The organism is Halopolyspora algeriensis (assembly GCF_003337235.1).
Taxonomy (GTDB): domain Bacteria; phylum Actinomycetota; class Actinomycetes; order Mycobacteriales; family Pseudonocardiaceae; genus Haloactinomyces; species Haloactinomyces algeriensis.
The window spans coordinates 1-57671 of the sequence record NZ_QPJC01000015.1; the positions used below are offsets into that span (position 1 = coordinate 1).

Here is a 57671-nt window from a genome sequence, read left to right on the forward strand (position 1 = left end):
CCGAGACCCACCCCCACCCAACATCACGATCACCATCGTCACCGCCACCAAACCGGCTCCACAACGCCGAAAACCACCAAAGTAAGCGGTATTGCATCTAGAGGTGCTGATCGGAGAGGTTCGGTGCGCGGGTGGCAGCGTGGCGGCTACCCGCGTGCGGCGCTTCCTCCCGGAGCGCACGGTGCGCACGTCGGAAGCCCTCACGCGCCGGCCGCAAACGTGACCCCGCACCAGCCGACGTCGAGCCGATGCTGTTGATGTAGCTCCTCTCGGGAGTAGGGTGCTCTTCGGTGTGCCGGGAAGTCTGGTCGGCGTCAATAGTTGAGCGATCCCGGGACGAAAGAGAAACCGACGAATGACGAATGCGGAAGCTGACGGCAGCGCCGTCGTCGATCTGCACGAGATCCGCCGCGACATGGGTGGCCTCGTCGGCGGCAAGGCCGGGAACTTGGGCGAGATGGCCGCGGCCGGTGAGCAGGTGCCGCCCGGTTTCTGCGTCACCACCGCCGCGTACGTCGCCGGAGAAGTGCCTGCGGACGCCATCGTCTCCGCTTACGAGAGGATGGGCGGGGGCCCGGTCGCCGTACGCTCCAGCGCCACCGCGGAGGACCTGCCCGACGCCAGCTTCGCCGGGCAGCAGGACACCTACCTGAACATCGAGGGCGCCGAGGCCGTCGCCGATGCGGTCCGCCGTTGCTGGGACTCGCTCGACAACGAGCGTGCGGTCGCCTACCGGGATGCCAACACCATCGACCGCGCCGACGTGCGCATGGCCGTCATCGTCCAGCGCATGGTCGACGCCGACACCGCCGGTGTCCTGTTCACCGCCGATCCGGTCACCGGCACCCGTACCCGCACCGTGGTGGACGCCGTCCGCGGACTGGGCACCGCCGTCGTCGACGGCTCGACGGAGCCCGACCACTACGCGCTCGACGAGGGCGCCGCGCCGGACGACACAGAGGGCTGCCTCACCACCGCCCAGCTGGAGGAGCTGCGATCCGCCGGACGCCGGCTCCAGGACCTCTTCGACGCGCCCCAGGACGTGGAGTGGGCCCGCGACGCCGACGGCGTCCTCTGGCTCCTGCAAGCGCGTCCCATCACCACGCTTTTTCCGCTGCCCCCGCAGAACCTGCCGGACCTGCCGCGCCTCTACCTGGAAGCCGGCCACATACAGGGCATGCTGCGGCCGTTCACCCCCATGGGCATGGCGATGATGCAGGAAGTGTGGAGTCGCTGGTGCAAAACGGCCGGAATCACCGTCGACCCGCACGACCCGGATGGTCTCATGGCCGGCATCGGAGGGCGCCTCTACATCGACATCAGCTCCTTCGTCCGCAGCAAGCCGATGCGCCGGAGGCTCGCCGCTGGTCTGGACGTGTACGGCCCGCGCGTCCAGGAAGCCGTGACGCGGATGCTCCGCGACCCGCGCTTCGCGCCACGGCCCGGTCTGCCGTTCTCCGTCCGGACCGCGTTCTCCCTCTCGGTCTCCCTGCTCCCCGGCTTCCTGGCCGGTATCGGCTGGTCGTTGGCCCGGCCCGACTCAGGTCGCGCCAAGGCACTGTCGGCTGTGGAGAGCCTGCGCCGCCTGCAGGGGCCCGGTGACGGCGCGGCGGCCCGTGAGCGGCTGGACTGGATCACCGGCAGCGCTTTCGACACCATGCTCGGCACAGCGATCACGGAGGTGATCGGGCCGGTCTTCGCCGGAATCCTCGCAGGCACCGCCCCGGCGTCCCTGCTCAAGGGCATCGCGTCGAAGCAGGAGACCGACATCGTCCTGGGCGGCATGCCGCACAACGTCACCACGGAGATGAACCTCGCCCTCTGGCGGATCGCCGAACGCGCCCGGCCGCACGGCGCGCTCTTCACCGACACGTCCCCGGACGAGCTGGCCGAGCGCTACCGACGCGGGGAGCTGCCCGACGTCGGCATCGACGCCTTCCTCGACAACTACGGGCACCGCGCCGCCGCCGAAGTCGACATCGGCGTCCCGCGCTGGCGAGAGGACCCGTCGCCGGTGTTCGGCGCCGTCGCCAACTACCTGCGCTTGCAGGACCCCGAACAGGCGCCGGACCGCCGGTTCGAACAAGCCGCAGCGGCGGCGGAGACCAAACTCGAAGAGCTCAGTGCGCGTGCCGTGCGCGCCCGCCCGGTCCGAGGTCGGGTCGCGGCGTTCCTCATGCGCCGGTCCCGGTCGCTGACCGGGATGCGGGAGTACGCGAAGTTCGCCTGGCTGGTTCCCTACGCCGAGATGCGCCGACAGCTCGTGCTCGCCGGAGCGGATCTCGTCGCCGCAGGCGTGCTGGAGGCTTCCGAGGACATCATGTTCCTCGAACCGGACGAGGTCCGCGCGGCCATTCGCGACCACGCGGACCGCCGAGCGTTGGTGGCCGAGCGGCGCCGCCTCCACGCCCGCGAAGTGCGCCGCCGCAGCGTCCCGGGAGCGCTGCTGACCGACGGCACCGACATCGAGGCGACCGCACCTACCGCCGCACCCGAGGACGGATTCACCGGCATGCCGGCCGCTCCGGGACGGGCCGAAGGCCGGGCCCGGGTCGTCGTCGACCCGGCCGGAGCCCACGTGGAACCCGGCGAGATCCTCGTCGCTCCCACCACCGACCCCGGCTGGACACCGTTGTTCATGACGGCGGCCGGGCTGGTCAGCGACACGGGGTCACCGATCGCGCACGGCCCCACGGTCGCCCGCGAGTACGGAATCCCCGCGGTGATCTGCGTCCGCGACGCGACCACCGCGATCCGCACCGGCGACCTCCTGCGCATCGACGGCGCGGCCGGAACCGTCGAAATCGTCCCCGACCCCGACACCGAGCCCGGACGCGTGCGCGACGCCGCGGCCTGAATCGCCCGTTCAACCGCGTCGAGCACCTATCTGACAGACCGGCTCCGGTAACTGGTGAGGCCTTGTTCGGTGCGGCTCGCACGCGGATCACGACTGGTGACCGGCCACGTGCGGCGTTCCCTCCCGGAACGCACGGTGCGCATGCCCGCCACCGGCCGGGCGATACCGTTTCGGGCATGACGCGTGTCCTGCCCGAGCTTCCCGACCTGCCGGTGCGGTCCGTGCTCGACGAGATCGGCGAGGAGCTGGACCGCAACGGCACCACCGTGCTGGTGGCCCCGCCCGGCACCGGCAAGACGACGCTGGTGCCGCCGGCGCTGGCCGAGCGGGGGCTGCGCGTGGCGGTGGCCGAGCCGCGCAGGCTCGCGACCCGGGCCGCCGCCGCCCGCATGGCCGAGCTGCTCGGCGAGCAGGTCGGCGACCGTGTCGGCTACGCCGTGCGCGGTGAGCGGCGCTCCTCGGCGAACACGCGGGTCGAGGTGGTCACCTCCGGGCTGCTGGTGCGACGGCTGCAGTCCGATCCCGAACTGTCCGGGGTGGACGTCGTCATGCTCGACGAGTGCCACGAGCGGCACCTGGACGCCGACCTGCTGCTGGCCCTGCTGTTGGACGCGCGCGGCGGGCTGCGACCGGACCTGCGGGTCCTGGCCGCCTCGGCGACCGTGGCCGGTGACCGGCTGGCGAACCTGCTCGGCGAGGACACCCCGGCCCCGATCGTGCAGGCACACGGGCAGACCCATCCGGTCGGCACGAGCCACATCGCACCGCTGCGCAAGGAATCGACCGAGAACACCGTGGCACGCGCCGTGCGGACCGCGCTGGACGAGCAGCACGGCGACGTGCTCGCCTTCCTGCCCGGCGCCCGTGAGATCGCGCGCACGCGCGACCTGCTCGCCGGGGAGTCCGATGTGGACGTCCTGCCGCTGCACGGGCGGCTCCCGACCGGCGAGCAGGACACCGCCCTGCAGCAGGGAAAGCGGCGACGGGTCGTGCTGTCCACCGCGGTCGCCGAGTCCAGCCTCACCGTGCCCGGGGTGCGGGCGGTGGTGGATTCCGGGCTGTCCCGCGTCTCCCGCATGGACCACCGCCGCGGGCTGTCCGGGCTGGTCACCGTGCGCGCGCCGCAGGCGATCACCGAGCAGCGCGCCGGCCGCGCCGGGCGCGAGGGTCCCGGACACGCCTACCGGTGCTGGCCCGAGCACGAGCACAGCGCGCTCGCCCGCTACCCGGAGCCGGAGATCCGCACCGCCGAACTCACCAGGCTCGCCCTGGAGCTGGCCTGCTGGGGCACCCCGGATGGCAGCGCGCTGCGCTGGTGGGATGCTCCCCCAGCCGGGCCGTTGGCCGCCGGGCAGGCGGTCCTGACCGCGCTGGGCGCCCTGGATGCGAGCGGGGCGGTCACCGCACGGGGACAACGGATGGTCGAGCTCGGGTTGCATCCGCGGTTGTCCCGCGCGCTGCTGGACGGCAGCGCGCGGGCCGGTCGCCGCACCGCCGCCGAGGTCGTCGCCCTGCTCGACGACGACGGGCTCGCCCGGGACACCGAACTCGCCACGGCCCTGCGGAAACTCCGCGGCAAGGGGCCGGGCTCTCAGCGCTGGCGGCGGGAGGTGCGGCGCCTGGAAGGGATGGTGTCCGCTCCGAAGGATCCTCCCGATGCCGGTGACGAGGCTGCGGTAGTGGCACTGGCCCATCCCGAACGACTGGCCCGCCGCCGCTCACCCCGCTCGCGGACCTACCTGATGTCCGGCGGGACCGCCGTGGAGCTGCCCCGCTCGGAAGTGCGCGAGGACCCGTCCGGCATGCCCACCTCCGAAGGGCTCGCCGGCTCGGAATGGCTGGCCATCGCGATCGCCGAGCGCGATCCCAACCGCGCGCACGGATTCGTCCGGCTGGCCGCACGGGCCGACCAGCAGCTCGCCGAGCAGACCGCTCCCGGCCTGCTGTCGGACACCGACGAGATCGACTGGCACGACGGAGACGTCCGCGCGCGCACCGTGCGCCGTCTGGGCTCGATCGTGCTGTCGGACAAGGCGCTGGAAACGCCCCCGGCAGATGCGCTGCGGGCGGCCCTGCTCGAGGGTCTGCGCACCGAGGGGCTGGAGCTGCTGCACTGGGATGCCGACGCCCGGCAACTCCGGCAGCGACTCGCCTTCCTGCACCGCACCTTCGGCGATCCGTGGCCGACCACCGGTGAGGCCGACCTGCTCGCCGCAGCCGAGACGTGGCTGGAACCCGAGCTGTCCGCCGCGGCCGGTCGAACCGACCTGGAACGCATCGACGCCGGAACCGCGCTGCGCAGGCTGCTGCCCTGGCCCCAAGCCGGCCGCCTCGACGAGCTCGCCCCCGACCGCATCGAAGTCCCCTCCGGCGCCCGGGTGCGCCTCGACTACAGCGGGGAACAGCCGGCCCTGCCGGTGCGGGTCCAGGAAGTGTTCGGCTGGACGAGCGTGCCCACCATCGCCGAGGGACGGGTTGCGGTGCTGATGCGGCTGCTCGACCCGGCAGGCCGTCCCGCCGCGGTCACCGGCGACCTGGAGTCCTTCTGGAGCAACGGATACCGGCAGGTCCGCGCCGAACTGCGGGGCCAGTACCCGAAACACTCCTGGCCGGAGAACCCGCTGACCGCCTCCCCGAGCCGCCCAGGCCGCAGCGGCTGACCGGTCGGGACACGAGTCGACAGGGATTTCGGACGCGATCCGGACCCTTCTGAGACGGAGATTGCTCGCCGGGCCCCTGTCCGGCGTCTACGACTCACCGGGCGGGCATGCTGCGCTCAGTGTGAACCGTGGAAACGGCGTTGCAGCTCGTGCACCTGCTCGACGAGCTCCGGAACCGGACCCTCCACCACGAGACCGGGCACGATCTCCCCGACCGGCAAGGTCCGTACCGGGGGCGGAGCGGCGCCCAGCTCGGCAAGCCAGCCGGACAACTGCTCGGACGAGCTCACGTACACGATGCGGCCCAACCCGACCCAGCCGTGCGCGGCCGCGCACATCGGACAGTGCTCCCCCGAGGTGAACACCGTCGCCACCGCCCGATCCTCCACGGTCATGTTCGTCGCGGCCCACCGTGCCAGTTCGAACTCCGGGTGCCGGGTCCGATCGCCACCGGACACACGGTTGCGGTCCTCGGCCAGGACGGTGCCGTCCCCGGCGACGAGCACGGACCCAAACGGCTCATCTCCCGCCTCCAAGGCCGCAGCCGCGAGTTCCACACACCGACGAAGATGCCCCATCTCGGTCTCACTCGGCATGGCAACCTCCTTGATCACGAACTTCGGGCCATGCTATCCACCGGATTCGACGGAGCCCGCCGACAAGATCATCGCTCAGCGCACGATCCGACACGGATGTTGCCCAGACCCCCGATCCGACGAGCCTGCAACACACCGATCGCTACCCCACCCGCTCCCGGGACGCGGCGCTGGTCGAGGAGAGCTGGCGGGATATGCCCATGGCGGCGGTACGCACGGCGGGACCGAGCCGTGCGACGTTGGCACGGGAACTGCGCACCACGACCGAGATGGCGGCAAGCGCCTGCCCGTCCGCGGACAGCACCGGGGCGGCGACCGAAACGGTGCCGAGTGAGTATTCCTGTGCGGCCACGGAGAAACCGCGCCGGCGGATCTGTACCAGTGCACGGCGCAGCAGGCCGGGGGACGTGATGGTGTGTGACGTGTAGCGGGACAGCCCGGCGGCGATGGTCTCTTCGGCCAGTTCGTAGTCCGAAAACGCGAGCAGTGCTTTGCCCATGCCGGTGGCGTGTAGCGGAAGTCTGCCACCGGATCGTGAGGGCGCACCGACCGCGCGCCTGCCGGTGATCTTGTGCAGGTATACCGCGTGGTGACCGTCGCGCACGGCCAGATGCACGTTCTCGCGGGTGACCTCGTAGAGGTCCTCCAGGAACGGCAATGCGATGTTGCTGAGGCCGTATCGTCCGGGAGCGCGCATGCCGATCTCGAACAGCCGCAGTCCGATCCGGTAGTGATGGTCACCGCTGCGTTCCAACCCGCCCCACGCGACGAGCTCGCCGGCGAGCCGGTGCGCCGTGGCGGGCGCAAGCCCGGTGCGACGGCACAGCTCGGCCAGCGACAGGTCGGTGTCGTCGGGTCCGAAGGCATCGAGCACGGCCAGCACCCGGCTGGTGACCGTGCGCCCCGGTTCCCGTATCTGGCCCGGCATGATCACCTCTCGTCGTCCCTGCCGACTCCAGACTAATCCACAGCCGCTGTGCTGCTCACAGGTTCGGACGACACCGGCACCGTGGTGTGGTCCTCCCCCACGACGAGCTGTCCGCTGAATCCCCCGCGGCGCACTTCCTCGGCGAACGTGTTCGCTTCGTCCCCCGTGGTCGGGCCGGGTTCGAGATGGGTGAGCACCAGGGTCGCCACACCGGCACGCTCGGCCATGACACCCAACTCCACGGTGTCGGCGTGATAGTCGGCGATGAAATCCTTGCCGCGCGCACGGAGAACTTCGGTGCGGCAGGCCTCGTGCACCAGCACGTCCACGCCTCGCGCCAGCTGCTCGATCTCCGCGCACACCCGGGTGTCACCGCTGACGACCACCGCGCCGTCGGACGTGTCGAAGCGGTAGGCCACAGCGTCCTCCACCGGTTCGTGCCGCACCGCCACCGCCGACACGTCCACCGTGCCGGACCGCCACACCGTGGTCGGTGTCTCCGTGGGGGTGAATGTCCGAACGTCCAGCGCGGGAGGTGTGGGACGACCACCGTGGTGGCTGCGGACCGCGATGTCGTCCTCCCAATTGTCGAGTACTCGGCGGGCGAATCGAGCTGTCGGTCCCTCCGGCGCCAGCACCGGCAGCGGGTCGAACTCGCCTTGCACCCAGCGGGTGAGCACGAGATCGGCCATGTCGACGAGGTGGTCGGAGTGGTAGTGGGTCAGCGCCAGCAGCCCGATCTGCGGGCAGCGCAGCCCCAGCTCGGCCAGCCGCAGCACGGTTCCGCGTCCTGCGTCGACCTGTGCGGCCCACTCTCCGCAGCGCAGTAGCGTCCCCGGGCCGGCCCGTCCCGGCACCGGCAGTGGGGTGCCCGTTCCGGTCAACGTCACGGTGGTGTCCAACGTCCGTCCTCCTCGTCTACGACGACGCCGTGCACCTTCGCCGAAGCGGCCGCCGCTGTGCCATGACGGCATTCCGTTCATCGGAATGGCACTGTGGGCCGGGCGACGGGACCGGTGTGACGCTGTGCGTACTCACCCGTGGTCCGCACCACAACCGCAACCGGCCGACCCGGCATCACCGGTGGCGCCGGTCGGCAATCAGTTTCCGTCGCAGGAAGAGAACAGACGTAGCAACGATGACTTCGACCCGGCAGACCGCAGCGACACCCGATCCCTCGCGGCAGCACGAGGATCAGCCCAGCCTCAATACCCGAGAGATGCGGAGGATCCTGGCCTCCAGCTTCATCGGCAGCCTCATCGAGTACTACGACTTCCTGCTCTACGCCACGGCTGCTGCCATCGTGTTCAGCCAGCTCTTCTTCACGAACCTGGGACCCGGCTTCGCCGCGTTCGCCTCCTTCGGCACCCTGGCGGCCGGCTACGTCGCTCGCCCGTTGGGCGGAGCGGTCTTCGGCCACTTCGGTGACCGTGTCGGACGCAAGAACGTCCTGGTCATTTCCATGCTGACCATGGGAATCGCCACGTGTTTGATCGGCTTGCTGCCCACCACTGCGCAGATCGGTGTCATCGCACCCGTGCTGTTGATCGTGTTGCGGATCATCCAGGGGTTGGCCGTGGGCGGTGAATGGGGAGGTGCCATGTTGATGGCGCTGGAGCACGCTCCGAAGAAGAAACGTGGCTTTGCCGCCAGCTTCGCGAACATGGGAGCTCCCGCAGGTGCTGCCCTGGCCACCCTGGCGGTCAGTGCGGTCACACTGCTTCCCCAGGACCAGTTCCTCTCCTGGGGATGGCGTATCCCGTTCCTGCTCAGCGTCGTGCTGGTCACGGTCGGCCTGGTGATCCGTCTCAAGGTCGCGGAAACCCCCTTGTTCCGGCAACTCCAGGACATGGCCGAAGCCAAGAAGCTCCCGCTGCTCGAGGTCGTGACCAGAAACCCGAAGAACCTCGTCCTCGGCATCATCACCGGAACCAGCGTCTACACCATCGCCGGAATGGTCACGGTGTGGGCCGTGTCGTATGCGGTCGGCAGCGGTGCTGACAAGACCGGCGTGCTCAACGCCAAAGCAGCGGCCGCCGTGGTCATGTTCCTCGTGGTGATCATCAGTGCCCGGGTCAGCGACCGCTTCGGGCGCAAGCCGGTCATGCTCACCGGAATGATCGGCGCGGCTGTCTGCGTCTTCCCGATCCTGTGGCTGGTCGAAAGCGGCACCGTGTGGGGCTTCGCGATCGCCGTGATGTTGGGGCAGGGTCTGCAGGGCGTCATCTTCGGGCCCTTCGGCGCCTTCACCGCGGAGCTGTTTCCCACACACATGCGCTACACCGGCGCATCCTTGGCGTATCAGAGTGCCTCCACCCTGGGTGCCGGGTTCACCCCGGCGATCGCAACCGGGTTGGTGCTCACCGCCGGAGGCAGCCTGACGTTCCTCGGAACCGTCTGGATCCTCGCCTTCGCCGTGGCTGCTGCCGCGATCCTGCTGACCCGCGAAGGCAGCACTCGCGACCTCACCACCATGAGAGCCGGTTCCGGACGGGAGTGATCGCGAGGCGGCCTCGGGCCGTCCACCTCCGAGGGGTTCGCCGGCTCGGAGTGGCCGGCCACCGGCGAGGTCGACCTACTCGCCGCGGCGGGCATGTGACTGGAACCCGGACTGCCCGCCGCGGCCGGTCGAGCCGACCCGGAAGGCCTCGATGTCGGAACAAGGCATCCATGCCCGGCGGCCGGCTCAGCGCGCGACGACGACCGGGCACGGCGAGTGATGGATCAGGGTCTGACTGGTCGATCCGAGAAGAAGACCGGCGAAACCACCGCGCCCACGCGCTCCCAGCACCATGAGCTGAGCGTTCTGGGCATGCTCCAGCAGGACCCGTGCCGGCTTGCCGTAGGAGGCGACCTGCCGGACCGCCACATCCGGGTAGGTCTCCCGCCAGCCGGCCAGGTTCTCGGCGAGCAGGCGCTCCTCGTCGTCCTGCACCGATCCCCAGCTGTCATCGGCCTGAGCCCTGGTCCACATCTCCCCGACGACCATGTCGTGCCAGGCGTGGAGCGCCACCAACTCGACGGATCTCGCCGCGGCAGCCTCGAACGCCCACGTCAGGGCGGGCTCACCGCCGCGGGAGCCGTCCACGCCCACGACCACCGGCTGCTCGGCGATCGCGGCGCCGTTGTCGGGCCCGCGCAGGACCGCGACCGGGCAGTGCCCGTGCCGGCACAGCGCCACCGCCACGGACCCGAGAATCAGACCGCTGAAACCTCCCAGCCCGCGGCTGCCCACCACCATCAGTTGCGCGGTCTTCGATTCGTCGATCAGGACCGTTCGTGCCGACCCGGTGCGCATCTCGGTGTCCACCTCGGCGTCGGGCACCTCCACCCCGGCCGTTTCCGCTGCCTTGCGCAGCCACTGCTCGACCTGGCGCCGCACCGCGTGGTGATAGGACTCCGGCAGCGACACTCCGGGCATCTCGGGCACGTGGGTCAACGCGGACACATCACCATGGACCACGCGCAGGCGCGTTCCCCGGTAGGAGGCCTCCCGCGCCGCCCACCGCAAGGCCTGGAAGGAGGCAGGGGAACCATCGATGCCCACCACGACGGGTTTCGAACCAGGAGTGCTCATACCCCGCTCCGTTCCTCGACGAAAACCCCGAGCCGCCGCAGGAGAGGCTCCGGTCCCCGAGCAACACCACCGACACGTGCCGTGGGCGCCACACGGACAACCATGACACCTCCGGGGCAACACCGCAGCGGCCACAGCGCGGGCGGGACCACGATGGTCGAGGAAACCCTCGATGCCGATACCTCCGAAGATGCGGATCTCCTCGTCGTCGGAAATCGCGGGCACGGCACCTTCACCCGAGCACTTCTCGGATCCGTCAGCCAGTACTGCATGCACCACGCACCCTGCCCCGTCGTGGTGGTTCGTCCCGATTCCGAGCACAATCGGCGGTGACGGGCGCTCCCTCTCTGTCGGGATCGCCGCCTTGCTCGCCCCACTACTACCACTGTCCGGCCCCGAAGCAGGGAACCGAAAGCAAGGCGGGTTCAACGGGCTGCTCCTCGGTCCGGTGACCGCCGGCGTATCGAGAGGTCTCGGAGGCTGCGATGGGAACCTTTACCACGACAATGGGCTTGGCTCCCGAACAGGCAGAGCAGGTGATCCGGCTGGCCGGAACAGCACCGTCCCTGCACAACACCCAGCCCTGGCGGTTCCGCCTGCACTCACAAGCCATCGAACTGCACGTCGATACGGCCCGCCGCCTTCCGCACACCGATCCCGACGACGAGGAGCTCCGGCTGGGCTGTGGGGCGGCCCTGTTCAACCTGCGCCTGGCCCTGCAACATTTCCGGATACGCCCCGGGGTGAGCCTGATCCCGCACACCGGCGAACCCACCCTGCTGGCCACGGTTCGCTCGCAAGGAGCACTGAACCCAGCCGAAGAGCAGGTACGGCTCTTCCGGGCGATCACCACCAGGAGGACGAACCGCCGCCCCTTCCTGGCAACACCAGTGCCGGAAACCCACCGCCACGCCTTGCTCGGCTCCGTCGAAGACGAGCACAGTGCGCTGCACACAGTCGACCGTACTCAGCGTGCCGAACTCCTCGAACTCGTGCACCGCGCACACGAGGTGCAAATGGCCGACGAGGGATTTCGGACCGAAATGGCGCACTGGACGGGCAGGACGGCCGAAGCCCTCGAAGGGGTACCGGCGTCCTCGGCAGGCCCCCGGCGAGAGGACCAGGACGAATGGGTGCTGCGGGACTTCTCCGGCGGACAGGCCCGGCAGCGGGTTCCCGGCAAAGACTTCGAGGACGACCCGCTGACGGTCGTGCTGTGCTCCTACGACAAGAGCCGGACGGACGACCTGCAGGCCGGCCAGGCCCTGCAACGAATGCTGCTCACCGCGACCTCGCTGGGACTGACTGCCTCCCTGATGTCCCAGGTGATCGAGGTCGTCGAAACCCGAGAACGGCTGCGGCAGCTACTCGGTGGCCGACTGCACCCACAGGCACTCCTGCGCATCGGCTACGGCTCCCCGGTGCCGGCCACACCGCGCCGCGCACCGCACGAACTGCTCGACCCGGGCCCGTAATGCGACCTTCCCCGACGAGCCTCGGCCTCCTGCAGCATCGCCGATGCCGCCGCAGGAGCAGCAAGGCTCTGTCCGCCCTGCGGAGGCGACTGCGAATCCACTCGCACCGAGGGCAGGAACCGGCGCAGAGGCACGACCACCCCTGTTTTGCTCCTGCGCAACCACGGAACCCCAGGGGTGTCCGAATTTCCGACGAGCGTGGAGAACGAGATGACCAGCATGCTGCCACGGCCAGGCTCAGCGCTGCCCGACCTGCTCCACTGGTTCGAAAGCGAATGGCCCTTCGAAGGCCGCCACCCGATGCGCGTCGAAAGCTACACCGACGAAGGCGAGTACGTGATCCGCTGCGAACTCCCCGGCATGGACCCCGACAGGGACATCCACCTCACCGTCGAGGGCAACCAGCTCCGGGTCTCCGCCGAACGCACCAGCGAGGAACGCACCGACCGGCACAGCGAGTTCCGCTACGGCTCGTTCCTGCGCACGATAAATCTGCCCATGGGCTGCGACACCGATGAGATCAAAGCCACCTACGACACGGGAATCCTGAGCATTCGCATCCCGAAACGCGAAACATCCACGAGCAAGGAAATCCCGGTCGCACGCTCAGGAGAATGACCTTCGGCGGTGTGGCCGATCCCGGCCACACCGCCCGGCACGGCACGCGGGAAGTCTTCATGATCGATTCGCGCTCGGATGGCGCGTGCGAATGCGCTGGCTGCCGGATCCTGCCGCACCCGACCGGCTTGCCGACGTCGAGGTATCGACGTGGGCAGAACCGTCCGAAGAAGAACTCGCCCTGGCCGGAGCGGCCTACTCCCGGCACACCGACCGCAGCCAGTACTCCGCGCGGGAAATCCCCTCGCACACCCTCGACGAACTCGTGCGGACCGGTGATTTCCCGGAAGCACGTCTTCAGATCGTCACAGGTGAGCATCGGTACGCGTTGGCCACGGCTTTCGTCAAGGCGGCCTTTTGCACAGCACCTCACCGACTACCGCGACGAACCGGCCTCCTGGACCGGCCGCAGCGCCGCGGAGCCCGAAGGCATACCACGGTCGCGAACCCCAGCCCGGTACGCAGTACGGCGATCTGGTGCTGCGGGACTTCGGGCGCACTGCAGCGATCCACGAGGAAATCGGATCCGCACGCACCGCGGGCACTCTCCTGCTGGTGAGCACCACCACCGGCGCTCCGGATGCCCCTCTCATGGCCGGCGCGGCGACAAGCCGGGTGTTTTGTGCACTGCCACGCTGAGGGGACTGGCCAGCAGTCCCCTCAGTGAAGCCTTCGAGGTCGAACAGACGCGAGACTCGCTTCGTCAGGAGGTACTGGGCGGCGTGAGATACCCCCAACTGGCCATCCGCGCCGGCCTCCCCGCGAACGGACAGCAGTCACCGCTCACCCCGGGGCGCCCCGTCCTCGAGTTGCTGCGTCTGCTGCCGGATTCCGCACCGTAAACCCGGAAAGTCCGCCCCCCTCGCGAAGCCGCGAGGACGTCAAGGAGCCAACCGAAACGGCGGGTAACGATCGGTGACGAGGATCCAGGCATACGCGACGACGCGGTTGTGCCAACGTCCCACTCCGGTCAGGAAGTCGAACAATGCTCGGGGATGGCGGCCGGTGAACAGGATCGTGAACCACGCCGCGACCACGGCCACGACCGCCGCGATATCCAGGAAGAACAAGACGATGTAGTGCGGAACGGCCAGCAGCCACTTCACCAGCGGTAGCCAGCGGTTGAGAGCGCGAGCGTCCGGATGGTCGAAATCGAGCCGTACCGACTGGTGCTCATCGGTGGACGGATACCGATCGTCCATGAGGGCCAGGTAGACGATCACCCGGTTGACGAACCGCAGCAACTCGCGATTCCAGTCGAACCACCATCGCGGGTACTTCCGGCGGAACAGAAGCATCAGCAGCGGCGGCACGAAGAGCAATCCGCCTGCGGCGGACACGACCGCGGCGCCCGACTCGGTGTCGATCTGCTGCGCCTGGCCACCGACGGTGCCCAGGACGACAAGGATCGGGATGGCCACGATCAACCGGAAGGCCGTGCTGAGACGGTCGAGACCGCGGTCCGGGTAGTCCACGTCGAAACGCACCGGGTACGGCTGCTGCGTGGGACCGGTCGGGCCGATTCCCGCGGTGTCCTCACTCATGGATGCACCCCCTGCCGGATGTGGCCGGTGACAAGATCAACCGCATGCCTGCGCGATCCCAGCGGCCCAGGAGCGGATCTCGCCCCAGTTCCGGCGATCGCGTAACTGTGGCGGAATGTTCCTCGCCATACTCCGGCGCAGGAACCCTCCCGCCTCCTCCTACACGAGCCCGCCGAACACCACGTGTTCGGCGGCGCCGATCTCGGTGGCGCGGCGAGCGACACGCCGGGGTTTCGTCCACCGCCGCCCCCGTGCACACCCCCGCTTCGTGCTGCCCAGTGTCCTACACCGGCGCCGGCCGCGCTGTCCGCGACGGCCGGTCACCACGGCCGGCAGGCGGGAGCCGACGGACGGCGTCGAGTGGGGTCCATCCTTCGCTCGGAAACCTCGACGCTGGTGATCTCCCGTGCCATCAGTGCGCTCCCCGATTCCCGGCCACTACTCGAACACTGCGGACGAGCACGATTACTCGGGCGAACCACTGTCGGCGGACTCGGAACCGGCCACTGGGACAACCGGTAGCGAGGAGAGCGCGTCCGCGGTCATGGCCCGCGCTGCGTTGTAGACGGTCTCCTGGTGACTGTTGATGCGCTCGTCGACAAGCCGACTCAGTTCGAGAGCAAGGTGACCGGTCTGTCGAACAGTCGTCTCGTCGAGTCGGGGCCGCGGCGCGGACGTGATCGCGACACCGTTCGCGTTACCACCGGAATCCTGGGATATCCCGACGACGAACGTCTCCCGAGAGGTGGCGCCGGCGTCCACGTGATGCGCTCCCAGTTTTTCCAGCAACTTGTGCCACTCGACGACCTCTCCCCGCATCCCGGTCGCCTCCACGTCCTCCTCGGTCAGACCCATGCCTCGCGGGCCGGGAACAAAGCACCGCCGATACGAGATGAGCGCGGTCGTCCAGAGGGCTTCCACGGTGATATCGCTCAGACCTGCCTCGCTCCGAGTCAGCCTCACGAGGATCTGTTCGCAGCAATCGACGACCGTTGTCATGTCCTCGAAGATCGCTGCCAGATCCCTCAGGGACAGGGCCGCCGATGTCTGCAGCTGCCGCACGGTGCCGGGCGGTTTCACGCCGGAAGGCGAAGACTTCTCGTTCATTCTGTTCACATCCACTTCCGGAGACATGAGCCATGTGCACGACATCTTCATGCTCCGCGCGTCAGCATCCTCATGGCTCCCGACGACTATTCGGTGATCAATTCATAGCTGTCGTCGCCGATCCAGATTTGCAAGCCGTCCGCGTCATCGGTGATGGCCCCGTCTTCCTCCTCCCCCAGCTCGCGGGAGGCACCGAGCGCGAGTTCGCTCAAGGCGACACGGCCGTCCCCCAGGTCGCGAGGACGGTATTCGGGCGCAAGCCACGCGGTGCGGCTTGCGGTCGCGAGCAGGGCAGCATTGACTTCCCCGACCTCGGCGACGTACGTGCGCTGTCGCATAACTCTCCTCTCGTCGTGTGGATCGTCGACACCCCGTCCTCGGCGCGCCCCTCATCGGGGACTCACCCATGTGCCCGCTGCGGTAGCTGGTGGGATCTGCAGATTCATGCACAGCAACCGGATCGGTCGTGCGCTCCGCCGTTCCTCGAAACCGAAAATCGCGCCGGCCGCAGCAGCGGCCCGCGGAGGACAGGCGACAGGCTCTGCTTCCACGGACCGCAACAGCGGTCTTTTCGCCGAGGCCCCCGGGTGGGGTGTGAACAGCCGAGTCCGGCGCCCCGGAGGTCTCGACATCAACGGGCAGGGATGACGGGGCATGCCCGTCTCGGCTCGGTCACTCGAGCTGTCGAGGGTGGAGGTCACGGTCCTCGCCGCCGTAGCGGGTGGACAGCAGTCCGCGGCACCAGCCGGCGTTGGCTTCGATACTGACGCGGGTGGTGCGGGCGAAGCGCAACCGCACCGGCAGCGTGTCCACCTCGACGGGCTCGCCCCTGTCATCGAGGAGAAGAGGAGCGTCGTCCTGGCTCGGCAGACCGAGCTGCTCTCGACGTCGGCGAAGCTTCGCCAACTCCCGGCTGTCCTCGAGATCCCGCAGGCGCACGCGCACCAGCTCCTCTTGTGTACAGCCGGAACGCAGCAAGCGACTCGCCAGTTTTTCCTGGTAGGCGATGTGGGCTTTGCGCAGGAAAGTACGACGCAGCTCGTCGAGTTCCCCGGTGGCCAGCCCCGGGAAGGAGGCGTCGAACCCGTCGCCGGCGGCCACTCCGGCATTGATCTCGTCGGCGGCGAAGTGGTCGAGCAAGCGCACCCGCACGCGGGTGATTCCGGGCAACCCGGTCAGCACATCGTGAGCGTCGGCGACCATGAGGTAGGCGAAGTTCGGGGCGCAGAAGTAGGTCGGCAGCCTCAGGTCCACGAACACCTCGTGATCGCGGACCTCCAGGGACGCCACGAAGTCCAAGTCGGTGATGGGCTCGTCGAGTTCCGGATCGAGCACGGTGCCCAGAGCCCGCCACACGGCGGACTCCGGGCCCACGGCAGTCGTGGTCACGATGTCAACACCTCCTCATTGGTTTCCGAGCCGACCGCCGCGTGCACGGCGGGTTCGGACACGCGCGCCTCGGACGGCACCGGGATGTCGTAGAGCCGGGCGGCGTTGAGGCCGAGGATCTTGCGCTTGATGTCGGCAGTGAGCACCCCGTACTCGGACTGCAGGTCCGGCGGAATCTGGAAATCGACGAACTTCTCCACCAGCCACTTCGGCGTCCAGATGGCGTAGTCACTGGCGAAGGTGATGCGGTTTTCGTCGAGCCAGTACAGCAGCTCGCCGATGATTTGGGCGAAGTAGCGCGGCCGGCTGTGGATGAACGGCATCGCCACCGCCAGGCCGCCGTAGACGTTGGGTTCCTGGGTGGCGATCCAGCAGAAGTCCTCCAGCCGCGGCAACCCGACGTGTTCGATGATGAAGTTCAGGTCCGGGAATGCGGTGGCCGCCTCATCGACATCGGCGACGTCGAAGGAATCCCGGTTCAGCGGGTAAATCGTCGGGCCCTTGTGCACATGGATGTTGCGGATTCCCAGTTCCCGGCACTTCTCCAGGTAGCGGTAGGACCACGGATCCGACAGCTTCCAACCCTTCGACTCGCCCTTCCACTCGGCGGTGTAGAGCTTGACGCCCCGCGGTTGCCAGCGTTCGACCAGCTGCTCCAGTGCGGCCAGTCCGGCTTCGCCGTCACGGGGGTCCCAGGCGCCGTTGACGAGGAACTTGTCCGGGTGCTTCTCGGCCAGCGCCCCGTCCTGCTCGGTGGTGTTGAACCCGTTGACGAAGAAGTCCGTCAAGTAGGTCGGCTGGAAGATCGCCGTGTCCACGTAGCCGACCTCGAACAGGTCGTGCATCAGGTCGGCTTCGGTCTGCTTCTGGAAGTGCTCCAGCGACCACAGCTCCGTTTCCGGACTCAGGTTGCGGTGGTAGTCGTAGAAGCAGTTGAGAAAGCCCTCGCCGTAGCGGTTGGCCTGATTCGCCGGAGTGCCGTCCCAGAAGTGGATGTGGCTGTCGACGATGAAGTACTGCTCGCCGTCCTTGGTGTACATGTTGCTGTCCTGCCTTTCGGCGATGGGTGGGGCTCGGTGTGGTCAGAGAACGAGAATGGCCCGGCCCCCGGGAAGGCGGCCGTGATCGAGATCGTCGAGCGCGTCGAGGGCGGCATCCAGCGGGTAGGTGCGGGTGCGCAAGGACACCTTGCCCTGGGCGGTCAGCGTCATGAGCTCGTCGAGATCGTTGTAGGAGCCCACCAGGTTGCCGATCACGTTGATCTCGCGGGAGATGATGTCGATGGTGGGCACATTGACCGCGCCGCCGTAGCCGATGACGAAATACGAGCCCGCATCGCGCGTCATCGCCACGCCCTCGGCTTCGGTGCCGGACTCGCCGACGAAGTCCAGCACCACGTGCGCACCCGCGCCGCCGGTGATCTCGCGCACCGCGTCGACCTGCGCACCGTCGGCGGTCACCGTGTGGTGCGCACCGAGTTCGGTGGCCAGCCGCAACGCTTCCGGCGAGCGATCCACCACCGTGACCTCGGCCGGTGTCAACGCCAGCAACGACTGCAGCCCGATATGACCGAGCCCGCCGGCGCCGATCATCACCACCTGCGTGCCCGGATACAACAGCGGCACCGCCTTGCGCACCGCGTGATACGCCGTCAGCCCCGCATCGGCCAGCGCGGCCACATCGGCCGGCGCCAACCCCGCGTCGAGCTTGACCACCGACCGCGCATTGGTCAACAACAGCTCCGCCATCCCACCATCGCTGTCGATGCCGGGAAACAGCGAATTCTCGCAGTGCACGTCGTCGCCGGACCGGCACGCGCGGCACAACCCGCAGGTCACCAGCGGATGCAGGATGACCTTGTCACCGGGCCGCACGTTGCTGACCGCCGCGCCGACCTCGCGGACCGTGCCCGCGTTCTCGTGACCGATGATGTAGGGGAGGGACACCCCGCTCTTGTCGGCCCACTGGCCCTCGATGATGTGCAGATCCGTGCGGCACACACCCGCCGCATTGACCTCGACCAGCACATCCAGCGGGTTTTTGACCACCGGGTCCGGAACGGACTCGAGGTGTGCCCGCTCGCCGTAGGCGTGCACTCGTACCGCTTTCACATTGACTCCTTGCTCGATGGGACTGTCGTGTCCGATTCACCGCAGTCGCGGCTGCGCCGTTCCTGCCCGCGCTGCCATCGTGGGGAGCGTGTGAGTGCCGGACGCCGCGGTCACACGCGCTCGTGGGGTCCCGACCGCCGCGACTCGCCCGAGACCCCACGAGCTTTCCCACCGGCCCGCAGGCCGGCAGCTCACGGACCTCAGCACCAGACTCACACGATTGCCCGTTGAACACCGGGTCACGCGATATTGGAGGGGCGCACCATTCCTTCGGCGAGATCTCCGAACCCCGGAGCGGTGATCGAGCCGGGATTCTGCAGGTTCTCCTCGACCAGGAGAGTTTCGGTGGTCAACAGCAGCGAAGCGATCGAGGCGGCGCTTTCCAGCGCGGACCGGGTGACCTTCACCGGGTCGATGACACCGAAGCCGTACATGTCCCCGTACTCGCCGGTCAACGCGTTGAACCCTTCCCCACCCGGGGAGTCGGCAACGCGTTCGAGCACCTCGTCGGGCGAGTAACCGGCGTTGATGGCGATCCAGCGCAGCGGTTCGATCAGCGAGCGCCGCACGATCTCGTAGCCCCGGGCCGCGTCACCGGTCAGGCCGGTCGAGCCGAGCTCGGCGGCGGCCTTGACCAGCGCGGTACCACCACCTGCGAGGATTCCCTCCTCGATGGCTGCCCGGGTGGCCGAGACCGAGTCCTCGACCCGGTGCTGCTTCTCCTTGAGTTCCACCCCGGTCGCGGCCCCCACCCGCAGGACGGCGACCGACCCCGACAAGCGCGCGATCCGCTCCTGCAGCGAATCCTGATCGTGGGGATTCTCGGCCCGCTCGAGTTCCCGCTTGAGCTGCTCGATCCGAGCGTTCACACCGGCTTCCTCACCAGCACCGTCGACAATGGTGGTGCTGTTTTCGGTCACCGTGATCTTGCCGCACCGCCCCAGATGCTCGAGTGCGACCGACTCCAGCTGCAGACCGGCCTCCTTGCTGATGACCTCGCCCCCGCACAGCGTGGCGATATCGCCCAGCTGCTGCAGTCGCCGGTGTCCGAATCCCGGGGAACGTACGGCCACGGATTTGAAGGTGCCGTGCACATTGTTGTGCACCAGCATGCCCAGCGGCGGCCCCTGCACGTCCTCGGCGAGCACGACAAGCGGTCTTCCGGTGCGGGTGACCTGCTCCAGCACCGGCATCAGCTCCTGCACGTGAGTGATCTTCTCGTTGGTCATCAGGATGTAGGCATCCTCGAAGACCGCTTCCATCCGATCCTCGTCGGTGATCATGTAGGGCGAGATGTAGCCGTGGTCGAACTCCATCCCGTCCACGAAATCGACGTCCAGCCCGAAGGTCGGCGACTCCTCGACGGTCACGACCCCGGTCGTGCCCACCCGGCCCATCGCGATCGCGATCATCTCGCCGACCTCCGGGTCGTTGTTGGCCGACAGCGTGGCCACATGCGCGAGGTCTTCCTTGCCGCTGACCGACCGAGCTCCTGCTCTGAGCGTGTCGATCACCGCGTTCGCAGCCTGCTGGATACCCGATTTCAGCAACATCGGGTTGGCTCCCTCGTCCACGGCGCGGAGCCCCTCGTGCACCAACGCCTGCGCGAGCACCGTGGCCGTGGTCGTGCCGTCACCGGCCACCCCGTTGGTCTTGTTGGCGACTTCCTTGACCAACTGCGCTCCCATGTCGGCAAACGGATCGCGCAGGTGAATCTCCCGGGCGATGGTCACCCCGTCGTTGGTGATGCTGGGCGGGCCGGTGAGCTTCTCGATGACCGCGTTGCGCCCCTTCGGACCCAGCGTCACCTTGACGGCGTCGGCCAGGGCATCGACGCCGCTCACCAGCAGTTGCCGTGCCTCTACGTTGAAGCGGAGATCCTTTGCCATGTCTGCATCGTCCTTCTGATTCGTTGTTTCGTCGCGGCAGCAAGGAAGGAACGAGCTGTTCCGAGATTCTCAAGCGGCCTCGAGTGGGTTCGTCTCCGGCCGGATCCGCGCTCGGATGATCACTCGGACTTTGTCGGGTCGGTCCTCGGTAGCCCGGAATTGTGCACAAAACTGCTGCCGAAGGCCGTCGATCATCCACCCGTCCCGGCGTGGTTCCGTCAACGCACTTTCGACACAGGTGGAATGTTGAGAAAGCAGCTCCGGACCCAGGGGGTATTCGAAAGACGTTTTCCTCGCGTGGTTCGGGTCCGCTGCCGACCACGCCGGCCAGCTCGGCTTCGCATACAGTTCGACCGTGCTCAACGACGGTACGTTGCGGATCGACTTCTCGAGCTCGGCAAGCAGTTCACCGCCGCCGGGAACCCAGCACAGAGCGGTGGGCACACGCAGCAGTACCCGCATCACCGCGCCGTTGGTCGACACCGCGGTGACGAGTCCCAACTCGGTCAGGGTATGTTCCTCACCCGGTGGGCGGATCCCGTCGAGTACCTCCCAGACCTCGTCCAGGAGAGGGGTATGGACCCGGGTTTCCATTCTGCACAGCGCTCCTCTCGTGAAACGGCGACCACCTCGTCCGGGTGCTTGTGTTCTTCCGAAGCCGAGTGATCCGCCGAGCAGCGCACCTCACAACATCGGCACCGGTGAATCCGGCTGTGTTCCGACGCCGGGGCGCGGGACAGCGAACAGACCCGCGCCCCGACGTCCACCCCCAGCCGAATGGTCCGCTCTATCTGATCGGCTTCAGATCGAAGTCGATGTATTCCGCAGCATCCTCGGGTCTGGCGAACAGCACGGTCTTGTCATCCAGATGCACCATACGTCCGTAGTGCGTGGACATGATCTCCTCGAAATCGGACTGATCGAAATCGAATCCGAGCTCTTCGGTGATCTCCGCGAAATCGAAGACGAGCTTCCCGCGGCCGTCGACCCGAATCATGGACGGGAGGTGATCCACCTCCACACCGTCCTTGGCGGCCATGATCTCGGCGACGACGTGCCCGTTCTGATTGTTCATCAAAGTCACACCGCACAGCTCCGATGCGGTCTCGTTGGCCGTAAAATTCTCTCTCGTGCTCACTTCGCCATCTCCTTCGGCTCCTCGAGGTCGAACTCGGCCAGCACGCTCCGGAACCCGTCCACAGCGGCACTCCACGAGTCGTTGAACATGACCACTTTTTCCTGCGGTTGTGACCAGATCGGCTGCAGCTCGTGCGCGGCCCTGCTGCATCGCGGTGCCCACTTGTTCACCCACTCCTGCAGCAATCGCTTGTTCGCGGTGGAGTGCTCCAGATCACCGGTGAGCATGGTGAACAGTTCGCGCGTGTACCTCAGGTCGCGCTCGTAATCGTTCTCGCCGGTCCCGATCAACGTGGGAGTCACGTAGTCCCCGTTCCGGGCGGCGATCTGCATCACCAGGTAGCTGCGGAACAGCACGCCCACCAGCGACTCGAAGACGATGTTGGTGGCGAACAGTGCCTCCGCCCAGTCCTCGACCGCCGTCAGGTTCTCGACGACCTCGCGAACGGGCTGCCACACCGGGTCGGAGTGCCAGACATCGCGGTGCATGCTGCCGTCGAAGTTCTCGATCGACTCGCCGAGGTCCAGGTTGTACAGGGCGAGGTCCTGCGCGAACCGCATCTTGTGCGCACTGTTCACGGCGATCGCAGTATTGATCATGTTCGTGGGGCCGGAGCGCTGAGCGGCGACGAACACATGCATGCCCAGCCCGTTCTCCGCATGCATCCAGGCGCCGACATGTCTTTCCACGAACTGGGTCCACCCGCGCGACCAGCCACTGTAGGCACCGGCCTTCTTCGCGTTCTCCAGGTTCTGCTGGATCTGCCGTACCACATTGGAATTGTTGTGGTAGATCGTCTTTTCCCATTCCTCGTTGGGATCCCGGAACCGGTGCCAGTCGGTCGATTTCAGGCCCGTCCAGTCCACCGGATAACCGCCGGGTCCGTTCTGGAACGCATAGATCCACCCCTGACTGAGGTAGCGGTCCGTGTCCGGCTGGACATCAACGGTGACATCCTCGTAGATCGTGGCCCGCTTCTTCTTCGGGCTGAAATAGTTGAAACTTCGGCTCTCGGAGCTCGGGAAGGTCACCGCACCGGCTTCGGCGTCGGTGAATTCCGGTTTCGGGAAGCTCCGTTGCTTACTCGTGTCCTGCGTGACCATAGAAATCGTTCCTCGCCATCCTGGGGACAACGGCATTGCTTCGGACGGGTGCTCGGACCGCCGGTGCCGGCCCGTTGCGACCATTTCCGGTCTCAGTCCGCTTGGGCGGAGACCGTGAACTTGTCGTAGAAGATCTGTTCCTGCGGGACCGAACGGGCCACCAGCATCTCCAATCCGGCATCGATCATCGGAGGGGGACCGCACATGTAGACATCGGCTTCGGACAACTTCGACTCACGATCGTCCACGATGTCGGTCACCATACCGATGGCTCCGTCGAATCCGATTTCCTTCCAGTTCGCCTCGTCACTGTCGGACAGGCAGGGTACGAACCGGAAATTCGGGATCCGCACGCCGATATCTCTGATCTCGTCGAGCAGAAACAGGTCATCCGGCGTGCGGGCTCCGTAGTAGAAGACCACTTCCCGATCGAAATCCCCCTTCGCAGCGATCTGCCGCAGCACCGACAGGATGGGAGCCATCCCCGCACCGCCGCCGATGAACACCACCCTGCGGTCGGAGCCGGCCCGCAGGGTGAAGGTTCCGTACGGCCCGGTCGTGGTGAGTGCGTCACCCACCGACAGCCCTTCCTCCAGCAGGCCGGAGAACTTGCCTCCCGGGTAGCGCTTGATGAGGAACTCCAGCTTCCCGTCCTGGCCCTGCGGCAGGTTCGCCATGGAAAACGACCGGTGTTCGTCACTGCCCGGTATGGTGATGTCGAGATATTGACCGGGGTGGAACCTGAACGCATCGGGCCCCTCGACGACCAACCGCAGCAGCGTGATGTCGTGGGTGAGCTGTTCCATGGCCTCGACTCGCGTCGGTACCGTGACCACCGGCAGCCCGGCCCGGATCATGTCCTCGTCGTAGTTGATCAGCTCGATGTCCAGATCGCTGTAGGCGTGTGCCCGGCACAGCAGGACATACCCCTCGTCGCTTTCGTAGTCGGCGAGCGCGAAGGTCGAGTAACGATCCATCTGCAGGTCGCCGTCGAGCAAAAACGACTTGCAGGACGAGCACTGCCCTTCCTTGCAGCCGTGCAGGGGCATCACGCCCTGCCGGAACGCGGCATCGAGCACGGTCTCGTCCTCGTTCGCCTCGATCTCGATGTCGACCGGGTCGAAACGAACGCGGTGAGTCTGGCTCATGATCTCACTTCCTTTCGGCGCACGGTGCGCGTCGACCTCGGTCGGCCGGGGTGGTATCGGGTGGCGGCGCCCGGTCCCGTGCGGGCACCGCCACCCGAGTCACCGACCGCACAGCGGTGTCGACCGCGCTCGCCCGCCGATCACGGGGTCACGTTCGGGTTCGCCCGGTAGGCCGCGATGTGTTGCTCGCGCTCCTCGTCGGACATCTCGTTGAGCGTGATGTTCGGGCTGGCGAAGGGAATGCCCCGGATGTCGTCCAAGGTCCACAGCTTTTTCTCGTCGTCGAGATCGAGATGCGGCTGCGGGATCAAGGTCTTGCCGTCGTCTCGGACATACTGAAGATCCTGGAGCACGTCGGCGAGATCCCAGTTGTGATAGAGCGTCTCCCACTCCCGAGTGCCGGTCAGCCGGCCCATGTTCGGTGTCTCACGACCCTCGTAAGTGGGACGGAAGGCGACCGCATCCGTCCAGTAACAGGTCTCCGAGCAGTACGTCTTCCATCGACCGTCCACCTTCTCCACGACCATGTCCTCGCGGATCAGGCACGGCACCATGCACGACCAGCACCGGTGCGGGTACTCGTAGCCCACGTCCTCGAACGCGATGGGTTTGTTCCTCCCCGGATAGCGCAGCCGGTTGTAGGCCTCCCACCACCTGCCGAACTGGTTGTACCAGCCGGGGTACTTCTCCTCGAACCACTCGAAATCCTCATCGGTCATCGGGTCGATGCGCCAGAAGTTCACCGGCCATCCGGTGGCGAAGAACTGCGCCACCCGGTGCACGTAGAACTTGTTGACGATCCGGTTCCACGACTCCTCGACGAGGTCGTGCGGGATCTCCAGGCCGTACTTCTCCAGCGGGAGGAGGTAGCTGCGGTAGTAATCGTCGTAGATCCACCGCCGCCACATCTCGGCGTAGCTGTCACGGTCCTTGCGGCGGTCCTTCGTGCCGTACTCGATGAAAGTCCCGATCGCCGCGTCGACCACGCAATGGTTGTTCCACCAGGCATGCCGCAGGTCGCGTTCGAGCAGCTTGCGGTTGTCCTCGTCGGCCAGAGCCATCAGCAGGATCGAATACCCGTTGCTGATGTGCCGCGACTCGTCGGACTGCACCGAGTGGAACACCGTCGGCAACAGGTAGTCCCCGTTGGCCGCGGCCTCTCCCGGCATGGCCACGAACAGGGTGTTCGTGAACGCCGTCTCGGCGACCACCGTCAGGTAGACGTTCGCCGCGGTGACCGCATCGCCGGTGATGAAGCTCTCTCCGAACTGACGACCGATCGTGCCCGAGTAGCTGTTCGCCCATGCCTGCTCGGTCATGTCGAACCCGGCCGGGTCGATGTAGTGGTTCATGTACAGGCGCTTGAGGTTCATCTGGATCGTCGAGTGGCGAACCTCGTCGATCATCTGCACCGCGAGCCCGTTGTGGATCTCCGGATTCGGTACCGCGTCGATGGCCATCGGCATCGCCCGCGCCGCCGAGATCTCCGGGAACGGGATGATCGACAGGAACAGCTTCTGCCACTCCATCCAGCGTTCCTGCACCTGCCGGAACATGTTGCCGCGGATCGCGCCGTCCATCGCGCCGTAGACGCGATCGTCCTTCTCCTCCTCCATCGGGAAGTAGGAGCGCATGATCTGCTTGAGCGGATCCTTCTTCGGCGACTTCTCGAACTTGTAGTCGGTACCGAACCGCTGCGCCGGCGTGGCGAACGACGGCTCCCACGACAGCTCCGTGATCTTCTGGTGAGCTTTGCTCAGACTCTGTCGGCTCACGCTGGTGCCTCCTGCATGTGACGTGATCCCGGCAAGGTCGTCGCGGTTCCGGGATGACTCGAATCACACACCACGGATTCGCCGGTGTTCATCTCAATATGAGACACTCCTGCCGGTACTTGCGTGCTGTGTCATGGTGAAGACCAGGCGGACGACGAGCTCGAACCGAGCAGCCGTCCCGAGGAGGCTTCACGATGACTCGCCGATCCCAGCACGAATTCCCGCAGCAGCACCGTGCACACACCGGGTCGAACAGTGACCTGGCGCTGGCACGCGAGAAGTTCCTCACCACGGACGATCCCGCCCCGGACGTGGTCAGACCGACCATCTTGGCCTCATGGCAACGATCAGCAGCATGGAAAGTCACGACGGACCGGCTGGCGGCCCCGTACCAGGCGGATCTCGACACCGAGCAACGCCTCGTGTACGCCTCGACCTCGGTGCTTGATCGATTGCGAGCAGAACTCGCCGATCAGCCGGTCAGCGTCGTCCTGACCAACGCCAAGGGCTACGTACTCGATCGACGGACCGGCAAATCCGGTCTCGAACGCCACCTCGACACGGTCCGGCTGGCCCCGGGCTTCAGCTACGCCGAGCAATTCGTCGGCACCAACGGCATCGGGACCGCGCTGGAATCCGGACAAGCCACATACGTTTACCAGCGAGAGCACTACACCGAGCAGCTCGGCGAGCTGGCCTGTGCCGGGGTGCCGGTGTACAGTCCGACGACACGGCAGGTGGAAGGCCTCCTGGACATCACCTGCTGGGCAGAGGATGCCAACCCGCTGCTCATGGCGATCGCACGCAGCGCCGCACAGAGCATCGAAGCAGCCCTGCTCACGCACGCTCGCGGCAGCGAGATCACTCTGCTCAACGAGTACCTGCACGCCTCGCGACGCTGCCTCGATCCTGTTCTGGCCTTCAACACCGATATCTTCATGCTCAACGACAAAGCCAGGCAGCTGCTCGACTCACAGGACCAGGCCGCCGTGAGTGAGCATCTCCGCGACGGGGTCGGCACGTCCGAACGCGCTCCCCGCGAGATCGACCTCCCCAGCGGTGCACACTGCCGTGTCTACTCCAAGCAGGTGCTCCACGGACACCAGTACGCGGGCACACTCGCTCGCCTCCAGTTCACCGAACCCGAGCAGCACTTCGATGTGCCCGCGCTCGCCAACTCCCCGACCTTGCCCGGAATCGCCGGGTCCGGCCCACTGTGGAAGCAATCCTGCCGCTTGCTGGACCGCGATTTCCGTGAAAGGAATTGGACGATCGTGGAAGGGGAGCCCGGCGTCGGCAAGCTCGCACTGATCCAGGCCGTTCACCTGCACCACACCCCGGACACGCACATACGAATCTTCGACGCGGCCGAGGCCACCTCGAGCCGGAACTGGATACAGGACGTACAACGCGAACTCGAAATCCGAGACGGCACCATCGTGTTCGCCCATCTCGACCAGCTCGGTTCCAAGGCGGCCAAGCGCTTGAGCACCGTACTGCGCAAGCATGCCGGCGACGACTCCAACACGTGGATCACAGCGACACTGAGCAAGGAAGCCAAGCGGTCCTCGGCCCTCAATGATCTTCTCACCGTCTTTTCGTGCTCCGTGGAAGTGCCTCCGCTGCGGCACCACATCGAAGATGTCGAGGAAATCGCGCCGCTGATGCTGCAGCAAGTCACCAAGCGATCCGACATACAATTCTCGTCGACGGCGATGCGTCGATTACTGCGGAAGAGCTGGCCCGGAAATGTCGCCGAGCTACGCCAAGTCGTGCACCTGGCGACCAAACGGACCAGAGCGGGTACCATCACCCTCGACGATCTCCCGCCGGAATGCCACAGCCAGAACCGCAGGGTTCTCAGCCCCATCGAGTCCATGGAACGCGACACCATCGTCCGGGCTCTCACCGAATCCGACGGCAATCGCACTCGGGCAGCACGCAGCCTCGGCCTCTCACGAGCCACGATCTACCGCAAGATCAACGAGTACGGTATCGACCCCACTACGGGTGCACACTGACCACGACCCGACGACGGCATCGGCCGGTGGTAGAATCCCCCTTCCGAGGACCGAACACGGCACATCGACCACATCGGTAGCCGCGTTCCCTCCCCTCACCCGGAATCGGTCCGTCCGGTTCCCTGCTCGCCACAGCACCGAACTCGATCACCGCTGCCCGCCTTCACACTTCCGGGATGTCGTCGCGGCACGACCCGCCCGGGCCGGTGCGCAGCAGCACAGCGACCACGGCGATCGCGGTGTCGATCTCCGGCTCCGCCCCGCCGAGCAGGTGGGCGTAGAGATGCGAGTCGCAGATGCGCACGATCGCTTCGGCCAGTGTCGCCGCAGGCAGGGGCAGAGCCAGCCGACCTGCGACCGATTCGGCCTCCAGCAGCTCGGCGATGAGGCCACTCGCCCGCCGCTCGATGGCGCCCGGCGTGGTGGCCAACCGGATGAACAACAGCGGTTCTCGCTGCGTCAGCGCCTGGAGCGGCTCGGAATCCGCGACGGCGCGCATGAACTTCTCGAGGGTGTCGAGCACGAGCTCACCCCCGGCGCCGGTGGCGTCCCCGGCAGCCGTGCGGAAAGTGCGTTCGGTGGCCTCGGCCAGGATCAGCGCCAGCAACTCCTCCCGGTTTCCGACCCAGCGGTAGAGCGTGGCGCGGCCGATCCCGAGGTCGAAAGCCAATGCGGACAGATCCAGCGTCCGACCCCGCAAGTACCACTCGGTCGCGGCATCGATCGCCTCCCGGGGACCGATCCCGCCCCGCCTGGTCTCCGACATCGGTGCGCACCTTCTCACGAGCTCGCTCGGCGTGTCCCCCGCCACGGTTCCGACAGCAGAAGCAGAGGACCGTACCTTGACCCACGGTCGGCACGTGAGACAAACTTCGGATCCGTCTCACATGTGAGGAGGGCCACTATGGCATCGGTGTCCACCGTGCGCGGTCCGATCAATTCGGCGGACTTGGGAAGCACGTTGATGCACGAGCACGTGTTCGTGCTCAGCGAGGAAATCCGGCAGAATTTCCCGGAACAGTGGGGCGACGAGGAACAGCGCGTGGCCGACGCGGTCGCCAAGCTGGGCGAGTTGAAAAGCGTCGGCGTCGACACCATCGTGGACCCGACCGTGATCGGGCTCGGCCGCTACATCCCGCGGATCCAGCGGATCAACGAGCAGGTCGACATCAACATCATCCCCGCCACCGGCATCTACACCTACAACGACGTGCCCTTCCAGTTCCACTTCCAGGGTCCGGGGCAGCTGTTCGACATGCCGGAACCCATGGTCGAGATGTTCGTCAAGGACCTCACCGAGGGCATCGCCGACACCGGCGTGAAGGCGGCCTTCCTCAAGTGCGCCATCGAGGCCGATGGCATGACCCCCGGTGTCGAGCGGGTCATGCGCGCCGTCGCGGCAGCACACCGGCGCACCGGCGCACCCATCACGATCCACACGAACGTGCACAACCAGTCCGGGTTGCTGGCGCTCAAACTCCTGCAGGAGGAAGAGGTCGACCTGACCAAGGTCGTCATGGGCCACTCGGGCGACAGCACCGACCTCGACTACCTCACCCGCCTCGCCGACGCCGGTTGCCTGCTGGGCATGGACCGGTTCGGGCTCGACGTGCTGCTGCCCTTCGAACAGCGTGTCGACACGGTCGCGCACCTGGCACAGCGCGGATATACCGACAAAATCGTGCTCTCCCACGACACCTCGTGCTTCATCGACTGGTTCCCCGAGCAGCAGCGTGCCGAGGCAGCGCCGAACTGGCACTACCGGCACATCAGCGACGACGTGCTTCCCGCCCTGCGCGAGCGCGGTGTCTCCGACGAGCAGATCACCACGATGCTCGTGGGCAACCCGCGCCGCTACTTCGAGACCGCGTCCTGATCGGCACAAGCGAGGCAGACGTGAGCAGCTACGACACCCGCCCCTGGCTGTCGCTCTACGACTCCGACATCCCGGCCGACATCGCCCCCGAGCACGACACCGCCCTGGAGATGTTTCGCGGCGCGCTGCGGCGCTCGCCGAACGCGCCGGTGGTCAAGTACTTCGACGGCACCATCACGATGACCGAGCTCGACCGGCTCTCCGACGCGTTCGCCGCCGGCCTGGCCGAACAGGGCTTTCACCAGTCCGATCGGTTGGCTCTGTTCCTGCAGAACGTGCCGCAGTTCATGATCGCCACTGTCGGTACCTGGAAGGCAGGCGGGGTCGTCGTCCCGGTCAATCCCATGTACCGCGAGCGGGAACTGCACACGATCCTGCTGGACAGCGGCGCCAAGGGCATCGTGTGCCCGGAACACAACGCGGACGTCATCGCGGCAAGCCGAGAGAAAACCTCGGTGGCCTTCGTGATGACCACCTCCGAGCTGGAGTACCAGACCCGCCACGACCCGCGCCTGTTCGACGGCGTGGAACGCAGCCGGCCGGCGGGAACGCTGGACATGGCCGAGGTGCTTTCCCGGCATGAGGGCAAAGTCCCTCCGGATCCGGACCTGGGTGCCGACGACATCGCCTTCCTGCCCTACACCTCGGGCACGACCGGGCCCCCGAAAGGATCGATGAACACCCACGCCAACGTGGTGTTCAACGCCCAGGTGTACCGGGACTGGATGCGCATCGGCCCCGGCGACGGGATCTTCGGAGTGGCGCCGCTGTTCCACATCACCGGCCTCATCGGGCACGTGGCACTCGCCCTGCTCTGCCCGGCACCTTTGATCCTGACCCACCGGTTCGAACCCACCGTCGCCGCCGAGGCGGTGCGCGAACACCGGGCGACGTTCACCATCGGCGCGATCACCGTGTTCATCGCCTGGACCAACACCACCACCGTCACACGGGAACACCTGGCCTGCCTGCGTTCGGTCTACTCGGGCGGGGCACCCCTGCCGCGCGCGGCGATCGAGGCATTCCGGGAGAAGTTCGGCCACTACATCCGCAACGGATACGGCCTCACCGAAACCAACAGCCCGTCCCACGCCGTACCGTCCGGCCGACACGCTCCCGTCGATCCCGATTCCGGGGCCGTCTCCGTCGGTGTGCCCGTCCCCAACACGATCGTGCGCATCGTCGACGACAGCGACGCCGACGTCGCCGTCGGGCAGGTCGGCGAGATCGTCACCGAGGGACCGCAGGTCGCCGCCGGCTACTGGGACAAGCCCGACGAGACCGCACGCGCGATGCCGGGCGGACGATTCCACACCGGCGACGTCGGCTTCATGGACGAGCACGGCTGGTTCTACATCGTCGACCGCAAGAAAGACCAGATCAACGCCGCCGGCTACAAGGTGTGGCCCCGCGAAGTGGAAGACGTCCTCTACGAGCACCCGGCCGTGCGCGAGGCCGCCGTGATCGGTGTCCCCGATGCCTACCGCGGGGAGACCGTCAAGGCGTTCGTCAGCCTCAAGGCAGGCTCCTCGAGCACCGAGGAGGAACTCATCGCGCTGTGCAAGGAGAAACTGGCCGCCTACAAGTACCCGCGTCTGGTGGAGCTCCTCGACGAGCTCCCCAAAACCGTCACCGGCAAGATCCTGCGCCGCGAACTGCGCCGACCGTCCTGAACGGACACCCGGTGGCCGGCCCTTCCATCGGGGTGGTCGGGGACCGGCTCGGCCCCCGACCATCCCGGACATCGTCGGATCCCGCCTCCGGCTCGGTGACCGCGATCGAGCAGACCGCCTCCCCGTGCGAGTCCGGATCAGCGGGGGACGCTCTCCCCGCCGTATCACCGGCGAAGCTCGGTTTTGAGGACCTTGCCGGTGGCGTTGCGCGGGAGCTCGTCGACGAACTCGACGTGGCGAGGGCATTTGAAGTGCGCGAGCCGTTCCCGGGCGAAGGCGATGAGCTCCTGCGCGTCGGTCTCGGCGCCCGCCTCGCAGGATACGACGGCGGCAACGCTCTCGCCCCACGTCTCGTCCGGCAGTCCGATCACCGCGGCCTCGCTCACCGCGGGATGCCGGGCCAGCACCTGCTCGACCTCGACGGGATAGACGTTCTCGCCCCCGCTGATGATCATGTCCTTCTTGCGGTCGACCAGCGTGATGAAACCGTCCTCGTCGACACGGCCCAGATCCCCCGTGTGAAACCAGCCTCCGCGAAACGCCTCGGCCGTGGCCTCGGGCAGCATCCAGTAGCCGGCGAAGATGTTGTCGCCGCGCAGCACGAGTTCGCCGACGACGCCCGGGGCGACGTCGCGATCGTCCTCATCGACGATGCGCGCCCCGACGTGGAACAACGGCCGGCCGATGGAACCGCTCTTTTCCTTGACGTGGTCTTTGTCCAACATGGACACCGCAGGCGCCGTCTCGGTCATGCCGAACCCTTCCTGGAACGGCACTCCCTTACTTTGGAAGAACTCGATCACGGGCAGCGGGCAGGGGGCACCACCGGAGACCGCCAGCTCCAATGAGGACAGATCATGGGAGTCGAAGTCGGGCACTCGCATCAGCGCCGCCCACATGGCCGGGACGAGGAACTGCACCGAGACCCGCTGAGCGGCCATCATCGCCAGCATCTCGGCCGGGTCGAATCGCGGAACCACCACGTTGGTGGCACCCACGTAGACGAACGGCAGGCTGTGCACACCGAGACCGCCGATGTGGAACATCGGGGCGGCCGTGATGGTGACGTCGTCCTCGCGCAGGCCACGGCCCATCATCGTCGCGTTGCGCGCGTTGGCGATCGTGTTCGCGTGGGTGAGCATCGCTCCTTTCGGGCGGCCCGTGGTGCCCGAGGTGTACATGATCGCGTGCACGTCGCTCGCGTCCACGTCCATCTCCAGCGTCCGGGTCTCGCCCGCTGCCACGACGTCCTCGTAGGCCGACTCGCCGGCGACGGGTGCTCCCCAGGCCAGCAGGGTGTGGCGTACCCGCACCCCCGGCTCGTCGAGCGCGGCACGTCCCGCGGCGGCAAGCGGCTCGTGCAGCACGAGGACGTCGGCCCCGGCATCGGCGAGAATGTAGCCGACCTCGGAGGAAGCGAGCCGCACGTTGATCGGAACGCAAATGGCCCCCAGCTTGGCGCAGGCGAAAAGCGTTTCCATGAACTCGCAGGAATTCAGCAACAGCATCCCGACCCGGTCGAACCGCCGCACGCCGAGATCGGCCAACCCGCGGGCCAGCGCATTGACACGCGCATCGAATTCACCGTAGGTGACGTGCCGATCCCCGGAAACCAGCGCTGGGCGCTCCCCCGACAGGAAGGCACGCCGCGTCAACCAGTACCCGATTCCATCGTCCATCAGCGCCTCCCGCTGTCGACGAGATCGTTCAGAAGAACACGGTAGACGCACACCTCCCGCACGACCAGACCTTCACTTCGGCGGTGGCAACTGCTACCGTGCCCGCCTCGGCGACAGCACTGCCGTGCGCAGCCGGCCGGCTCCACGGCGAGTGACGACGCGAGGTTCGGGTCAAGTGATTTTCCGGTAGATCAGCTCGAAGTCGGTCTCAAAGTGCGTGCCGTCTTCGGACTTCTCCCACTGGCCGGCGATCGTGTTGCCCTCGTCCTCGAACCTCGCGACGAAGCGCTGCGGAAACGGCAGGCCCTCGCGCCACAATCGCCATTCACCGCCGCCGAGGCTCATCTCGTAGACGCGGCACACGCCTCGATCGTCCGAGTGCAGCCGGTAGTAGGTCCCGTTCGCCGCATCGCACCCCATGATCGACACCCCGTTCGGCGCCTCCGGCATCTCCACCGTGGAGCGCTCGATCACGTGGGCGCCCGAATCGTGCCACTCGATGTCGGCCCACGCCTGCCCCGGCCACGGCTCACCCCCTGGAGGGATCGCCTCCAGTCTCCACTGCCCGATCAGCGGCTCGAACTCCTTCAGTGCCCGTTCCGCGGTGATGACACTCATCCGTCTCCCTCGCCCTCAAGCCGGTTCTCGCGGCAGGAGCGGTCGCTGTTCCTCCGCTCGAAAAGCATCGGACAGACCTTCTCCCCGGAGCAAGCCGGCTCCGCCCACGCCGCGATCCAAAACCGCGAGGTCTTCGGCAAAACCCTGCTCACGACCGCTGTCTGACTGCAGTGCTTCTCGTGAATGCCGAGGGACGCCATAGCGACCATCAGTACTCCTGACCGCGCCGGGGTCCCAGCTCGTTCAGGAGCCGCTGGGCGACCTGTTCCTCGGGCACGGAGATGCCGTGCCCGCGCATCGCGGCGGCAAGTTCGCCATCCCACGGTGCCTCGGTCACGCGTCCGACCGACGGCGCGGCACCGTCCGGCAGCGCTTCGAGGTAGTCGGCCGCCGACATCCGCCACGGCACGGCCCCGGCTTTGGCCAGCACGTGAGCGGCTATGCGCACTCCCTCACCGTCGAAGTCACCGTGGTAGTGCAGTGCCGTTCCCGTCTCGGCCAGGCCGCGCAGCAGCCGGATCGCGGCGCTGTTGGGCCAGCCCGAGGTGCAGATCATCGGCGGGCAGGCCGTGCCGAAGCGGCGCAGAGCCAGCGTCAGCACCGTCGGGTTCTCCACCACCCACACATCCGGCTCCGGCACCGCAACCGACTGCCGAAGCTGCGCCAGGGTCAGCGCGGCGGCCTCGCCGGATTCGGCGCACACCCGCAGCACCCGGCAGGCCACGCCGTCCCCTGACGGCCACAGCCCGGCCGCGAGCACACTCGCCGACAGTTCGTCCTCGGACACACCGGCCCGCTCCCACAGCGCACGCCGCTGCTCGGCCCCATCCGGTGGGGCGACCCCGTAGAGACAAGCCAGCGCGCGCAGCACGATGCCCGACCGGCGCGTTCCCCCGTCCAACGCGTGCGGATCACCAAGCGTCTCGGTGGCCAGGGCAGGCAGAGGGGTCCCCTCGGCGGGCAGACGTTCCAGCACTCGCAACGCCTCGGAGAGTACCGCCCGCGTAGCGGTGACCGAGCCGTCGAGCACCCCGTTACGCCGCATCTGCTCCACCCAGTCGTACAGCGCGGGCTGCGCAGTGACGACCTCGTGCTCGCCGAGCCACTCCCACAGGCGCTGCCGGGCCGCCCGCTCCCGGTCCCGGTCACCGGCCCGATCGGCGAGCGGACCGAGCAGTTCGGTCACGACCTCGGTCACCGAGCAGCCGCACGCATCGGCCACCACCGACTCCAGCCGGGACAGCGGCAGGCTGTGGTGGCGTTCCGGCAACCGGTCGAGCCCGAGCAGGTCGGCCAGAGCAAAACGTTGCTCGTCGTCCATCGGCCCCACCCGCAGGCGGGTCACCGCACGCCCGGAGGACAACCGCCGGTGCACCTCCCGCCACAGCGGTGCGAGTTCGGCCCGCCGCAGCTCCTCCGGCAGGGTCAACTCGCCCAGCCCTTCCCGGTCCACACAAACCGTGCGGTGGTCACCGCATCGTCGCCGTCTCCGGTCATGAGGGCGTGCACGGCGATCCCGTCGAGCTCACGGTAGGTGCACCACTCGTGATCGGAGGTCAGCATCAGGTCCAGTTCCAGAGAGGCCAACAGCCCGAAGACCTGGCCCCTGTTGGTGCCGTCAACCCCGACGAAGACCTCATCGAGCAGGATCAGCCGGGGTGCGTCGGGCACCGCCTGGTAGTGCGCGGCCACCGCCGCGAACAGCGGCAGATGTAGTGCGATGGCCTTCTCTCCTCCGGAGAGCGCGCCGTGCAGCTTCTTGGTCAGCTTCTGCCAGCCGGTGTCGGCCTCGCGTCCCCGGTTGATGTGCACGACGAAGCGGTGCCACTTGGTGTAGTCGAAAACCTGCCGGAGCTGCTCTTCCCAACTGGTAGCGGTGTTGCCGGTCTTGGCTTGTTCGATGCGCCCGCGCAGGAAGGTGTGCAGGGCTTCCTTGTCGGCCTCGTCGAGCCGCACGGGATCTTTCAACAGCAGGTCGCGTGCTTCCTTGGTGCCCGCCTCCAGGTCGGGAGCCAGCTCCCAGGCCAGGCTCACCGACATGCGCGAGGCCGTGCGCACCTGCCGCAGCCGCTCGTTCATGCCGTCGACGAGCTCGTTGGCCTGGCGGATCCGCTCGGCCAAGTGACGACGGGTGTTGCCGGTCAGGATCCGATCGAACAGCTTGCGCTCTTCGGCGGTGATGTTCTCGTGAGCGCGGTCGCGGTCGGCGGTGAGTGCCTCCAGGAGCCTGCCGGCCCCCAACCGCACCCCCTCAAGAGTCGCGACGAGAACCTGCACGTCCTCAGCGCTGTCGAGTTCCAGGTCGGCGCGTTCGGCGAGGGCCTGCCTGCAGGAGTGCACCGCCTCGCCGAGACGATCGCGGGCGGCGTTGATGTGCCGAGGTTCGTGCGGCACCTTCGGCCACCGGGTGGTGATGCTGCGTGCGGCCTCCAGGACCGCCCGATTGCTGCCGAGCTCGCCGAGTTCGATGCCCGCATCGGCCGGGAAATTGCCGTCTGCCAGCCAGCGGAGCCGTTCGGCGGCCTCGTCGCGGATGGTCATGGCGTTTCCGTGTGCCGTGCTGTCGGTGTGACGCTGGTGGTTCAGTGAGCCGATGCGTTCGGCCAGCTCCCGGAGCTGCCGAGCGCATCGTTCGGATTCGGCGCGGGCGGTGTGCAGGTGCTCTTCCAAGTCCTGCAACTGGGTGACGACCTGGCGGTGCTCGGCACCGACGGTGCTGTTGACGGCGTCGAACTTCTCCCGTAGTCCGTGCGCTTCCCGCTGGGCCGCCGCGGCGGCGTCGGCGCGCTGTTCAGCCAGCAGGCGGGAACGTTCGGCGATGTCGCGGGCTGTGGTGGCACTCTCCCGGGCAGTGGTGGCCTCGACGTGGGCGTCCACCCAGCGGTTGCCCTCCTCGTCGAGCACCGTGGTCCGCGCCTCCAGCTCCGCCAGGGCGTCTCGTTCGGTGGGCAGCGCGTTCTCCGAGGCGGCGAGGGCAAGCTCGTGGGCCGCTCTGCCGACCTCCTCGGTGCGGGTGGAAACGGCCGCAATCCCTCGGTCGACCACGTCGTTGCGGGCCGCCACGAGCGCTTCCGCGTTGTCCACGGCCTGTTTGGCCACCACCACCGCGGCATCGTCGGGCACCCGGTCGCGTTCCTCGTCGAGCCGCCGGCGCCGCTGTTCCAGCCGCCGAAGCTGCTCGTCCTGTTCGGACAGTTCGGCTTCGACGGCGGTAAGTCGCTCGATCAGCTCGGCGATGGAGCGTTCGCGGGCACGCTGCCGGGCCACCGTCCCGATGTGCTCGGCCGCCGGTTTGTCCCAGCTTCCGGTGAGCTCGGCCAGCCGCCATGTGCCGTCGGCACCGATCGCGGCCGAATGCTCGCCGGGCAGCGTCTCGCCGTAGACGATGTGACCGAGCACGTCGCGGACCCGATCAGCCGATACAGGCGACTCGGATTCCGGGCACAGCACCTCGGTCAGGTTGCGTTCCCATATGTCGTGGTCGGGGGCCGGGCGCAGGAACGTGTCGTGGCCGGGGATTTCCACCGCACCGTCCGGGTGCAGCCATGCGTCGAGCAGACCCGCGGCCTGCAGTGCCGCCTCGACCTTCGCCTGCACCGGTTCGGGCACGTCCTCGGTGAAGTCGACCAGTTGCCACAGTGGTCCGCCCCGCAGCGCGGCGCGGTCGGTCGTGCGGCTCCGCGGCGCCTCCGGCGGGAGGTCCACCGTGTCCCGCAGCTGCCGCAGTCGCGTCTCGAGCGCGGCCCGTTCCTCGTCCTTGCCGTGTCGGTGCGTGGTGACCTCGACGTGCCTGCCATCCAGAGCTCGGGCGGCCTGCCGGAACGGACCGTCGATGTGTTCGAGCACCGCGGCGCGGGACTCCGCCCGCGAGGCCAGTTCCTCGTGGTCGGTGATCTCCAGCTCCACCAGCTCCGAGGCCCACTGCCGCAGTCGCTGCTCCTGCTGCTCGACGGCCGCGTCGAAATCCCGCACCGCCCGCTCACGTTTCTCGGTGGCTTCGCCGAGCACGGACCTGGCCTGCTCCAGGTCCTGCTCGGCCTGCTCCCGCCGGTCCACGGCCGCGGAGTGCCGGTCGACGAACTCACACAACCGGACGATCTGGTCACGTCGGCTGCGCACCGCCGCCCGCAGCAACCGGCGTGCCTGCTGCGGATCCGTACCGATCACGGTGGCGATTTCGGTGCGGGTGCTGCTCATTCCCGCCTCGTCGGCCGAGCGCCGCGCCGCCGAGTCCGCCTCCCGCAGCCAGGCCTCGGCTGTGTGCGCCGCCTGCTCGGCGCTGCCTGCCCGTTCGGCGTCGACCTCGGCAGTGCGCTGCTGCTGCTCGGCCTGCTCCTGAGCATTCGCGGCGGCGCGTTCGGCCTCGGTGGCCTGCTGCTGCAGCTCGGCCAACCGGGGGCCTTCCCGATAGGCCTCGCTATCTTTGAGCCCCTCCATCCGCGCCTGGATGCCCTCGATGCGCTCGGCCAGTTCGGCGCTGCGCTGCTCGGTGGCCTGCTGCTCCTCGAGTGCCCGGCTGTGCTGCTGCTCGCTGTCGCGGGCGGCGGCAGCGGTCTTTTCCATTTCGTAGTGCGCCGTGGTCACATTCCCGGCCGCGGCCAGCAGGATTCGCTGCACGTAGGCTTGCTGCTTCTCGGCCATGAGTTTGGCCGCATCGACCTCGGCGTCGAGTCGGACGAGCTGTTCGCGCTGCCGGTCCAGCCGCTCGAATCCCTCGGCCAGATCGCTGATCTCGGCATCGCCCAGCGGTGGCAGGGCTCCCGACAGCAGTTTGGACAGCAACTCAGGGTCCAGGTGCTGGGAGAGCTTGGGGGTGCGCAACTGCAGCAGCGCGAACATCAACGAGTCGTAGCGTTGCTCGCTGAGCCCGCCGAACAGGGTTTCGCGCACGGCCGTGCGGTAGTCCGTGGCACTGGCGTGCACCTCGCCGTGCTCGCCGATGGCTTCGGCCAGTTCGGCGCGGGTCAGCGGCTTGTTGCCGGGGTCCAGCAGCAGTTCGTCCGGCCCCACGCGTTGGGAAGTGGTGAAATAGTCGACGGTGACGTTGGTGCTGTGTCTGCTCGCCTGCAGCCGCGCCCCGCAGGTGAAGGCCCCGGACTCGCAGGTGAACTCCAGCCACACATAGCCGACGCGGGTGACACCGCCTGCGCCTTCGCCCATGAGGTTCCAGTGCATCGTGCGTTCGGAACCGCCGAATGTGGACAGTCGCTGCGGACGCAGGCTCGCATCGAACAGGAACGGCAGCAGCAGCTCCAGGGCCTTGGACTTGCCGGTGCCGTTCGGGCCGCGCAGCAGCAGCCGCCCGTTGTGGAAGTCGAAGATCTCGCGGTAGTAGCGCCAGACGTTGAGGATGCCCGCGCGGGCGGGCTGCCAGCGTTTCGCCGGCCGGGGCAGTTCGGTGACAGTCACGCTGTGCCTCCGTCCGAGGTGTGCACCAGTGCGTAGCGGGCCGCCGCGGGTCGGGCGAGCACGAGTTCGCCGTCCCTGCGGATCAGGCCGAAGTCGAACAGCACGTCGAGCGCGTCGGCGACGAGCCGCTGCGTTCCCCCGTCCGATCGGTAGGTTTTGCCCCAGTTCGGCCATTCGCGCAGCAGCGACTCCGCGCGGGAGTGCAGTTGCTCCTCGGTCATGCCCGCCGAAGCGTTGAGGGAGTCCAGCAGGATCAGCGCGGCGACCTTGGCGTGCGCGGCATCGTCGGGGAACTTGCCGTCGGTGGCGATGGCGTCGGTGTCGACCAGCAGCACTCCCTCGGCTCGCTTCTCCAGGACGAACCCGGCCTGCTCGGCGGCCGAGCGCATGATCTGGCGGCCGGTCGGTGAGGCCAGATATCCACGCTGGGCCTCGGTGAGGTCGGCCCAGTACACCACGGGCTGTTCGACGAGTTTGCGCAGCACGGAGTACCGCAGCCACAGGTTGCGCTGGGTGTCGGATCGGTCCTCCGCCGTGCCGTAGCGCGGTTCGTGCCGCAGCCCGTCGAGGAGTTCGGCGAACCTGCCGGACTCGGGCGGGAGGTCAAGTTGGGACGGTCCGTGCGGCGCGGCCAGCAACCGCATCAGCAGCGTCGAATCGACCCGGTAGAGCACCTTCGCCTCGGCCGAGTCGACGAAACTGTCGGTGCTGCCGTCGACAGCACGCACCACACCGTAGGACTCCAGCAGGCGCAGCACGTCGACGTAGGCCATCCGTTCCGACCGGGCGGCGGTGTCGAACGCGGGCACCACCTGGTCGGCGGCGGTGGCCTGCACCACGCGATCGGCGAGCAGACCGATCGTGGTGCTCGGCCCGGCCATCAGCTCCGCGGCCACGACACACAGCAGCGTGTAGCGGCGACGGTCGAACGCCGCCCGTCCGGAACGCGGGCGGCGGGCCGGGCGGCTGCCGTCCACCTCGGCGTGGACCTTGATCAGTCGTGCGTAGCCGGCCCGGGGTTCCACGGCCAGTGTCCAACCGCAGTTGTAGTCGAACCAGCGCATCAGTGCGGTCTGTCTGCGGCAGACCAGCTCGAACAGGTCCGGGTCGGTGTCCGCGGTGATCAGCGGCCGGGCGAGCAGGTGCCGGATGCAGCGGGCGATGTCGGCCTGCTCGGCGGCGACGAGTTGGTTTCCGAGGTTGCTCATCCGGCGGCCTCCCCGGGGATGTCGGCCAACCACACCTCGACGAGGTAGTCCGGCCCGGTCAACCGGCCGTGCTGGGTGCACAGCTCGGCGCGCAGGCCATCGTCGGGGTCGCGCAGCAACACCTCCGCGCGCCCGTCGGCGGTGGTCCCGACCCGCCGGCCGTGCTCGTCGGCCGGTGCGGCCAGAGCCCGGCCGAGCAGGTCGAGCAGGTGCTCGAACACCGTGTGATCGAGCTCGGCGAACCGCGACAACCGCACCGGCCCGTCGGTGGCCAGCGCCGACCAGGTTTGCTCGAGCTGCGCGCGTTCGGCCCGGGCCCGTTCGGCGCGTTGCTGTTTCAACTCCGCCACGTCCCGGACCTTGCCGGTGCGGGTGAAGCGTTCGGTGCGTCCGCTTCTGCGCAGCAGGGCCGAGACTTCCACCGGCGGTGCCTGGGCCCACGGGGTCGAAGGGGCGACGAGTTCGGGATCGGGGTGGGCCAGATGCGCGTGCCGGGCGGAACCGAGCCCGAACGCCGCCGACCACAGCCGATGCAGATCCTCGTCGGAAGGGGCCACGCTGAACCAGCGTGCGAGTGTGCGGAAGTCGGCCGCGGCGCTGGAGGAGCGGCGCCGCGATTCCACGATGCGGTCCAGCACCTGCAGCAGCGTCACGATCGCGCGGCGTGCCACGGTGTGCAACTGCTCGGCGCGGGGTGTGCTGCCGTCGGCGGGCCAGAACCACGCACGCAACCCGTCCCAGCGTGCCCGACGATGCGCCAGCCACTGCTCCTCGGCGCCGTCCTCGGAGGTCGGGGGCAATTCTGCACCGGCCAGTGCCCTGTGGTGCATCGCCTCCACACCGTGCTGCTCGATCCGCCCCCCTGCGGTGGCGATGGCGTGGCAGCGCTGGTCGAGGTTGGTGACGAACTCCTGCAGGTAGGCCACGGTGGCGGATTTGACCTCGTGGAAGGTCGTCAGATCCGCGCCTTCGCCACGCAGCAGACGTTGCAGTTCGGCGTTGAACTGCTTGGTGTTGTTGCGCAGCGCCTCCAAGTGCCCTTCGAGTTCCTGCACGGTGCTGAAGATCCGCCGGTCCTGCGAGTCCGGAGTGGTCAGCAGCACGTACAGCTCGTCGAGCCGGTCGGCGATCGCGTCCAGCACGGCGGTCTGCAGCGCTCCGGTGGAGGCCAGCACCGACAGGGCGTGCTGCACCCCAGCGTAGGCGGCCTCGCCCTGTTTGGTCAGCGAATACTGCAGATTACGCCGCTCGTAGTCGGCGGCGGTGCGGTAGTTCTCGCCGTGGTTCTGGATGACATCCAGCAGTCCCCACCGTTCGAGCTGCCCGAGCGCGGCGGCCAGCTCCTCGTCGTCCAGCGCTTCCAGCCAGCCCACCGACCGCAGCCGGGCCCGCACCTCGTCGATGCCCAGGGCCGTTTCCAGACGCTCGTTGGCCTCGCCGAACCCGTGCAGGATCGCCGTGTACAGCTCGGCCTTGCTCGCCACGGCGAACTGGAACATCTCCGGCGGCACCCGCCGCATCATCACGCCCACCCCCAAGATCGGCGGCCTGATCCTACCGACGCAGGCACCACCGAAGGGAGAGTCCGATTCGTCCTTCCGGACCGCCGATGTGACTGGAGCGCACTCGGGGAGACCTTGCTGCCGCGGTGACCGTCCCCTCGTCACCGGCGAAGCACTCGCGAACACCGCCGGGTTTTTCACTGTACGGAAAGCGGGGGATGCGTGGGGCAGAACACTCCATAGTATGCCGTGACCAGCCCAACGGCACGGGCTTGATCAGGGACGATCACGCAAGGGAGCGCACGTCACATGAGCGTACTGAGGGCACGTACTCGCGACGTCGTCGTGGATCGCGTGGAGCGTATCGCCGAGGACGTCGTCTCGCTGGTCCTGGTGAATCAGGACGGGTCGCCGTTTCCCGCGTGGGAACCCGGCTCCCACGTGGATCTCCACCTGGGCGAGGAGCACGTCCGGCAGTACTCGTTGTGCTCGTCGCCCACCGACCTGTCCCACCTGCGCATCGCCGTGCTGAACGTGCCCGATTCCCGCGGCGGGTCCACATGGGTGCACGAGAACATTCGCCCCGGTGAGACCGTGTCGATCTCCGAGCCGCGCAACAACTTCCCGATCAAGGATTCTCGGAAGTATCTCTTCCTGGCCGGCGGTATCGGCATCACCCCGATCATCCCCATGATCGAATGGGCGCACGCGGCGGGCAAGGAATGGCAGCTGATCTACGGCGGTCGCTCCCGGGGCAGCATGGCTTTCGGCGACCGGTTGCGCGAGGAGTACGGCGATCGGGTGCAACTCGTGCCGGAAGACGAATCGGGCCGGATGGACCTGCAGGCCGTCCTGGGACTGCCCCGGGCGCACATGCTGGTCTACGCGTGCGGCCCGACCGGCATGCTGCGCACGGTCGAGGACCTGTGCATGGGCTGGCCCCCGGGATCGCTGCACACGGAGAAGTTCGCGGCGACCGCACTGGGAACGACCTCTGCGGCGGAACCGTTCGACGTCGACCTGGTCCGCAGCGGAAAAACCGTCCGAGTTCCCACTGATCGCACGATCCTCGATGCGGTCGAGGATGTCGGCGTCCGGGTTCTTTCCTCCTGCCGGCACGGTCTGTGCGGCACCTGCGAGACCACCGTCCTGGCCGGGGAACCGGAGCACCGTGACGCTGTCCTGCCGCAGGAGGACCGCGACAGCGGCGACATGATGATGATCTGCGTCTCCCGTGCCGCCGCGGGATGCCGGCGACTCGCCCTGGACCTCTGACGGATCGAGAGCACAAGGAGCCTGCTCATGACCCTCTCCCCCACTGCAGACGTCACCTCGCTCCCGGACGACCCGTTCTCGGTCGCCAACATCGTCGACCCGTATCCGATGCTGACGCGGCTCCGGGAGAACGGGCCCGTGACCTGGCTGGAGAAGTACGGCGTCTACGCCGTCGCGGGATTCGAGGAGGTCTACGAAGTCCTCACCGACTTCGAGACCTACTGCTCCTCCGGCGGGCTCGGGCCCCACGACATCCGCAAGGACGAAGCATGGCGCCCACCGAGCATCCTCGAGTCGGACCCGCCCACCCATACCGTCATGCGGCGTGCACTCACCGGAGTCATCAACCCCTCCACGGTGCGGGCCCTGCGGGAATCGTTCACGCCCCCGGCCGAGGAACTCGCCGACGAGCTCGTGGCCCGCGGGGAGTTCGACGTCGTCAAGGACCTGGCCGAGAAGTACCCGCTGCGGGTCTTCCCCGACGCCGTGGGCATCCCCGAAGACGGCCGCGAACACCTCCTGCCCTACGGGAACATGGTGTTCAACGCCTTCGGCCCGAAAAACGAGATCCGTGATCGAGCCTTCGCCAACGCCGACGAGCACAGCGCGGCGATCATGCGGAACTGCGCCCGGGAAAACCTCGACGACACCGGATTCGGGGCTCGCATCTGGGACCGGGTGCACGACGGGCTGCTCACTCCCGAGCAGGCCACGCTGCTCGTGCGGGCCCTGCTGTCCGCCGGCGTGGACACGACGGTCTTCGGTATCGGCAACACGCTCAAATGCCTCTCGCAGTCCCCGAAGGCGTGGGCGACGCTGCACGACAACCCGGCACTGGCCAAGTTCGCCGTCGACGAGGCCCTGCGCCTGGAATCCCCCTTCCAGAAGTTCCACCGGACCACCACGGCGGCCGGCACACTCGGCGGTGTCGACATCCCGGCGGAGGAGAAGATTCTCCTGTTCACCGGTGCCGCCAACCGCGATCCGCGCCAGTGGCCCGACAACGCCGATGTCTACGACATCGAGCGCCAGGCCTCCGGCCACGTCGCCTTCGGGATGGGGCTGCACCAGTGCGTCGGGCAACCCATCGCCCGCCTCGAGATGGAGCTGGTCCTGAAGGCACTGGCCACACGCGTGGAACGGATCGAACCCGCGGGTGAACCGGTGCCGATCGTGCACAACTCGCTGCGGGGATTCGAATCCGTCCCGGTCAAGGTCACACCCCGCTTCTGATCGGAACCTCCCCGCATCGCGGCACGTCATCCGGCGCGTTCGCTTCCACCCGAACGCGCCGCGCACCCGTCAAGCCGGGTCCACAGAGCCGTCGAGCGCCTCGGTGACCCACCGGTTCCGGCTCTTCTTCCCACCACCGGGGCAGTTCCCGCCTCGAATCGTTCCTCACTCTGGAGGGTTCAGTGACGAAACAGCTCTCCGCCGCACCGGCACCGCCGCCGATGCCGGACCGGACGGACCCCCGCTACTGGACACCCACGAAGCGCAACGCTTACGGGTGGCTGATGGCGATCATGCTGCTGGTCCTGATGATGATCAACTGGGCCGACAAGGCCATTCTCGGCATCGTCGCCGCTCCCCTGATGCGGGACCTGCAGATCACACCCGAACAGTTCGGACTGGTCGGCAGTGCGGTCTTCCTCCTGTTCGGTGTCGCCCAGTTCGTGGCCGCCCCGATCGCGAACCGGGTCCGCTCCAAGTGGATCCTGCTGGCCCTGTGCCTGATCTGGTCGGTGGCCCAGGTACCGATCTTCGTCTTCGCCTCGCTGCCCGCCCTGTGGTTCAGCCGCATCCTGCTGGGCGCCGGCGAAGGCCCGCTGGCGCCCATCCTGATGCATTCCATCTACAAGTGGTTTCCCCGGAAGAAGTCCGCGACCCCGGCGGCGGTCGGGGCTTCCGGAGTGACCCTGGGCATCGTCGTGTTCGCCCCCGTGCTGGCCTGGGTGGCCGCGGAGTACGGCTGGCAGGCGACCTTCGTCTTCCTCGCCCTCATCGGAGTCGTCTGGGCCGGGCTCTGGCTGGTGATGGCCAAAGAGGGGCCCTACACCTCGATGCAGGTCGAGCACGAAATCGAGGGCACGGCACCGCCTGCAGACGTTCCGGCCGCTGCTGTGGACCGGAAGGTGCCGTACCTGCGCTCCATCCTCACACCCTCGTGGGTGCTGGCCATGCTGTGCTCGTTCCTGGGCTATTGGACCTTCGCCATCGCCACGTCGTGGTTGCCCGCCTACTACGAGCAGGTCATGGGCTACAGCACGCAGCAAGCCGGTTCCGTGATCGCGCTGCCGGCCATCTGGGGAACGATCGCCACCATCGGGCTGAGCTGGATCACCCAGTTCCTCGACAACCGGGGGCTGAGGACGCGCTTCTCACGGGGGCTCGTCCTGTCCTCGGCCACCGTGTTCGCCGGTGCGTTCCTGCTGCTCGGTGTGCTCGTGACGAACGAGACCCTGCGCACCGTCGCCTTCGCCCTCGGATTCGGTACGGCCCCGGCACTGTTCGCCGTGACCTACCTCGTCGCCGCCGAGATGACCTCGATCGCGCAGCGTGGTGCGCTGCTGCAGGTGACCAACGCCCTGTTCACCAGTGGCGGCCTGTTCGCTCCCGCGGTCGCCGGGTTCCTGATCGGCTCGGCCGTGACCGAGGCGCAGGGCTTCGCCAACGCATTCCTGCTCACGGCCCTGCTCCTGCTGGCCGTGGGAGGGCTGTCGATGCTGCTCATCAACCAGCAACGGGACCGAGCCCGTCTGGGTCTCGACATCGGCTGATCCCCATCGGCGCTGGTCACCTGTGATTCATGGCATCAATGCCGCAGGAATTCCCGGCCCGGTTGCCATACTTGTCCCGAAGTATGGGTGAAGGATTCATGGCCGGTGAGGCATGCTCCGGCACCGCCCGTGTCGACACGGGCGGTGCCGAGGCGCAGCCGAAGTCCGTCGCTGCTCGTGTTCTGAGCGTCCTCGAGGCTTTCGACACCGAGCACTACGCTCTCTCCCTCAGCGATATCGCTCGCCGTTCGGGACTTCCGTTCGCCACATGCCACCGGCTGATCAAAGAACTGGTGGCCTGGGGCGCGCTGGTGCGCATCGACGGTCGGTACCGCATCGGACACAAGCTGTGGTCACTGGGCCGACTGTCACCGGTGCGTCAGGATCTGGCGGAAGTCGCGGCTCCGTTCATGCACGACGTCCTGTTCCTCACCCACCACGTCGTCAATCTGTTCGTGCTCGACGGGACCAAAGCCCTGTTGCTGGAGCGGATCTCCGGAACCCGCCCGGGCCCGGCGGTCCACCGCGTGGGCGACCGGATGGGCTTGCACGCCAGCGCCGCGGGCAAGGTCCTCCTCGCCCATGCACCGCAGCAGACGGTCGTCCGTGCCCTGGACGACCTGGAGCGGTTCACGTCCCGCACGGTCACCGACCGTGCGCAGGTTCTTCGCGAAATCGCCAAGGCACGGGAATCCGGCTTCGCGGCGACGGCGGGGGAATCCGCCGAGAAGACCAACGGGGTCGCAGTGCCGATCACCGGCGCCGACGGGCACGTCCTCGCCGCACTCGGTGTCGTCATCGTCGGCGCCCAACCCAACCCGAACGCCATCGTGCCCGTCCTGCAGACCGCCGCACGAGGCATCGCGCGGCAGGTGCAGTTCGCTTCCGGTTTCCACCACGAGAGGACCGAGACCGATCCTCGATAGGGTCTATTCCGACACCGCGGGGACCGCCTCGCGGGAGACGGAGAGCCGTGCCCCGCTCGAGGCGACATCGACGGGCCCGTCGAACTCCGTGCGCGCCTGGCAGGACCAGTAGTCGGTCTCCGCGGCACCGGCCAGGTGGGACAGGACGAGGCGTCCCGCTCCGGCAGCCGCGGCGACCCGCCCCGCGCCCGCAGGTGTGGTGTGCGAGCAGGCCTGGTGTGCGATGAAGGTGGGATCGAATCCCTTCCCCCGGTAGAAGTCCAGGTTCACCGCCTCGTGGACCAGAACATCGGTGTCGCGCGCGAGCTTCACGAGATTGCCGCATTCGGCCGTGTCGCCGGAGAAGGTGATGGAGCCGTAGTCGGACGTGATCCGGTAGGCCAGGGCGGGATACACCGGGGGATGGTCCACCAGGATCGCCGACACCGTGATCTTGTCGTCCTCGTAGACGTCGAACGGTTCCCCCGCAGCCGCAGAACCCTTGGTCGGCTCGTCGACCTCGGTGACGCGGACGATCTCCTCCAACGGGGGGCGGGCCTCATCGGTCACCCGGATGGCGGTGTCGTAGGAGAAGGCCTCGAACACGGAGGAGACCAACCCGGCGGTTCCCGCCAGCTTCCGCCCCGCCGCGACATCGTCCGGGTCCTGGCCGGGCCCGAGAAGGTGGACCCGCTCGGTGAAGCCGTTCACCGGCTCTCCCCAGTTCCACAGCAGGAATCCGGAAAGCTCCGCGATGTGGTCCGAGTGCAGGTGAGTGATGAAGCCCGCGCGGAATTGCCGACCTTCGAGGCTCGCCTCATACGCGGCGCGCGTGCATCCCAGACCGAAATCGACGATGTAGACAACGTCGTCGACGACGACGGCGCTGCTGATCCCGTTCTCCCGGCCACGAATGGCAGGCCCGGCTGCCACTCCCAGCGTGATCAGTTCCATGCCACCACGGGTGGCGGTGTGTCCGGTCACCAATCCTGTCCTCTCGAATCGACGGCGCACGAGCAGCCGGGGCTTAGGTCTTCGGGGTGTGCGGGCGGGTGTTGACGGTGCGCAATTCGAGGTATTCCTCCAGGCCCCAGCGGCCACGCTCGCGACCGAGGCCGGAAGATTTCCAACCGCCGAAGGGAGCATCGGGCTCCACCTGGGTGTGCTGGTTGATCCAGACCGTGCCTGCTTCGATGTTCACCGCCGCCGCGTGCGCTCGCTCCAGGTCGGCGGACCAGACCGAGGCACCGAGTCCGAAACCGTGGGCATTGAGACCGTCGATCGTGTCCTCGAGGGAGTCGTAGGCGACGACGGGCAGCGCATTGCCGAACTGTTCCCGGTCGACGAGATCCATGCCGATCCGGGCGTCGGTGACAACCGTGGGTTCCATGAAATGTCCCGGCAGCCCGCATCCCCGGCCTCCGCCCGCGGCGATGCGGGCTCCGGCCGCAACGGCCTGATCGACGAGCCCCTGAACGAGGTCGCGCTGCGCCTCGTTGTGCAAAGGACCCATCGTGGTGCCGGACTCGACACCGTGGCCGAGCACATGGTGCGAGACCGCCTCGGAGAGCGCTTCGACCAGCTCGGACTGCCTGTTCCGGGGGACGAAGACCTGCTTGACGGCCATGCAGACCTGGCCGGCGTTGCGGAATGCAGAACCGGCGATGCCGTGGGCGGTGGTCTCGATATCGGCATCGTCGAGCACCAGGGCCGGGTCGTTGCCTCCCAATTCCAGAGTGACCCGCTTGACGGTCGCGGCCGCCTGGGCGGCGATCGAGGTGCCGACCTCCGTGGAGCCGGTGAACGAGATCTTGCGAACACCCGGCAGCGTGCTCAGGGCGACGTTGACCTCACGTCCGGGTCCTGTCCGGTACTGCAGCACCCCCGCAGGCAGCGCCCGGTTCATGAGGTCGATCAGCGCGATGGTGGACAGCGGCGTCGACGGGGACGGTTTCGCGATGACAGTGCAGCCGGCCGTGAGCGCGGGGGCCAGTTTGACGCACAGCAGGGAGATCGGGAAGTTCCACGGGACGATGGCGCCGACGACGCCGACCGGGCGGTAATGGACCTCCAGCGCCCGATCGGCACGATCGGGGAGCTTTTCCACCTCGTCCCAGGCCAGGTCCGCGAAGTAGTCCATGAGTCCGGCCCCGACCCGGAACTCCGCCACGGCCTCGGCGAGCACCTTGCCCTGTTCCCGGGACATCAGGTGCCCGAGTTCGGTCTCGTTCTCCCGGATGAGCGCGGCACACTCGCGGAGAGCGGATCGGCGGGCTTCCCGATCCGCCGCCCATGCGCGGGCAGCTCCCTGCGCCGCGGCAATGGCCTCCCGCACGTCCTGATCACCGTGGACAGGTGCCCGGCCGACCACCTCGAGAGTGGCCGGGTCGTGCACCTCGTAGGTGTCCTGGGTCATCTCATCCCCCTTCGAGGCACTACAGAGCGGTCCGCGCAGCACGTGCTCACCAGCCTCGGGCAAGCCGGCCTCGGCCACAGACGCTCTTTCCAACCATTGGAAACTTTGCTGCCCACCGGTCACCTCCGAATGGAGCATGGAGCTCGGCTGGGCTGGGCGGTGATCGGCGAGCGGGAACGCGACCGGCACCTCACCCGAGCCCGGAGCGGAGACGAAGGGAGCGGCCAGAGCAGTGATGAGCGACAAGAACCTTCCCATGGTGGTGACGGGTGCGGCCTCCGGTATCGGCGCGGCCACCTGTCGACTGCTCACCGAGGCCGGGCACCGGCTGATCGGTGTCGATCGCACGGTGGCAACGGCCTTCCCGGGGACTTTCATCCAGGCGGATCTCTCCACGCCGGACGGTGCCCATGCCGCTGCCGCTCAGGTCCGCGACGCCGCACCCAAAGGAATTTCCGGCCTGACCAACATCGCCGGCGTTCCCGGCACAGCTCCCTGGCGCACGGTTCTCGGTGTCAATGTCGTCGGGCTCCGGGAACTCACACGTGCGCTGCTGCCGCTCGTCGTCGAAGGCGGGGTCGTCGTCAACCTCTCCTCCGTCGTTGCCGAGGGATGGCAGCGCAACATCGACACGCTACGGCGGTTCGCCCTGGCCGACGATCCCGAAGCCGCCCTGGACGCGGTCGCCTCCGGCGAAGAGACCATCGACGACTCCTACCGTTTCTCCAAGGAATGCGTACGGCTGCTCACCGAGCACTTCGCCGCGGAAGGGCTACCTCGTCGCATCCGGGTGAACTCGGTGAGCCCCGGCCCCGTGGCCACGCCGATCCTCGACGACTTCAAACGCGACCACGGGGTGGACAAGGTCGAAGGGGCGGGCGAACTGCTGGGGCGATTCGGCGAGTCGGAGGACATCGCCCGCGTCATCGTTTTCCTGACCCGCGACGAAGCCGAGTGGGTCAACGGGATCGACCTGCGTGTCGACGGTGGATTGACCGCCTACCGAAACACCCGGGCAGATGCCTGACAGAGCCCACACGACGATTTCCCGGCTCCCTTCCTTGTGGCGTATCCGACCGTTGTCGGCCCACCCGGAGGTCTCGCGCCGTGATACGGTCGCCGACATGCAGACACGTCCGGCTTTCGACGTCCCCGCCATCGGGGTCTCGAGCTGCGCGTGGTGGTGGCCGCTGACGGCGGCCACCTGCTCACGTCTCTGACCTGCAATCCGATGGCCGCCCCGACGGGGGACGGCCATCGACGGTGGCTCTCGGTCGGGCGGCTTTCTTACCGATCACTCCTGTGAGGAAGCCAGCATGAGCACCGACCACGAAAAGCCCTCGGCTACCGAGTTGATCGCCCGCCTCAGCGGTGTTGCTTGCCCGGCGTTCGCGGTGCTGTGTCGCTGGAGCCCCGAAACCGGACAGCTCGGCGATGCCGAAGTGCTGATCGGCGACATGGAAACGGTTGAGCACACCACCGACATCCCCCTCCCGCACGGCGCCCCCACCGGCCACGGCACTCACGACGCGCTCGCCCTCGTCCCGTTCCGCCAGATCCGCGAACGCGGGTTCGACTGCCACGACGACGCGACCGAACTGCAGGTGCTGCGCGTGGCGGAAAGCCACCGGGTTCCGCGCGAGGAACTGCTCGCGGCGCTGCCGCAACGAGCAGTAGCACTGCACGACGGCGGCTTCGACCTCGACGACGACACCTACGAGTCGATCGTCGAGCAGATCGTGCACGACGAGATCGCCTCGGGCGAGGGCGCCAACTTCGTGATCCGCCGCGACTACACCGCACGGCTCGACGACCACACGTCGGCCACCGCGCTGGCGCTGCTCCGGCAACTGCTCACCGGCGAACGCGGTGCCTACTGGACGTTCGTGGTCCACACCGGTTCCGCGAACGGCCACACCGGACGCACTCTCGTGGGAGCCAGCCCCGAGACGCACGTGCGCATGGATTCCGGCGATGTGCTCATGAACCCGATCAGCGGCACGTACCGGTATCCGAAGTCCGGGCCGGACATCGACGGTCTGCTCCACTTCCTGCGGGACTCCAAGGAAATCGGCGAGCTGTCCATGGTGCTCGACGAAGAGCTGAAGATGATGTCCGCGGTCGGTGACCGGGGTGGCCAAGTGCACGGCCCGTACCTGCGGGAGATGGCGCACCTGGCGCACACGGAGTTCGAGATCCGTGGCCGGACGAGCCAGGATGCCCGCGACGTGCTGCGCGAGACGATGTTCGCCGCGACCGTCACCGGCAGCCCCCTGGAGAACGCGTGCCGGGTGATCCAACGCCACGAGCACTCGGGACGCGGCTACTACGCGGGGGCGCTGGCACTGTTCTCCCGCGATTCCCACGGTGACCGGCAGCTGGACTCCCCGATCCTCATCCGCGCCGCCGACATCGCCCCCGACGGCCACCTGCGCATCCCCGTCGGGGCGACCCTGGTGCGCGATTCGGACCCGAGCTGCGAGGTCGCCGAGACCTGGACCAAGGCCGCCGGGGTGCTGACCGCGCTCGGCGCAGGCACCCCGGCAGCCGGCCGGCACGACCGAGGCAGCACCTCGCGGCCAACGTTGCGCGACGATCCCCGGGTTGCGGCCCTGCTGGCAGAGCGGCGCCGCCACCTGTCCCCGTTCTGGCTGCAACCGCGCGACGCGGCCACCGCGTTCCCCGCGATGCCCGGCAGGGCACTGATCATCGACACCGGTGACAGCTTCACCGCCATGCTCGCGCAGCTGCTGCACTCCACAGGGCTGCGCCCCCAGGTTTACCGGTACGACGACGCCGCGCTGGACGGGCTGCTCGACGACTCCGGCGACCTGGTCGTTCTCGGCCCGGGACCGGGCGATCCCAACGACGTCACCGATCCGCGCATGCACAAGCTGCACGAGCTGGCACGGTCGCTGCTGCGCCAGGACAGGCCGTTGCTCGGTGTCTGCCTCGGCCACCAGCTCCTCGCCCGGCACCTCGGCCTGCCCGTGTCCCGCAAGCCACGGCCGCATCAGGGAGTGCAGAAGGAGATCGACGTCTTCGGTCGCCGCACCACGGTCGGCTTCTACAACTCCTTCACCGCACACGCCGACGCAGCAACCACCACCGCACTCCGCGAGCACGGCATCGAGCTGTGCCGGGAAACAGGCAGCGGTGACGTGCTCGCCCTGCGCGGACCCGCCATCGCGGGCGTGCAGTTCCACCCGGAGTCCGCACTCACCCTCGACGGGCAGGTGGTCCTGCAGGAGTTGCTGCGTACGGGGCCGCTGCAGCAGCGAGCACTGGCATCTTGAGCGCACCGCACCTCTCCGCTGCCTCGGCCGGGCCCGACGACCTCGGCGCCCGCGGGGATGTCGGCCCGCGCCGATGCGGCTTCGGTAAGTTGTCCTGTGGGGATCGAGACGAGGAGGTCCGTTGGGCCGGCAGGGCACGGCGCACGAGCGCCGGCGGCAGGAGACGCGGGAGCGTCTCGTGGCCTCGGCTCGCACGCTGTTCGGCGAACTGGGCTACACCGGCGCCGGCGCCGAGGCCATCGCCCGCTCCGCCGGGGTGAGCCGCGCGACGTTCTACCTGCACTTCAAGTCCAAAGCCGAGCTCGTCACCGACATCATGCACACCATCGAGCCGGAGATCATCGCCGCGTACCGCTCGCTCGACGAGCTGGTCGGCGCCGAGGTCGACGACGTCATCGCCTGGCTCGAGCAGCACGCCGAGTTCTGGCGTGCCTACAGCGTGGACTTCGCCGCCATCCAGCAGGCCCTGGCCCACGAACCGGCGGTGGCCGACGAGTGGTTCGGCATGCTGCGACGGGCCGCGAAGGCGATGGGCAACGTCCGGGCGCGATTCGGGGAGGAACGCAGCCGGGCGCTGGCCCACGTGCTGATCACGATGATGGCTCTGGACCGGACCTACTACTTCCTGCTGCTGCGCGGGCACGACGAGTTCTACGGCGAGGTGCAGCGCGCACTGGCCGAGAACTGGCTCGCTCTGCTCAACACCCCACCGGAGCAACGCTGAGCAGAGCGAGCAGAACCGTCACCGCTCGAGCGTCAACTTCGGGCATCCCTTCTCCGCGCGGGACACGCAGATCATCATCGAGGTGTTGGCCTGCTGCTCGGTACCGGTCAGGATCGAGTCGCGGTGGTCGGCGCGCCCGTCCCGGATCGGTGTCTCGCAGGTGCCGCAGGTGCCCTCCTTGCAGGACGACAGAGTGGTCACCCCCGCTTGTTCGGCCACCTCGAGGATCGTGCGCCCCGCCGGGACCGTGGCGGTGACGCCGGACTCGGTGAATTCGACCTCGAATTCCTCGTCCGGTTCGCTACGCACGATCGTCTTCGGGGAGAACCGCTCGATGTGCAGCGCGCCCGTGGGCCAGTGCGCCGAGGCGCGTTCGGCGGCCTGCAACAGCGGTTCCGGACCGCAGCAGTACAACAGCGTGTCCTCGGCCGGTTGGCCGAACCACCCGTCCAGGTCGAGCAGCCCGTACTCGTCCTCCGGACGTACCACGACGCGGTCGCCGTAGCGGGCGAGTTCGCCGAGGAACGCCATCGAGGAGCGGCAGCGCCCGCCGTAGAGCAACTGCCAGTCGGCGCCGGAGGCCTCGGCCTGTTCGATCATGGGCAGGATCGGGGTGATGCCGATGCCACCGGCGACGAACAGGTACCGGGAGGCCTCGCGCAGCGGGAAGTTGTTGCGCGGCCAGCCGACCGTGAGTGTCGCCCCCTCGATGGCGGCCTCGTGCAGGGAGCGGGAACCACCGCGGCTGTCGGATTCGCGCAGCACACCGATGCGCCAGCGGTCCGTGCGTTCCGGTGCGGAACTCAGCGAGTACTGCCGCACCGGGCCTTCCGGGGTGTGCACGTCGACGTGTGCGCCGGGGCTCCACTGTGGAAGCGGGTCCCCGTCGGGATGGGCCAGCGTCAACGACACGACTCCGTCGGACTCGGTGCGGCGCTCGACGACCTCGAGGGTGCGCCGGCGCATCACGCGATGACGCTGCCGTTCGGCATCGGCCGGATCCCAGGTTACCGGCAGGCTGCGGCGTACCGGCAGCAGGGCCATGCGCACGAAGTCCAGCTCGAAGTCCGGCTGGGGCCGCAGCGAGGGCAGCCGATCGAAGAGCACCTGCAGCCCGGTGGCGCCCTGCACCCGGGCCAGGGACTGCCCGAGGCACGTGTGCCGCCCCTGGGTGAAGGACAGGTGCCCCTCCGGGTCGGGACGGTGAATGTCGAAGGCGAACGGGTCCTCGGCCCACGCGGGGTCGGTGTTGGCTCCGGCCAGGGCGATCCAGATCATCTCGCCTTGCCGGATGTGCACCCCGCCGAGTTCCACATCGCGCTGGGTCTGACGGGAGGCGAACGTCGACGACGGCCTGCGGCGCACGGTTTCCTCGAACACCCGCGGCCACAGATCCGGATCGGCGAGGGCCTCGGCGAGCGCGCCGGGATTGGCGTCGAGGAAGAGCACGGCGTTGGCCATCGCCTGCGCGGTGGTGTCCGTGCCCGCCGCGGCGAACTCCGCCAGATGCAGGGTGATCTGCGCGGTGCTCAACGCCGGGGCGCCGTCGGTGTCGCGCACCGAAGCCATGTCGGAGATGAGGTCGGTGCCCGGGTTGTCCCGGCGCTCGTCGACGATGGCGCGCAGATGCAGGTTGGCCTCGATGAACCGGTCCCAGACCTGGCTGCGCTCGGGTTCTTCGAGTGGTTCCTGCGCGCTGGCGAGCACGCGGAAGAAGTCGTCGCGCAGTTGGCGCATCAGGGGATCGTCGCGGTAGCTCAACCCGAGATGCGCCATGATCGTCTGGGTGGTGAGCTCGAGGCAGAAGTCCTGCACGAGCTCACCCGCACCGCGGGTTTCGAACTTGTCGATGATGCGGTGGGCGCGCGCCTCGATCTCCGGCTGCAGAGCCTGCATCCGGTCCTTGGTGAAGCCCCGCTGGGCCACCGACCGGTGCACCGTGTGGCTGGGCGGGTCGGAACCGACCAGCATCTGCGAGATGAGCTCGGGCGGCATGATCTCGCGGTAGCGCTCCGGCACGTCGATGGTGGCGCTGTTGGCCGCGCTGGAGAAGGCCTGCCAGTCACCGAGCACCGTTTCGGCGTCCTCGCGCCGGGTGACGATCCAGGCGCCCAGGTAGGGGTAGAAGAAGACCGGGTGTTCCTCGCGGGCTTCGGCGATGTGGGAGGCCGGATCCCGGTAGTAGTCGTCGCTCATCGCGTCGAAGCCGTGCGCGACGGGGCAGCGGCCGGTGATCGGCTGCGATGTCATCGTCACTTCCTGCGGGTGATGGGGCCGGACGTTCACAGCGCGGCCGCGGCGGCCATGGTGGAGATCTTCTGGAACCGGGCGACGTTGTCGCCCTCGTCCATCACGCCCGCGGACAGAAACACCAGCGTCATGTCCCGCTCGGGATCCACCCAGAACAGCGAGGATCCGGCCCCATAGTTGCCGTGCGTGCGAGGGCTGGTGAAGGGGCCGAAGAAGGAGGGGTGCGTGCCGGTGCCGCTCAGGGAGAAACCCAGGCCGAAGTTGCCGGGCGGGGTTTCCCAGCCGCGCATCGCCGCGATCGAGGCGTAGAGATCGTTGGGCATGTCCCCGGTCTGCACGGTGGTGGCCACATCGAGCACGGCCGGGGCGATGAGCTGCTCACCATTGTGCTCGCCGCGGCGGCGGAGCATCTCGGCGAAGGTGAACACGTCGTCGGCGGTGCTGACCGCTCCCACCCACGGCAGCTCGGCGTCCTCGGTGATGCAGGTGTTGAGGCATTCGATGTCGTCCGGACCGAGGAATCCGCCCTGCTGCAGATATGCCTTGAGCGGCACGAGCTTGTCGGCCCACGCGCTCGGCGCTCCGAAACGGGTGCGGGTCATGCCCAGAGGGCCGAACAGACGATCGTGGGCCAGGTTGCGGAAGGAGTCGTAGCCGTAGACGCGGCGCACCATCTCGCCGAGCAGGGCGTGGTTGATGGACGGGCTGTAGTTGAGGTTGGTGCCCGGTTCGTTGACGACGTCGATGCCGCCGAGGGCGGCGATGACGTCGGCGAGGGTGCCGAACTTCTCCGGCGGCAGGCCGGGGTTGGGGGTGGCCGGCATTCCGGAGCGGTGCGTGAGCAGGTGTCCGACGTTGATCCGATCCTTGCGCAGTGTCCGGAACGGATCGTCACCGAGAAATTCCGGGACGATCTCGACCACGCGGGTCGACAGCGCCAGCTTGCCCTCCCCGAGCGCCTGATGGATCAGCGCGTTGGTGAACGCTTTGCTCAGCGACAGCACGCGGAAAATGTCGTCGGGCTGCAGTGGACGCTGCGTGGCGCGCTCGGCACAGCCGAGTGTCTCCCGCAGGACGACCTCGCCGTGGCGGGCCAGGATGACGGTGACGCCGTCGTAGTCGCCGCGTTCGATGTCGTCGTCGATTTCGGCGGTGAGCCGTGCCAGTGCCTTGCTGTCGACGTCTGCTGCCATGGCTGCCTCTCCGGGTGTGGGGAAACGGGTGGGTCGGTGCCGGGATGGTCTACTGCATGACCAATCCACCGGAGGGCGAGAAGGTCTGGCCCGTGTAGTAGGCGCCCTCGTCGCCGACCAAGAACACCACCGTGCTCGCGACTTCCTCGGGCGTGGCGGGGCGCTTGATGGGCTGCAGCCCCACCAGGAAGTCGCTGAATTCCGGGTCGTTCTGCCGGAACAGCGGGGTGTCGACCGCACCGGGCGCCAGCGCGTTCACCCGGATGTTGAAGGGGGCCAGTTCGGTGGCGGCTTCCCGCGTCAGCCCGAGGATCGCCGCCTTGGAGGCCGGGTAGTAGGCGGGCATCGCCACCGACATCAGGGCTGCGGCACTGGAGAAGTTGACGATGGCTCCGCCATCGTTTTTCTTCAGCAGCGGCACGGCGGAGCGGATCGTGTAGAAGCAGCCGTAGAGATTGATCCGCATGGTGCGGTCGAAGTCCTCGTCGGAGATCTTTTCGAAGAACTCCGGGTGGTAGGACTCGCCGCGCTGAGCGGCGAGGAACCCCTCGTAGTTGGCGGTGTTGAGCTCCTCCAGTGCGGCCTGATTGGGCGCGTTGACGCCGGCGGCGTTGACGAGCACGTCAAGACGATTCTGCTCGGCGTCGACCTCGGCGAACGCCGCGCGCACGGCATCGGCGTCGGCGATGTCGAGCGGCAAGGGATGGGCTCGGGGGAGCTGGGCGAAATCCTGTGCCAGTGCCTCATCGGAGAGGTCGGCGCCGTAGACGGTGGCGCCCTGGTCGGCGAGTCGCCGGGCGGTGGCCAGGCCCATACCGGACGCCGCACCCGTCACGAAAGCAACCTTGTCCTGAAACTGCATGCGCGCTCCTCGTCGAGCGACGGTCGTCGACGACCATCGCGAGTCGGTTGCGCTGAGCCTGCCACGAAC

General features: G+C 67.8%; 44 protein-coding genes and 1 pseudogene. 17 read left to right on the top strand and 28 right to left on the bottom strand.

The annotated features are described in order from the left end of the window. Positions 1 to 355: 355 nt before the first annotated feature. Positions 356 to 2857: a PEP/pyruvate-binding domain-containing protein gene (locus DFQ14_RS18790; protein WP_114454650.1), complete on the top strand. Its 2502-nt coding sequence runs from the start codon at positions 356 to 358 to the stop codon at positions 2855 to 2857. A gap of 176 nt (positions 2858 to 3033) precedes the next feature. Next, on the top strand, positions 3034 to 5517 hold the full coding sequence (gene hrpB, locus DFQ14_RS18795) for an ATP-dependent helicase HrpB (protein WP_179951622.1): 2484 nt from the start codon (positions 3034 to 3036) through the stop codon (positions 5515 to 5517). Positions 5518 to 5633: 116 nt separating this feature from the next. Here hrpB and DFQ14_RS18800 read toward each other — a convergent pair whose 3' ends face one another. The 3 genes from DFQ14_RS18800 to DFQ14_RS18810 all read right to left on the bottom strand — a co-directional run bounded on the left by DFQ14_RS18800 (position 5634) and on the right by DFQ14_RS18810 (position 7943). Continuing rightward, positions 5634 to 6113 carry a nucleoside deaminase gene (locus tag DFQ14_RS18800; protein WP_114454651.1) on the bottom strand — a complete coding sequence of 160 codons (480 nt, stop codon included), beginning with the start codon at positions 6111 to 6113 and terminating at the stop codon, positions 5634 to 5636. Between the two features lie 142 nt (positions 6114 to 6255). Further along, entirely contained in the window at positions 6256 to 7041 is a 786-nt protein-coding gene (locus tag DFQ14_RS18805; RefSeq protein ID WP_114454652.1) for an IclR family transcriptional regulator, read from the bottom strand. 32 nt (positions 7042 to 7073) lie between these two features. Then, a complete protein-coding gene (locus tag DFQ14_RS18810; protein ID WP_158546723.1) occupies positions 7074 to 7943 on the bottom strand; it encodes an MBL fold metallo-hydrolase in 870 nt (289 codons plus the stop codon). Between the two features lie 236 nt (positions 7944 to 8179). Here DFQ14_RS18810 and DFQ14_RS18815 point away from each other — a divergent pair, with 236 nt between their 5' ends. Then, positions 8180 to 9541, top strand: a complete 1362-nt coding sequence (locus DFQ14_RS18815) for an MFS transporter (protein ID WP_114454654.1) — start codon at positions 8180 to 8182, stop codon at positions 9539 to 9541. Positions 9542 to 9727: 186 nt separating this feature from the next. Here the strand turns inward: DFQ14_RS18815 and DFQ14_RS18820 are convergent, their stop codons facing one another. Next, positions 9728 to 10618, bottom strand: a complete 891-nt coding sequence (locus tag DFQ14_RS18820; protein WP_114454655.1) for a universal stress protein — start codon at positions 10616 to 10618, stop codon at positions 9728 to 9730. Between the two features lie 75 nt (positions 10619 to 10693). Here DFQ14_RS18820 and DFQ14_RS18825 point away from each other — a divergent pair. From DFQ14_RS18825 to DFQ14_RS18840, 4 genes and pseudogenes are all read left to right on the top strand, one after another. Further along, positions 10694 to 10951: pseudogene (locus DFQ14_RS18825) on the top strand (universal stress protein); the annotation flags it as partial. 152 nt (positions 10952 to 11103) lie between these two features. Then, on the top strand, positions 11104 to 12093 hold the full coding sequence (locus DFQ14_RS18830) for an Acg family FMN-binding oxidoreductase (RefSeq protein ID WP_114454656.1): 990 nt from the start codon (positions 11104 to 11106) through the stop codon (positions 12091 to 12093). A gap of 210 nt (positions 12094 to 12303) precedes the next feature. Beyond that, complete coding sequence (locus DFQ14_RS18835; RefSeq protein WP_114454729.1) at positions 12304 to 12711, top strand: Hsp20/alpha crystallin family protein; 408 nt, start codon at positions 12304 to 12306, stop codon at positions 12709 to 12711. Positions 12712 to 12802: 91 nt separating this feature from the next. Then, the gene (locus tag DFQ14_RS18840) at positions 12803 to 13270 is read left to right on the top strand and encodes a hypothetical protein (RefSeq protein ID WP_114454657.1); all 468 of its coding nucleotides are present in this window, start codon (positions 12803 to 12805) and stop codon (positions 13268 to 13270) included. A 322-nt stretch (positions 13271 to 13592) separates the two neighbouring features. On the opposite strand, the gene DFQ14_RS18845 is transcribed toward DFQ14_RS18840, so the two are convergent. From DFQ14_RS18845 to DFQ14_RS18900, 12 genes are all read right to left on the bottom strand, one after another. Continuing rightward, a complete protein-coding gene (locus DFQ14_RS18845) occupies positions 13593 to 14255 on the bottom strand; it encodes a DUF4389 domain-containing protein (protein WP_114454658.1) in 663 nt (220 codons plus the stop codon). A gap of 465 nt (positions 14256 to 14720) precedes the next feature. Next, positions 14721 to 15362 (bottom strand): hypothetical protein, encoded by a 642-nt coding sequence (locus DFQ14_RS18850; RefSeq protein ID WP_246195647.1) that lies wholly within the window; start codon positions 15360 to 15362, stop codon positions 14721 to 14723. Positions 15363 to 15448: 86 nt separating this feature from the next. After that, positions 15449 to 15700, bottom strand: a complete 252-nt coding sequence (locus DFQ14_RS18855) for a hypothetical protein (protein WP_114454659.1) — start codon at positions 15698 to 15700, stop codon at positions 15449 to 15451. A 334-nt stretch (positions 15701 to 16034) separates the two neighbouring features. Then, positions 16035 to 16751: an iron-sulfur cluster assembly protein gene (locus DFQ14_RS18860; protein WP_114454660.1), complete on the bottom strand. Its 717-nt coding sequence runs from the start codon at positions 16749 to 16751 to the stop codon at positions 16035 to 16037. Continuing rightward, positions 16748 to 17791: an amidohydrolase family protein gene (locus DFQ14_RS18865; protein WP_114454661.1), complete on the bottom strand. Its 1044-nt coding sequence runs from the start codon at positions 17789 to 17791 to the stop codon at positions 16748 to 16750. The genes DFQ14_RS18860 and DFQ14_RS18865 overlap by 4 nt, the downstream gene beginning before the upstream one ends. A gap of 42 nt (positions 17792 to 17833) precedes the next feature. Further along, positions 17834 to 18862 carry an NAD(P)-dependent alcohol dehydrogenase gene (locus DFQ14_RS18870; protein WP_114454662.1) on the bottom strand — a complete coding sequence of 343 codons (1029 nt, stop codon included), beginning with the start codon at positions 18860 to 18862 and terminating at the stop codon, positions 17834 to 17836. Positions 18863 to 19101: 239 nt separating this feature from the next. Further along, on the bottom strand, positions 19102 to 20751 hold the full coding sequence (gene groL / locus DFQ14_RS18875) for a chaperonin GroEL (RefSeq protein ID WP_114454663.1): 1650 nt from the start codon (positions 20749 to 20751) through the stop codon (positions 19102 to 19104). 69 nt (positions 20752 to 20820) lie between these two features. After that, positions 20821 to 21345: a hypothetical protein gene (locus DFQ14_RS18880; RefSeq protein ID WP_114454664.1), complete on the bottom strand. Its 525-nt coding sequence runs from the start codon at positions 21343 to 21345 to the stop codon at positions 20821 to 20823. A gap of 193 nt (positions 21346 to 21538) precedes the next feature. Next, positions 21539 to 21889 (bottom strand): propane 2-monooxygenase effector subunit MimD, encoded by a 351-nt coding sequence (gene mimD, locus DFQ14_RS18885; protein ID WP_114454665.1) that lies wholly within the window; start codon positions 21887 to 21889, stop codon positions 21539 to 21541. After that, entirely contained in the window at positions 21886 to 22992 is a 1107-nt protein-coding gene (locus DFQ14_RS18890) for an aromatic/alkene monooxygenase hydroxylase subunit beta (RefSeq protein WP_114454666.1), read from the bottom strand. The genes mimD and DFQ14_RS18890 overlap by 4 nt, the downstream gene beginning before the upstream one ends. A 92-nt stretch (positions 22993 to 23084) precedes the next feature. Beyond that, positions 23085 to 24140 carry an FAD-binding oxidoreductase gene (locus DFQ14_RS18895; protein WP_114454667.1) on the bottom strand — a complete coding sequence of 352 codons (1056 nt, stop codon included), beginning with the start codon at positions 24138 to 24140 and terminating at the stop codon, positions 23085 to 23087. Between the two features lie 140 nt (positions 24141 to 24280). Beyond that, the gene (locus DFQ14_RS18900; RefSeq protein WP_114454668.1) at positions 24281 to 25915 is read right to left on the bottom strand and encodes a ferritin family protein; all 1635 of its coding nucleotides are present in this window, start codon (positions 25913 to 25915) and stop codon (positions 24281 to 24283) included. 194 nt (positions 25916 to 26109) lie between these two features. Between DFQ14_RS18900 and DFQ14_RS18905 the strand changes: the two genes are divergently transcribed. Next, on the top strand, positions 26110 to 27936 hold the full coding sequence (locus DFQ14_RS18905) for a sigma-54-dependent Fis family transcriptional regulator (RefSeq protein ID WP_114454669.1): 1827 nt from the start codon (positions 26110 to 26112) through the stop codon (positions 27934 to 27936). 163 nt (positions 27937 to 28099) lie between these two features. Here the strand turns inward: DFQ14_RS18905 and DFQ14_RS18910 are convergent, their stop codons facing one another. Next, the gene (locus DFQ14_RS18910; RefSeq protein ID WP_114454670.1) at positions 28100 to 28702 is read right to left on the bottom strand and encodes a QsdR family transcriptional regulator; all 603 of its coding nucleotides are present in this window, start codon (positions 28700 to 28702) and stop codon (positions 28100 to 28102) included. 138 nt (positions 28703 to 28840) lie between these two features. Here DFQ14_RS18910 and DFQ14_RS18915 point away from each other — a divergent pair, with 138 nt between their 5' ends. Together DFQ14_RS18915 and DFQ14_RS18920 are read left to right on the top strand one after the other, a co-directional pair. Further along, on the top strand, positions 28841 to 29812 hold the full coding sequence (locus tag DFQ14_RS18915; protein ID WP_114454671.1) for a phosphotriesterase family protein: 972 nt from the start codon (positions 28841 to 28843) through the stop codon (positions 29810 to 29812). A 20-nt stretch (positions 29813 to 29832) separates the two neighbouring features. Continuing rightward, on the top strand, positions 29833 to 31485 hold the full coding sequence (locus DFQ14_RS18920) for an AMP-binding protein (protein ID WP_114454672.1): 1653 nt from the start codon (positions 29833 to 29835) through the stop codon (positions 31483 to 31485). A 164-nt stretch (positions 31486 to 31649) separates the two neighbouring features. Here the strand turns inward: DFQ14_RS18920 and DFQ14_RS18925 are convergent, their stop codons facing one another. The 6 genes from DFQ14_RS18925 to DFQ14_RS18955 form a co-directional block, all read right to left on the bottom strand. Beyond that, the gene (locus tag DFQ14_RS18925) at positions 31650 to 33164 is read right to left on the bottom strand and encodes an acyl-CoA synthetase (RefSeq protein WP_114454673.1); all 1515 of its coding nucleotides are present in this window, start codon (positions 33162 to 33164) and stop codon (positions 31650 to 31652) included. A gap of 171 nt (positions 33165 to 33335) precedes the next feature. Further along, positions 33336 to 33782 (bottom strand): hypothetical protein, encoded by a 447-nt coding sequence (locus DFQ14_RS18930; protein ID WP_114454674.1) that lies wholly within the window; start codon positions 33780 to 33782, stop codon positions 33336 to 33338. Between the two features lie 208 nt (positions 33783 to 33990). Then, positions 33991 to 35235, bottom strand: coding sequence for a TIGR02679 family protein (locus tag DFQ14_RS18940; protein WP_246195646.1), 1245 nt, complete (start codon positions 35233 to 35235; stop codon positions 33991 to 33993). Next, positions 35208 to 39191 carry a TIGR02680 family protein gene (locus DFQ14_RS18945; RefSeq protein ID WP_114454676.1) on the bottom strand — a complete coding sequence of 1328 codons (3984 nt, stop codon included), beginning with the start codon at positions 39189 to 39191 and terminating at the stop codon, positions 35208 to 35210. The genes DFQ14_RS18940 and DFQ14_RS18945 overlap by 28 nt, the downstream gene beginning before the upstream one ends. Beyond that, the gene (locus DFQ14_RS18950; RefSeq protein ID WP_114454677.1) at positions 39188 to 40399 is read right to left on the bottom strand and encodes a TIGR02678 family protein; all 1212 of its coding nucleotides are present in this window, start codon (positions 40397 to 40399) and stop codon (positions 39188 to 39190) included. The genes DFQ14_RS18945 and DFQ14_RS18950 overlap by 4 nt, the downstream gene beginning before the upstream one ends. Next, positions 40396 to 41919 carry a TIGR02677 family protein gene (locus tag DFQ14_RS18955; RefSeq protein ID WP_114454732.1) on the bottom strand — a complete coding sequence of 508 codons (1524 nt, stop codon included), beginning with the start codon at positions 41917 to 41919 and terminating at the stop codon, positions 40396 to 40398. The genes DFQ14_RS18950 and DFQ14_RS18955 overlap by 4 nt, the downstream gene beginning before the upstream one ends. A gap of 291 nt (positions 41920 to 42210) precedes the next feature. Between DFQ14_RS18955 and DFQ14_RS18960 the strand changes: the two genes are divergently transcribed. The 4 genes from DFQ14_RS18960 to DFQ14_RS18975 all read left to right on the top strand — a co-directional run bounded on the left by DFQ14_RS18960 (position 42211) and on the right by DFQ14_RS18975 (position 46882). Beyond that, entirely contained in the window at positions 42211 to 43176 is a 966-nt protein-coding gene (locus tag DFQ14_RS18960) for a PDR/VanB family oxidoreductase (protein ID WP_114454678.1), read from the top strand. 27 nt (positions 43177 to 43203) lie between these two features. Then, positions 43204 to 44409, top strand: coding sequence for a cytochrome P450 (locus tag DFQ14_RS18965; RefSeq protein ID WP_114454679.1), 1206 nt, complete (start codon positions 43204 to 43206; stop codon positions 44407 to 44409). 182 nt (positions 44410 to 44591) lie between these two features. Further along, on the top strand, positions 44592 to 45956 hold the full coding sequence (locus DFQ14_RS18970) for an MFS transporter (protein WP_246195645.1): 1365 nt from the start codon (positions 44592 to 44594) through the stop codon (positions 45954 to 45956). A gap of 83 nt (positions 45957 to 46039) precedes the next feature. After that, positions 46040 to 46882: an IclR family transcriptional regulator gene (locus tag DFQ14_RS18975; RefSeq protein WP_246195644.1), complete on the top strand. Its 843-nt coding sequence runs from the start codon at positions 46040 to 46042 to the stop codon at positions 46880 to 46882. A 3-nt stretch (positions 46883 to 46885) separates the two neighbouring features. Here the strand turns inward: DFQ14_RS18975 and DFQ14_RS18980 are convergent, their stop codons facing one another. Both DFQ14_RS18980 and DFQ14_RS18985 read right to left on the bottom strand, forming a co-directional pair. Beyond that, a complete protein-coding gene (locus DFQ14_RS18980; RefSeq protein WP_246195643.1) occupies positions 46886 to 47845 on the bottom strand; it encodes an MBL fold metallo-hydrolase in 960 nt (319 codons plus the stop codon). Between the two features lie 43 nt (positions 47846 to 47888). Further along, on the bottom strand, positions 47889 to 49277 hold the full coding sequence (locus DFQ14_RS18985; RefSeq protein ID WP_114454736.1) for an aldehyde dehydrogenase family protein: 1389 nt from the start codon (positions 49275 to 49277) through the stop codon (positions 47889 to 47891). 235 nt (positions 49278 to 49512) lie between these two features. Here DFQ14_RS18985 and DFQ14_RS18990 point away from each other — a divergent pair, with 235 nt between their 5' ends. From DFQ14_RS18990 to DFQ14_RS19000, 3 genes are all read left to right on the top strand, one after another. Next, entirely contained in the window at positions 49513 to 50304 is a 792-nt protein-coding gene (locus tag DFQ14_RS18990) for an SDR family oxidoreductase (RefSeq protein ID WP_114454680.1), read from the top strand. A 289-nt stretch (positions 50305 to 50593) separates the two neighbouring features. Then, entirely contained in the window at positions 50594 to 52573 is a 1980-nt protein-coding gene (locus tag DFQ14_RS18995; RefSeq protein ID WP_114454681.1) for an anthranilate synthase family protein, read from the top strand. A gap of 121 nt (positions 52574 to 52694) precedes the next feature. Beyond that, the gene (locus DFQ14_RS19000) at positions 52695 to 53297 is read left to right on the top strand and encodes a TetR/AcrR family transcriptional regulator (protein WP_158546725.1); all 603 of its coding nucleotides are present in this window, start codon (positions 52695 to 52697) and stop codon (positions 53295 to 53297) included. An 18-nt stretch (positions 53298 to 53315) separates the two neighbouring features. Here DFQ14_RS19000 and DFQ14_RS19005 read toward each other — a convergent pair whose 3' ends face one another. The 3 genes from DFQ14_RS19005 to DFQ14_RS19015 are packed head-to-tail and all read right to left on the bottom strand — an operon-like array spanning position 53316 to position 57602. Then, complete coding sequence (locus tag DFQ14_RS19005; protein ID WP_114454683.1) at positions 53316 to 55547, bottom strand: cytochrome P450; 2232 nt, start codon at positions 55545 to 55547, stop codon at positions 53316 to 53318. Between the two features lie 32 nt (positions 55548 to 55579). Beyond that, positions 55580 to 56740, bottom strand: coding sequence for a serine hydrolase domain-containing protein (locus tag DFQ14_RS19010; protein WP_114454684.1), 1161 nt, complete (start codon positions 56738 to 56740; stop codon positions 55580 to 55582). Between the two features lie 49 nt (positions 56741 to 56789). After that, complete coding sequence (locus tag DFQ14_RS19015; RefSeq protein WP_114454685.1) at positions 56790 to 57602, bottom strand: SDR family NAD(P)-dependent oxidoreductase; 813 nt, start codon at positions 57600 to 57602, stop codon at positions 56790 to 56792. Positions 57603 to 57671 lie beyond the last annotated feature (69 nt).

What these genes read in the sequence shown, in the direction of transcription:
- DFQ14_RS18790 (WP_114454650.1), top strand. Translation starts at nt 356, where the DNA reads ATGACGAATGCGGAAGCTGACGGCAGCGCCGTCGTCGATCTGCACGAG.
- hrpB (WP_179951622.1), top strand. Translation starts at nt 3,034, where the DNA reads ATGACGCGTGTCCTGCCCGAGCTTCCCGACCTGCCGGTGCGGTCCGTG.
- DFQ14_RS18800 (WP_114454651.1), bottom strand. Translation starts at nt 6,113, where the DNA reads ATGCCGAGTGAGACCGAGATGGGGCATCTTCGTCGGTGTGTGGAACTC.
- DFQ14_RS18805 (WP_114454652.1), bottom strand. Translation starts at nt 7,041, where the DNA reads ATGCCGGGCCAGATACGGGAACCGGGGCGCACGGTCACCAGCCGGGTG.
- DFQ14_RS18815 (WP_114454654.1), top strand. Translation starts at nt 8,180, where the DNA reads ATGACTTCGACCCGGCAGACCGCAGCGACACCCGATCCCTCGCGGCAG.
- DFQ14_RS18820 (WP_114454655.1), bottom strand. Translation starts at nt 10,618, where the DNA reads ATGAGCACTCCTGGTTCGAAACCCGTCGTGGTGGGCATCGATGGTTCC.
- DFQ14_RS18830 (WP_114454656.1), top strand. Translation starts at nt 11,104, where the DNA reads ATGGGAACCTTTACCACGACAATGGGCTTGGCTCCCGAACAGGCAGAG.
- DFQ14_RS18835 (WP_114454729.1), top strand. Translation starts at nt 12,304, where the DNA reads ATGACCAGCATGCTGCCACGGCCAGGCTCAGCGCTGCCCGACCTGCTC.
- DFQ14_RS18840 (WP_114454657.1), top strand. Translation starts at nt 12,803, where the DNA reads ATGCGCTGGCTGCCGGATCCTGCCGCACCCGACCGGCTTGCCGACGTC.
- DFQ14_RS18845 (WP_114454658.1), bottom strand. Translation starts at nt 14,255, where the DNA reads ATGAGTGAGGACACCGCGGGAATCGGCCCGACCGGTCCCACGCAGCAG.
- DFQ14_RS18850 (WP_246195647.1), bottom strand. Translation starts at nt 15,362, where the DNA reads ATGAACGAGAAGTCTTCGCCTTCCGGCGTGAAACCGCCCGGCACCGTG.
- DFQ14_RS18855 (WP_114454659.1), bottom strand. Translation starts at nt 15,700, where the DNA reads ATGCGACAGCGCACGTACGTCGCCGAGGTCGGGGAAGTCAATGCTGCC.
- DFQ14_RS18865 (WP_114454661.1), bottom strand. Translation starts at nt 17,791, where the DNA reads ATGTACACCAAGGACGGCGAGCAGTACTTCATCGTCGACAGCCACATC.
- groL (WP_114454663.1), bottom strand. Translation starts at nt 20,751, where the DNA reads ATGGCAAAGGATCTCCGCTTCAACGTAGAGGCACGGCAACTGCTGGTG.
- DFQ14_RS18880 (WP_114454664.1), bottom strand. Translation starts at nt 21,345, where the DNA reads ATGGAAACCCGGGTCCATACCCCTCTCCTGGACGAGGTCTGGGAGGTA.
- DFQ14_RS18890 (WP_114454666.1), bottom strand. Translation starts at nt 22,992, where the DNA reads ATGGTCACGCAGGACACGAGTAAGCAACGGAGCTTCCCGAAACCGGAA.
- DFQ14_RS18895 (WP_114454667.1), bottom strand. Translation starts at nt 24,140, where the DNA reads ATGAGCCAGACTCACCGCGTTCGTTTCGACCCGGTCGACATCGAGATC.
- DFQ14_RS18905 (WP_114454669.1), top strand. Translation starts at nt 26,110, where the DNA reads ATGACTCGCCGATCCCAGCACGAATTCCCGCAGCAGCACCGTGCACAC.
- DFQ14_RS18910 (WP_114454670.1), bottom strand. Translation starts at nt 28,702, where the DNA reads ATGTCGGAGACCAGGCGGGGCGGGATCGGTCCCCGGGAGGCGATCGAT.
- DFQ14_RS18915 (WP_114454671.1), top strand. Translation starts at nt 28,841, where the DNA reads ATGGCATCGGTGTCCACCGTGCGCGGTCCGATCAATTCGGCGGACTTG.
- DFQ14_RS18925 (WP_114454673.1), bottom strand. Translation starts at nt 33,164, where the DNA reads ATGGACGATGGAATCGGGTACTGGTTGACGCGGCGTGCCTTCCTGTCG.
- DFQ14_RS18930 (WP_114454674.1), bottom strand. Translation starts at nt 33,782, where the DNA reads ATGAGTGTCATCACCGCGGAACGGGCACTGAAGGAGTTCGAGCCGCTG.
- DFQ14_RS18950 (WP_114454677.1), bottom strand. Translation starts at nt 40,399, where the DNA reads ATGAGCAACCTCGGAAACCAACTCGTCGCCGCCGAGCAGGCCGACATC.
- DFQ14_RS18955 (WP_114454732.1), bottom strand. Translation starts at nt 41,919, where the DNA reads ATGCGGCGGGTGCCGCCGGAGATGTTCCAGTTCGCCGTGGCGAGCAAG.
- DFQ14_RS18960 (WP_114454678.1), top strand. Translation starts at nt 42,211, where the DNA reads ATGAGCGTACTGAGGGCACGTACTCGCGACGTCGTCGTGGATCGCGTG.
- DFQ14_RS18965 (WP_114454679.1), top strand. Translation starts at nt 43,204, where the DNA reads ATGACCCTCTCCCCCACTGCAGACGTCACCTCGCTCCCGGACGACCCG.
- DFQ14_RS18975 (WP_246195644.1), top strand. Translation starts at nt 46,040, where the DNA reads ATGGGTGAAGGATTCATGGCCGGTGAGGCATGCTCCGGCACCGCCCGT.
- DFQ14_RS18985 (WP_114454736.1), bottom strand. Translation starts at nt 49,277, where the DNA reads ATGACCCAGGACACCTACGAGGTGCACGACCCGGCCACTCTCGAGGTG.
- DFQ14_RS18990 (WP_114454680.1), top strand. Translation starts at nt 49,513, where the DNA reads ATGAGCGACAAGAACCTTCCCATGGTGGTGACGGGTGCGGCCTCCGGT.
- DFQ14_RS18995 (WP_114454681.1), top strand. Translation starts at nt 50,594, where the DNA reads ATGAGCACCGACCACGAAAAGCCCTCGGCTACCGAGTTGATCGCCCGC.
- DFQ14_RS19005 (WP_114454683.1), bottom strand. Translation starts at nt 55,547, where the DNA reads ATGACATCGCAGCCGATCACCGGCCGCTGCCCCGTCGCGCACGGCTTC.
- DFQ14_RS19010 (WP_114454684.1), bottom strand. Translation starts at nt 56,740, where the DNA reads ATGGCAGCAGACGTCGACAGCAAGGCACTGGCACGGCTCACCGCCGAA.
- DFQ14_RS19015 (WP_114454685.1), bottom strand. Translation starts at nt 57,602, where the DNA reads ATGCAGTTTCAGGACAAGGTTGCTTTCGTGACGGGTGCGGCGTCCGGT.